The 56,045-nt window shown below is 64.1% G+C and carries 60 protein-coding genes (2 of these 60 only partly in view); 46 read left to right on the plus strand and 14 right to left on the minus strand.

Annotation, left to right across the window (positions count from 1 at the left end):
* The 8 genes from G7Y29_RS01450 to rplL all read left to right on the plus strand — a co-directional run.
* Positions 1 to 552: the final stretch of a TIGR03773 family transporter-associated surface protein gene (locus tag G7Y29_RS01450; protein WP_196820163.1), read on the plus strand. 1,104 nt of this gene lie to the left of the window's left edge; only the last 552 of its 1,656 coding nucleotides appear in the window; its start codon lies off the left edge, out of view; the stop codon is at positions 550 to 552.
* The gene (locus tag G7Y29_RS01455; protein ID WP_165003438.1) at positions 549 to 2,093 is read left to right on the plus strand and encodes an anchored repeat ABC transporter, substrate-binding protein; all 1,545 of its coding nucleotides are present in this window, start codon (positions 549 to 551) and stop codon (positions 2,091 to 2,093) included. Before G7Y29_RS01450 ends, G7Y29_RS01455 begins: the two co-directional genes overlap by 4 nt.
* Complete coding sequence (locus G7Y29_RS01460; RefSeq protein ID WP_249399774.1) at positions 2,090 to 2,950, plus strand: choice-of-anchor M domain-containing protein; 861 nt, start codon at positions 2,090 to 2,092, stop codon at positions 2,948 to 2,950. Before G7Y29_RS01455 ends, G7Y29_RS01460 begins: the two co-directional genes overlap by 4 nt.
* A complete protein-coding gene (locus G7Y29_RS01465) occupies positions 2,947 to 3,717 on the plus strand; it encodes an anchored repeat-type ABC transporter ATP-binding subunit (protein ID WP_165003439.1) in 771 nt (256 codons plus the stop codon). Before G7Y29_RS01460 ends, G7Y29_RS01465 begins: the two co-directional genes overlap by 4 nt.
* The gene (locus G7Y29_RS01470) at positions 3,710 to 4,600 is read left to right on the plus strand and encodes an anchored repeat-type ABC transporter permease subunit (RefSeq protein ID WP_165003441.1); all 891 of its coding nucleotides are present in this window, start codon (positions 3,710 to 3,712) and stop codon (positions 4,598 to 4,600) included. Before G7Y29_RS01465 ends, G7Y29_RS01470 begins: the two co-directional genes overlap by 8 nt.
* Positions 4,601 to 7,003, plus strand: a complete 2,403-nt coding sequence (locus G7Y29_RS01475) for a choice-of-anchor M domain-containing protein (RefSeq protein WP_165003443.1) — start codon at positions 4,601 to 4,603, stop codon at positions 7,001 to 7,003. It begins immediately after the preceding gene.
* Between the two features lie 232 nt (positions 7,004 to 7,235).
* Positions 7,236 to 7,757 (plus strand): 50S ribosomal protein L10, encoded by a 522-nt coding sequence (gene rplJ / locus G7Y29_RS01480; RefSeq protein ID WP_165003445.1) that lies wholly within the window; start codon positions 7,236 to 7,238, stop codon positions 7,755 to 7,757.
* A gap of 64 nt (positions 7,758 to 7,821) precedes the next feature.
* A complete protein-coding gene (gene rplL, locus G7Y29_RS01485) occupies positions 7,822 to 8,211 on the plus strand; it encodes a 50S ribosomal protein L7/L12 (RefSeq protein WP_165003447.1) in 390 nt (129 codons plus the stop codon).
* Positions 8,212 to 8,289: 78 nt separating this feature from the next.
* On the opposite strand, the gene G7Y29_RS01490 is transcribed toward rplL, so the two are convergent.
* Positions 8,290 to 9,081, minus strand: coding sequence for an SDR family oxidoreductase (locus G7Y29_RS01490; protein WP_165003449.1), 792 nt, complete (start codon positions 9,079 to 9,081; stop codon positions 8,290 to 8,292).
* 80 nt (positions 9,082 to 9,161) lie between these two features.
* On the opposite strand from G7Y29_RS01490, the gene G7Y29_RS01495 reads away from it, so the two are divergent.
* The 9 genes from G7Y29_RS01495 (at position 9,162) to G7Y29_RS01535 (ending at position 25,505) form a co-directional block, all read left to right on the plus strand.
* Positions 9,162 to 10,661: a succinic semialdehyde dehydrogenase gene (locus G7Y29_RS01495; protein WP_165003451.1), complete on the plus strand. Its 1,500-nt coding sequence runs from the start codon at positions 9,162 to 9,164 to the stop codon at positions 10,659 to 10,661.
* Positions 10,662 to 10,708: 47 nt separating this feature from the next.
* Positions 10,709 to 11,683 (plus strand): cell envelope lipid trafficking protein PgfA, encoded by a 975-nt coding sequence (pgfA, locus tag G7Y29_RS01500; protein WP_165003453.1) that lies wholly within the window; start codon positions 10,709 to 10,711, stop codon positions 11,681 to 11,683.
* A 303-nt stretch (positions 11,684 to 11,986) separates the two neighbouring features.
* A complete protein-coding gene (gene rpoB / locus G7Y29_RS01505; RefSeq protein ID WP_165003455.1) occupies positions 11,987 to 15,487 on the plus strand; it encodes a DNA-directed RNA polymerase subunit beta in 3,501 nt (1,166 codons plus the stop codon).
* 73 nt (positions 15,488 to 15,560) lie between these two features.
* Complete coding sequence (locus G7Y29_RS01510) at positions 15,561 to 19,559, plus strand: DNA-directed RNA polymerase subunit beta' (protein WP_165003456.1); 3,999 nt, start codon at positions 15,561 to 15,563, stop codon at positions 19,557 to 19,559.
* Positions 19,560 to 19,989: 430 nt separating this feature from the next.
* On the plus strand, positions 19,990 to 20,361 hold the full coding sequence (gene rpsL / locus G7Y29_RS01515) for a 30S ribosomal protein S12 (protein WP_018017465.1): 372 nt from the start codon (positions 19,990 to 19,992) through the stop codon (positions 20,359 to 20,361).
* Between the two features lie 5 nt (positions 20,362 to 20,366).
* A complete protein-coding gene (gene rpsG / locus G7Y29_RS01520) occupies positions 20,367 to 20,834 on the plus strand; it encodes a 30S ribosomal protein S7 (protein ID WP_165003459.1) in 468 nt (155 codons plus the stop codon).
* A 245-nt stretch (positions 20,835 to 21,079) separates the two neighbouring features.
* Positions 21,080 to 23,200, plus strand: a complete 2,121-nt coding sequence (fusA, locus tag G7Y29_RS01525) for an elongation factor G (protein WP_165003461.1) — start codon at positions 21,080 to 21,082, stop codon at positions 23,198 to 23,200.
* A 336-nt stretch (positions 23,201 to 23,536) separates the two neighbouring features.
* Positions 23,537 to 24,727, plus strand: coding sequence for an elongation factor Tu (tuf, locus tag G7Y29_RS01530; protein ID WP_165003463.1), 1,191 nt, complete (start codon positions 23,537 to 23,539; stop codon positions 24,725 to 24,727).
* Between the two features lie 91 nt (positions 24,728 to 24,818).
* On the plus strand, positions 24,819 to 25,505 hold the full coding sequence (locus G7Y29_RS01535; protein ID WP_165003465.1) for a hypothetical protein: 687 nt from the start codon (positions 24,819 to 24,821) through the stop codon (positions 25,503 to 25,505).
* Position 25,506: 1 nt separating this feature from the next.
* On the opposite strand, the gene G7Y29_RS01540 is transcribed toward G7Y29_RS01535, so the two are convergent.
* From G7Y29_RS01540 to G7Y29_RS01565, 6 genes are read right to left on the minus strand one after another with little or no spacing between them, the layout of a single operon-like run.
* Entirely contained in the window at positions 25,507 to 26,067 is a 561-nt protein-coding gene (locus G7Y29_RS01540) for a hypothetical protein (RefSeq protein ID WP_165003467.1), read from the minus strand.
* Positions 26,064 to 26,645, minus strand: coding sequence for a hypothetical protein (locus tag G7Y29_RS01545; RefSeq protein WP_165003469.1), 582 nt, complete (start codon positions 26,643 to 26,645; stop codon positions 26,064 to 26,066). Before G7Y29_RS01545 ends, G7Y29_RS01540 begins: the two co-directional genes overlap by 4 nt.
* On the minus strand, positions 26,629 to 27,249 hold the full coding sequence (locus tag G7Y29_RS01550) for an Asp23/Gls24 family envelope stress response protein (protein ID WP_165003471.1): 621 nt from the start codon (positions 27,247 to 27,249) through the stop codon (positions 26,629 to 26,631). The genes G7Y29_RS01545 and G7Y29_RS01550 overlap by 17 nt, the downstream gene beginning before the upstream one ends.
* Positions 27,249 to 27,458 (minus strand): hypothetical protein, encoded by a 210-nt coding sequence (locus G7Y29_RS01555; RefSeq protein WP_328699854.1) that lies wholly within the window; start codon positions 27,456 to 27,458, stop codon positions 27,249 to 27,251. The genes G7Y29_RS01550 and G7Y29_RS01555 overlap by 1 nt, the downstream gene beginning before the upstream one ends.
* Positions 27,455 to 27,772 carry a hypothetical protein gene (locus G7Y29_RS01560; RefSeq protein WP_165003473.1) on the minus strand — a complete coding sequence of 106 codons (318 nt, stop codon included), beginning with the start codon at positions 27,770 to 27,772 and terminating at the stop codon, positions 27,455 to 27,457. The genes G7Y29_RS01555 and G7Y29_RS01560 overlap by 4 nt, the downstream gene beginning before the upstream one ends.
* Positions 27,773 to 27,774: 2 nt before the next feature.
* Positions 27,775 to 28,269, minus strand: coding sequence for an Asp23/Gls24 family envelope stress response protein (locus G7Y29_RS01565; RefSeq protein ID WP_165003475.1), 495 nt, complete (start codon positions 28,267 to 28,269; stop codon positions 27,775 to 27,777).
* Positions 28,270 to 28,747: 478 nt separating this feature from the next.
* Between G7Y29_RS01565 and rpsJ the strand changes: the two genes are divergently transcribed.
* The 12 genes from rpsJ (at position 28,748) to G7Y29_RS01625 (ending at position 36,247) form a co-directional block, all read left to right on the plus strand.
* Positions 28,748 to 29,053, plus strand: a complete 306-nt coding sequence (rpsJ, locus tag G7Y29_RS01570) for a 30S ribosomal protein S10 (RefSeq protein WP_003848085.1) — start codon at positions 28,748 to 28,750, stop codon at positions 29,051 to 29,053.
* A 36-nt stretch (positions 29,054 to 29,089) separates the two neighbouring features.
* Complete coding sequence (gene rplC, locus G7Y29_RS01575) at positions 29,090 to 29,746, plus strand: 50S ribosomal protein L3 (RefSeq protein ID WP_165003477.1); 657 nt, start codon at positions 29,090 to 29,092, stop codon at positions 29,744 to 29,746.
* The gene (gene rplD / locus G7Y29_RS01580; RefSeq protein WP_165003479.1) at positions 29,743 to 30,408 is read left to right on the plus strand and encodes a 50S ribosomal protein L4; all 666 of its coding nucleotides are present in this window, start codon (positions 29,743 to 29,745) and stop codon (positions 30,406 to 30,408) included. Before rplC ends, rplD begins: the two co-directional genes overlap by 4 nt.
* Positions 30,409 to 30,714 (plus strand): 50S ribosomal protein L23, encoded by a 306-nt coding sequence (gene rplW / locus G7Y29_RS01585; protein ID WP_165003481.1) that lies wholly within the window; start codon positions 30,409 to 30,411, stop codon positions 30,712 to 30,714.
* Positions 30,715 to 30,739: 25 nt separating this feature from the next.
* On the plus strand, positions 30,740 to 31,576 hold the full coding sequence (gene rplB, locus G7Y29_RS01590; protein WP_165003483.1) for a 50S ribosomal protein L2: 837 nt from the start codon (positions 30,740 to 30,742) through the stop codon (positions 31,574 to 31,576).
* A 16-nt stretch (positions 31,577 to 31,592) separates the two neighbouring features.
* Entirely contained in the window at positions 31,593 to 31,868 is a 276-nt protein-coding gene (rpsS, locus tag G7Y29_RS01595) for a 30S ribosomal protein S19 (RefSeq protein WP_006839436.1), read from the plus strand.
* A 3-nt stretch (positions 31,869 to 31,871) separates the two neighbouring features.
* Positions 31,872 to 32,249: a 50S ribosomal protein L22 gene (rplV, locus tag G7Y29_RS01600; protein ID WP_165003485.1), complete on the plus strand. Its 378-nt coding sequence runs from the start codon at positions 31,872 to 31,874 to the stop codon at positions 32,247 to 32,249.
* On the plus strand, positions 32,249 to 32,998 hold the full coding sequence (gene rpsC / locus G7Y29_RS01605) for a 30S ribosomal protein S3 (RefSeq protein ID WP_165003487.1): 750 nt from the start codon (positions 32,249 to 32,251) through the stop codon (positions 32,996 to 32,998). Before rplV ends, rpsC begins: the two co-directional genes overlap by 1 nt.
* 4 nt (positions 32,999 to 33,002) lie before the next feature.
* A complete protein-coding gene (gene rplP, locus G7Y29_RS01610; RefSeq protein WP_165003489.1) occupies positions 33,003 to 33,419 on the plus strand; it encodes a 50S ribosomal protein L16 in 417 nt (138 codons plus the stop codon).
* Positions 33,419 to 33,649, plus strand: coding sequence for a 50S ribosomal protein L29 (gene rpmC / locus G7Y29_RS01615; protein ID WP_165003491.1), 231 nt, complete (start codon positions 33,419 to 33,421; stop codon positions 33,647 to 33,649). Before rplP ends, rpmC begins: the two co-directional genes overlap by 1 nt.
* Positions 33,650 to 33,651: 2 nt before the next feature.
* Positions 33,652 to 33,957 carry a 30S ribosomal protein S17 gene (gene rpsQ / locus G7Y29_RS01620; RefSeq protein ID WP_165003493.1) on the plus strand — a complete coding sequence of 102 codons (306 nt, stop codon included), beginning with the start codon at positions 33,652 to 33,654 and terminating at the stop codon, positions 33,955 to 33,957.
* A 193-nt stretch (positions 33,958 to 34,150) separates the two neighbouring features.
* Positions 34,151 to 36,247, plus strand: a complete 2,097-nt coding sequence (locus G7Y29_RS01625) for a PhoX family protein (protein ID WP_165003494.1) — start codon at positions 34,151 to 34,153, stop codon at positions 36,245 to 36,247.
* A 2-nt stretch (positions 36,248 to 36,249) separates the two neighbouring features.
* Here G7Y29_RS01625 and G7Y29_RS01630 read toward each other — a convergent pair whose 3' ends face one another.
* From G7Y29_RS01630 to G7Y29_RS01640, 3 genes are read right to left on the minus strand one after another with little or no spacing between them, the layout of a single operon-like run.
* Positions 36,250 to 37,803, minus strand: a complete 1,554-nt coding sequence (locus G7Y29_RS01630; protein ID WP_165003496.1) for a bifunctional hydroxymethylpyrimidine kinase/phosphomethylpyrimidine kinase — start codon at positions 37,801 to 37,803, stop codon at positions 36,250 to 36,252.
* Positions 37,804 to 37,822: 19 nt separating this feature from the next.
* Positions 37,823 to 39,439, minus strand: coding sequence for a GTPase (locus G7Y29_RS01635; protein WP_249399775.1), 1,617 nt, complete (start codon positions 39,437 to 39,439; stop codon positions 37,823 to 37,825).
* Entirely contained in the window at positions 39,426 to 41,123 is a 1,698-nt protein-coding gene (locus G7Y29_RS01640; RefSeq protein ID WP_165003498.1) for a GTPase family protein, read from the minus strand. The genes G7Y29_RS01635 and G7Y29_RS01640 overlap by 14 nt, the downstream gene beginning before the upstream one ends.
* A gap of 236 nt (positions 41,124 to 41,359) precedes the next feature.
* On the opposite strand from G7Y29_RS01640, the gene rplN reads away from it, so the two are divergent.
* Genes rplN through rplE form a run of 3 tightly spaced genes read left to right on the plus strand, consistent with a single transcriptional unit; the run spans position 41,360 to position 42,627 of the window.
* Entirely contained in the window at positions 41,360 to 41,728 is a 369-nt protein-coding gene (rplN, locus tag G7Y29_RS01645) for a 50S ribosomal protein L14 (RefSeq protein WP_115685305.1), read from the plus strand.
* Positions 41,729 to 41,731: 3 nt separating this feature from the next.
* On the plus strand, positions 41,732 to 42,046 hold the full coding sequence (gene rplX, locus G7Y29_RS01650; RefSeq protein ID WP_006839446.1) for a 50S ribosomal protein L24: 315 nt from the start codon (positions 41,732 to 41,734) through the stop codon (positions 42,044 to 42,046).
* Between the two features lie 2 nt (positions 42,047 to 42,048).
* The gene (gene rplE / locus G7Y29_RS01655) at positions 42,049 to 42,627 is read left to right on the plus strand and encodes a 50S ribosomal protein L5 (protein ID WP_165003500.1); all 579 of its coding nucleotides are present in this window, start codon (positions 42,049 to 42,051) and stop codon (positions 42,625 to 42,627) included.
* A 71-nt stretch (positions 42,628 to 42,698) separates the two neighbouring features.
* Here the strand turns inward: rplE and G7Y29_RS01660 are convergent, their stop codons facing one another.
* The gene (locus G7Y29_RS01660) at positions 42,699 to 43,169 is read right to left on the minus strand and encodes a carboxymuconolactone decarboxylase family protein (protein WP_165003502.1); all 471 of its coding nucleotides are present in this window, start codon (positions 43,167 to 43,169) and stop codon (positions 42,699 to 42,701) included.
* A gap of 133 nt (positions 43,170 to 43,302) precedes the next feature.
* Between G7Y29_RS01660 and G7Y29_RS01665 the strand changes: the two genes are divergently transcribed.
* Together G7Y29_RS01665 and G7Y29_RS01670 are read left to right on the plus strand one after the other, a co-directional pair.
* Entirely contained in the window at positions 43,303 to 44,040 is a 738-nt protein-coding gene (locus tag G7Y29_RS01665) for a DUF2786 domain-containing protein (RefSeq protein ID WP_165003504.1), read from the plus strand.
* Positions 44,041 to 44,151: 111 nt separating this feature from the next.
* The gene (locus G7Y29_RS01670; RefSeq protein ID WP_165003506.1) at positions 44,152 to 45,669 is read left to right on the plus strand and encodes a lipase family protein; all 1,518 of its coding nucleotides are present in this window, start codon (positions 44,152 to 44,154) and stop codon (positions 45,667 to 45,669) included.
* On the opposite strand, the gene G7Y29_RS01675 is transcribed toward G7Y29_RS01670, so the two are convergent.
* Positions 45,670 to 46,437 (minus strand): formate dehydrogenase accessory sulfurtransferase FdhD, encoded by a 768-nt coding sequence (locus G7Y29_RS01675; RefSeq protein ID WP_165003508.1) that lies wholly within the window; start codon positions 46,435 to 46,437, stop codon positions 45,670 to 45,672.
* Between the two features lie 36 nt (positions 46,438 to 46,473).
* A complete protein-coding gene (locus tag G7Y29_RS01680) occupies positions 46,474 to 47,739 on the minus strand; it encodes an amidohydrolase (RefSeq protein WP_165003510.1) in 1,266 nt (421 codons plus the stop codon).
* A 318-nt stretch (positions 47,740 to 48,057) separates the two neighbouring features.
* On the opposite strand from G7Y29_RS01680, the gene rpsH reads away from it, so the two are divergent.
* From rpsH to rplO, 6 genes are read left to right on the plus strand one after another with little or no spacing between them, the layout of a single operon-like run.
* Positions 48,058 to 48,456 (plus strand): 30S ribosomal protein S8, encoded by a 399-nt coding sequence (gene rpsH, locus G7Y29_RS01685; protein ID WP_165003512.1) that lies wholly within the window; start codon positions 48,058 to 48,060, stop codon positions 48,454 to 48,456.
* An 18-nt stretch (positions 48,457 to 48,474) separates the two neighbouring features.
* Positions 48,475 to 49,011, plus strand: coding sequence for a 50S ribosomal protein L6 (gene rplF, locus G7Y29_RS01690; protein ID WP_165003514.1), 537 nt, complete (start codon positions 48,475 to 48,477; stop codon positions 49,009 to 49,011).
* Positions 49,012 to 49,013: 2 nt separating this feature from the next.
* Positions 49,014 to 49,418: a 50S ribosomal protein L18 gene (gene rplR, locus G7Y29_RS01695; RefSeq protein WP_165003517.1), complete on the plus strand. Its 405-nt coding sequence runs from the start codon at positions 49,014 to 49,016 to the stop codon at positions 49,416 to 49,418.
* Positions 49,419 to 49,458: 40 nt separating this feature from the next.
* Positions 49,459 to 50,127 (plus strand): 30S ribosomal protein S5, encoded by a 669-nt coding sequence (gene rpsE / locus G7Y29_RS01700; protein ID WP_165003519.1) that lies wholly within the window; start codon positions 49,459 to 49,461, stop codon positions 50,125 to 50,127.
* A 5-nt stretch (positions 50,128 to 50,132) separates the two neighbouring features.
* Positions 50,133 to 50,318 carry a 50S ribosomal protein L30 gene (gene rpmD / locus G7Y29_RS01705; RefSeq protein ID WP_165003521.1) on the plus strand — a complete coding sequence of 62 codons (186 nt, stop codon included), beginning with the start codon at positions 50,133 to 50,135 and terminating at the stop codon, positions 50,316 to 50,318.
* 7 nt (positions 50,319 to 50,325) lie between these two features.
* The gene (gene rplO / locus G7Y29_RS01710; protein WP_165003523.1) at positions 50,326 to 50,772 is read left to right on the plus strand and encodes a 50S ribosomal protein L15; all 447 of its coding nucleotides are present in this window, start codon (positions 50,326 to 50,328) and stop codon (positions 50,770 to 50,772) included.
* 142 nt (positions 50,773 to 50,914) lie between these two features.
* Here rplO and G7Y29_RS01715 read toward each other — a convergent pair whose 3' ends face one another.
* On the minus strand, positions 50,915 to 51,442 hold the full coding sequence (locus G7Y29_RS01715; RefSeq protein WP_165003525.1) for a DUF1707 SHOCT-like domain-containing protein: 528 nt from the start codon (positions 51,440 to 51,442) through the stop codon (positions 50,915 to 50,917).
* Between the two features lie 173 nt (positions 51,443 to 51,615).
* Here G7Y29_RS01715 and secY point away from each other — a divergent pair, with 173 nt between their 5' ends.
* From secY to rpsM, 6 genes are all read left to right on the plus strand, one after another.
* Entirely contained in the window at positions 51,616 to 52,944 is a 1,329-nt protein-coding gene (gene secY / locus G7Y29_RS01720) for a preprotein translocase subunit SecY (protein ID WP_165003527.1), read from the plus strand.
* Complete coding sequence (locus G7Y29_RS01725) at positions 52,944 to 53,498, plus strand: adenylate kinase (protein WP_165003529.1); 555 nt, start codon at positions 52,944 to 52,946, stop codon at positions 53,496 to 53,498. Before secY ends, G7Y29_RS01725 begins: the two co-directional genes overlap by 1 nt.
* A 19-nt stretch (positions 53,499 to 53,517) precedes the next feature.
* Positions 53,518 to 54,321 (plus strand): type I methionyl aminopeptidase, encoded by an 804-nt coding sequence (gene map, locus G7Y29_RS01730; protein WP_165003531.1) that lies wholly within the window; start codon positions 53,518 to 53,520, stop codon positions 54,319 to 54,321.
* Positions 54,322 to 54,365: 44 nt separating this feature from the next.
* Positions 54,366 to 55,124 (plus strand): L,D-transpeptidase, encoded by a 759-nt coding sequence (locus G7Y29_RS01735; protein WP_165003533.1) that lies wholly within the window; start codon positions 54,366 to 54,368, stop codon positions 55,122 to 55,124.
* A 190-nt stretch (positions 55,125 to 55,314) separates the two neighbouring features.
* Positions 55,315 to 55,533 carry a translation initiation factor IF-1 gene (gene infA / locus G7Y29_RS01740; RefSeq protein WP_018017508.1) on the plus strand — a complete coding sequence of 73 codons (219 nt, stop codon included), beginning with the start codon at positions 55,315 to 55,317 and terminating at the stop codon, positions 55,531 to 55,533.
* A 182-nt stretch (positions 55,534 to 55,715) separates the two neighbouring features.
* Positions 55,716 to 56,045: the 5' portion of a 30S ribosomal protein S13 gene (rpsM, locus tag G7Y29_RS01745; protein WP_006839471.1), read on the plus strand. 39 nt of this gene lie beyond the right edge of the window; the window shows 330 of its 369 coding nt (coding positions 1–330); it begins with the start codon at positions 55,716 to 55,718; the stop codon falls past the right edge of the window.

Raw genomic sequence — 56,045 nt, forward strand, 5'->3', positions numbered from 1 at the left:
GAGGTGACCATGGAGCAGACGGGTTTTGAGGGACCCGGAGCGATGGTTGTGTTCACCCAGGGAGGTCTCGGCCAGATCGTGGGGGAGGAGTGGTTCCGCGCCGCCGACGGAAAGGCCCAGGGCACCCACACCATTCCCGCGAACTCGCACGTCCACCCGTCGTGGGTGTTCAGCAAGCCGGGCACGTACAAGGTAACGGTGCGTCAGACGGCGGCGTCGAAAAGCGGTGAAAAGCTCAGCGGATCGGCGACCCTAACCTTCAACGTAGGTGGCAGCGGCAACGCCAACGACGGTCACTTCGACTTCGGCGCCACATACGACCCGCAGGGCAGCTGCGCAGGTGGCGCGGCAGGTGGCGCGGGCAGCTCCAACGGAAGCAGCACCGGGGGCGAAACTGCCCGTGACGGCAACCTCGCGGAGACCGGCACCACGGTAATGACCCTTCCCTTTGCCGTGCTCGGGTTGGGAATCCTCGTCTTCGGCGCGGGCATGATCGCCCTCGATTCGCGTCTGCGCAACCGAATTCTCGGACTCACGGGCGGTCGGCAGTGAGAAAGGCAGCCGCTCTGTTCGCCGTATTCGCGGCGGCGGGGTTGGCGGCGTGCGGAACCGGGAATGCGGCGACTCTCGCCGACGACGGGCGCCTCAAGGTCGTCGCCTCCACGTCGATCCTGGCCGACGTGGTCGGCAACGTCGCCGGTGACGCTGCGGACGTGAGTACGCTGATGCCTTCCGGTGTCGATCCGCACACTTACGAGCCGCGTCTGCACGCCACACGCGACATCGCCTACGCCGACGCCGTGTTCACTAACGGGCTCCTGCTCGAGCCGCAATCGCTGACGCGCACCATCGATGCCACCGCGCGCCCCGGTGCCGCCGTGGTCAAGGTGGCGGAGGATGCGCAGCGCTACGGGTTCAACCCGATTCCGCTCGTGGAGGACGCGAGCCTGGACACGGTCTGGCTCGGCCTCAAAGTGGTCACCCGGGGAGATCTTCCCCCCACGACAGTTGCGGACTTCCGGCTCACCGCCGCGGACGGGCCAGGTGAGGCCTCCGCGTTCGTGCTGGGTACGTTCGGAACCCCGGAAGTGCTGCTCAACACGCGCGACGGTTTAGACACGTCGGACTCCACGACGTTGCCTGTCGACGCCCACACCCACGTCAGCTGGGCGTTTTCCGCGCCTGGGGTGTATCACCTCACGTTTGCTTCGGCCCTTCGCGACGCGGTCGCCGCGACCGACGTGCGCGAGGAAGTGGAGCAGACCGTCACCGTCGTTGTCGGCGTCGACGCGGCCCAGGCCGCGCCGGGCAAGCAGGTCATCGACCACGGGCACGTCGACATCGCTACCGTGCTCGAACCCGGGGCAAGCCGCATCGTGCTGCGTGGCGACGCCCCGCCCGACGCCGACCCAGGCGATGCCGTCGTCGTGGTGCCCAACACCACGCTCCAGCCGATCCCGCCCGAGCGTTCTTTCCGTTTCCTGGGCAACCCCGGCGACGAGACGTACCTGCTGCCGCAGGCGGTGCTCGGCCGCCACGTCCACGGTGAGCTTGACCCGCACATCTGGCACGACGTCGCCTCGATGAAGGCGGTGGTCAACGTGGTGCGGGACACGCTGAGCGCGGCGGACCCGGCGCATTCGGAGGTCTTCGACGCGAATGCCAAGGCCTATCAGGCGCAGCTCGACGAGGTGGACGCGGCGCTGCGGGCGGCGGTCGAGTCGGTGCCGGAAGCGAACCGCAACTTGGTGACCACCCACCACGGCTACTCCTACCTCGGCCGCGCCTACGGGATGAAGATCGCCGGGTTTGTAACCCCGAACCCCAGCGTGCAGGCCAGCCCGCGCGACCTCATGGCGCTGACCCGCACGCTGGAAAACCTCGACGTGCCGGCCGTGTTCCTCGAACCGGAGCTCCAAGGACGCTCGAACGAGCTGACCGAGACGGCGGCGCATTTGGGCATCCGCGTGTGCACTATCCGGGGGGATTCGCTCGATCCGCCGGGGGCGGGGCCCGCGACAACGTATGTGGACATGATGCGCGCTAACGCGGCGCAGATAAGCGAATGCCTGAAGGAAAGGACAACTCAATGAACCTGAAGTTAACCGCCGCGGTGTTGGCCGCCTCGACCATGCTCTGCGCTCCGCTCGCCACCGCGCAGGTCGCTGACCCGGATCCCGCGCTCCAGCAGCAGGTCTCGGCGGAAGAACGCATCGCGCCGGCGGGGGAGCGCACCGTGATTTCCCACGGCCACGCCGACCTGGGTGCGACTTACGTTGACGGCCAGCTCGTCTTCCTAGTGCGCGACGACTCCGAGGTCCCTCCTGTGTGGCGCCATCTCGACGACGTCGTCTTCCAGGTCGGCGACGAGGCTGTCCAGACCCTTCCCGAAACCGGGGATTTCGACTTCACCGGCGCAAAACCCGGTGAGAACGTCTGGGTTATCCCGCAGACCGAGGTCGCAGGCGTGCCTTGGCTGGGGTGGAACACGCAGGCTCCGGCGCTTCTCGAGCGCTCCAGCGCAGGCGTCAGCCTTGAATTCCGCGGCCACGACGGCCCCGGCGACTTCAGCCTGTTCCTTCAGCCTGGAGGTTTCCACCAGCCGCAGCAGCTGTGGAACTCGCGGCTCGAGGGCACCCAGCCGATGTGGGTCCAGCCGAACACGCACACGCACGCCAACTGGGTATTCACCGGACCGGGCGTGCACCTAGTCGGCGTCCGCGCCGTAGTGAAGGACAACGCGGGGCAGGTGCACACCGATGACCAGGTCGTGCGCATCGCGATTGGCACCGACCCCGCCGAGGCGTTTGACACCGAGTTCGCCGGGCCTGCGGCGGCGCAGCGCTCGACCAATCTGGTGGCGCTGGGTATCGCGCTCGCTGTCGGCGCGGTCGTCGTCGCACTCGCAGTCATCGCCGCGCTGCGTGCTTCCCAGAGGAGGCGCAAGTGAGCACTGAGCTTATCGACGCCCGAAACCTCACCGTCTCCTACTCCTCACGCCCCGTATTCACGGCGGTGGACTTCACTGCCGGCGGCGGTGAATTCGTAGGTCTGATCGGGCCTAACGGCGCCGGAAAGACCACGCTTATTCGCGCATTGCTCGGCCTGGTTCCCGTTTCGCGCGGCACGGTGGCTGTCGCCGGGCGAACCGGCGCGGCGGTGCGAGATGTCGTCGGTTATGTTCCCCAGCGACACGACGTCGCCTGGGATTTCCCGATCGACGTGCACTCTATGGTGCTCAACGGGACACTCGGGCAGCGGCCATGGTGGAGTCGGCCGAGCTCGGTCGAGCAAGAGGCAGCCCGCGAGTCGTTGGAAGCCGTGAACCTGAGCGATCTGCACGGCCGACCCGTGGGTGAGCTCTCCGGCGGCCAGCGCCAGCGCGTGCTCGTCGCCCGCGCCCTAGTGCGCCGCCCGCAGGTTCTGCTTCTCGACGAACCCTTCACCGGCCTCGACATCCCCTCTACCGAGCACCTCCTCGGGTTGTTCCGCGCACTTGTCAGCGGCGGCATCACCATCGTCATGTCCACCCACAACATCGTCGAGGCCGTCGATTCCTGCGACCGTCTCGTGCTGTTCAACGGCGCAGTGGTGGCGGACGGGACCCCGGCGGGTTTGACCGAACCGCAACCGTGGATCGATACCTTCGGCGTGGACCCGGACTCCAGGTGGCTGCGGTCGCTTCGCGCCCACGTTTCGGAGGTGGCGCATGCCTGAAATCAGCTTCCTCCAATTCCTCATCGACGTTGCCAACCCGCAGCTCGCATTCCTCCCGCGGGCGCTGATCGTCGCCGTCATCTCGGCTATTGTGTGCGCGGTCGTCGGATGTTACGTTGTGCTGCGCGGCATGGCATTCATCGGTGACGCGGTCGCTCACGCCGTCTTCCCAGGCATCGCGGTCGCGTTCGCGCTGCAGGTGTCTGTGCTTGCCGGTGGCGCGGTCGCTGGTGTGATCGTGGCGGTCGTGATCTCCGCGCTGTCTCAGCGCCGCCGCATCAAGGAAGACACGGTGATCGGCATCGTTTTCGCGGCCGCCTTCGCGCTCGGGCTCGTCCTGATCTCGCGGGTAGAGGGCTACACTGCGTCGTTAAGCTCTTTCCTCTTTGGCTCGCTGACCGGGGTCAGTGCCCAGGCGATTTGGATCAGCGCCACGACAGGCTTCGTCATCGTCGCAGTGATGGTGCTGCTGCGGCCGTGGCTCACAGCGGTTGCGCTCGACCGCGAAACCGCCCGCGCCATGAACCTGCCTGTCGCGGCACTCGACCTCGCCCTGTACCTGTGCGTCACCGCCGCGGTGGTGATCTCGGTGCAGACGATCGGCAACATTCTCGTTCTCGCGCTGCTGGTTACCCCGGCCGCCGCCGCACGCCTCTACACCGACAACCTGGGCACCATGATGGCACTCTCCGCCGCCATCGGCGCCGCGGGCAGCGTCGTCGGTGTTTGGCTGTCCTGGTCCTATGATTCCCCGACCGGTGCGACGATCGTGCTCGCCGTCACCGTCATTTTCACCCTCAGCTGGCTGTTCGCCCCGCGCCAGGGCGTCGTCGCGGAGAGAATCCGCCTCCGGCGGGCCCGCCCCATCAAGGAGATGATTTAAATGAGAAGCAAGATCCTCGCCGCAGCCTTTACCGCTGCCTTCGCCTGCGCCGGTGCACCAGCGGTCGCGCAGGCGCAGGAAGCAACCGGCCCTGTCTCGCCTGCTTTGACGGCCACCGGCCACAAGCCCGGGAAAGTCGGGTACGGTTTCGTCCTTCCGGAGGACACCACGTACAAGACCGTCGACGGGGACACCGTCAAGCATCCCTGCGCCGGCCGCAAAGTGATCTACCAGTCGCACAACGATGCCTTGTACGGCACCCGCATCAACGGCGACAAACTCGCCATCATGGCGGTCGACGGCCAGCAGGTGGTCTCCCAGGACTCGCTCTGCTACCGGCTCGCCCGAGACGCCAATGCCGCAGGCCAGGAAGTCTCGCGGATGGTCATTCCTGAGACGATGCCGTTCTTAGGCACACCCGGTGACACCGTGTGGGTCGCGCCGCAGTTCATTCCGTTCGCGGATCAGTGGCGCCCCCTCTGGTCCGGTATCGGTGCGTTCGATCCGGCCCACGAAGCCAACCCGGTTCCGACCAATTTCACGGACGAAAAATTCCACTTCGACTTGCAAAAAATCGACGGGCCCGGGGACGTCAACGTCTTCTTCAAGAAGTGGAACAACACCGCCGACCGCGTCTTCAGTAGTAACGAAGCGCAATACCAGTCTTTCACCTACAAGGTTGGCGCCCACGGCCACTTCAACTGGACGTTCTCCAAACCAGGCATCTACGCTCTGACCTGGCAGGGTCGCGCCGAACTCACCGACGGGGGTCAGGAACTTACCGAGCCGATTACGCAGTACTGGCTTGTCGGCGATGATCCGGACGTGGGGTTCAAAAACGGCACCACCAAAAACCTGAACCCGGTGACGCAGTATGTGGACGGCACCGCGCCTTCCTCACCTGCGCCTTCCTCTCCCGCGCCGTCTCCGTCCGCGAGCCTGAAACCGTCTCCCAGCCCCAGCCCCAGCCCGAGTCCCAGCCCGAGCCCCGAACCGAACCCTTCCTTACCGCCGGTCACTACACCGGAAACGACCGAGCCCGCTGACTCGAAACGCTGTGATGCGGAAGCCGCTCTGAGAACCAAGCCTGAAGCGTTCATTCAAAAAGGGCACATGGACCTGGCGCTCGAAGATGCGGCCGGAAAGATGCAGGCTCGACTTCACGACGACAGCGACACGAGCAATCCGGTTTCGCGTCAAAGCGGAACTTTCCTCTTCGAAGTGCCGGACGGAGCGAAAACGGATGTCCCCGCCAACCTCGGAGGGTCATTCCTCGGCGGTTACCCCTCGATCTGGGTCCTTCCGCAGGCCCAGGATTTCAGCCTCCCCTGGCTCGGATTCTCCACCACGGGGTTGAAGCCGGACAGTCTTAAAGAAGGCACGAAAGCCATTGTGACGATGGAGGACGTCACCGGGCCCGGACGGATCATGGCCTGGCACGAAGGAATTGCCGGCCTGGAGAAGGAGCTGGATTCGGACGACCCGACAGCATCTTTACCCTACGAGTTCAATGCCCACGACCACTTAGCGTTCGCATTTACCGAGGCGGGGCTCTACGCAGCCACCTTTGTGTACACCGGCACGACGAAGGATGGCCAGCCATTCCGTGAAGAGCTCCGGTCGAGCTTTGCTGTCGGTTCGAACGCGATCGGTACAGCGCATACCCACAAGAAGGACGGGTACGCCAACTTGGGTAGCGGTGATGACTGCACCGGGGACGTCAACCGCCCGTCCAACGACTCTGTTCCGGGCGCGCTGACCAAGGGCCTCAAGGAGATCGAAGGCGCCATTGTCAAGCTTGACAAAGATGCTGGCCCTCTCTTCACCCAGCTGCATAAGAAAGATGCCTCGGAAACACCCGGCGCCGCGGCAGTTTCGACGCCCGTTGCTCAACCATCACAACCTGCTCGTGCATCCGTGTCAGGTAACACGGGAAGTGGCGCGAGCCAATCCTCGATCCCGGCGGCGACCTCCGCACCAGCGTCCGCCCCGGCGGGCGGTTCGGGTGGCGCGTCCGGAGGCGGGGGCGGTGCACCTGCGGCAGTACCCAATAGTTCAGTCAGCTCTGGCAGCGGCGCAGACGTTCCGGCCCCGGCGGATGGGGCAGGGGCCGCTGACGCGCCCGCAGAAGAAGTCGCGGATGCTGGCGCAGAGGCGGGTGCGGCAACGGGCAGCGGCGGGATCATTTCCTCCATCGACGGCAACGGCCCTGGGTCCAAGCCCCAGCAGTACGAGGCTGCATCCCAGGGGATTACCGCCGGCGGCTTCTGGGCAGGGTTGACCTTCGGCATCGGAGCGATGGCGCTGATCGGCGGGTGTGTGCTGTTCGCAGCTGCGTGGCGGGCGTTGAAGCAAGTGCGATCAAAAGACGCCGATTTGGTGGCGACCCAGCCGATCGGCTAGGCTCACGAACCGAAGTTTGAACGGGGAGAAATATCCCCGAGCTCAAGTTTCACCGAAGACCGTCGGTCACTCGTCACAGAGTCGAAGGTTTCCCCTCCAGGGAACGGCCCACGCAGGAGAAACGAGGCCTACGTCGTGGCGCCCCGTGCTTCTGCACGGGGCGCTTTCGTCGTTAAGCGATCGTGCTCCGGGCGGATTGTAGGACGTTAATTATTGGAAGGAGGCGTGTGTCATGGCAAACCCGAAGAACACTGCTGAGCTTGCCGCTCTCAAGGACAAGTTCCAGGAGGCGAGCTCCATCGTCCTCACCGAGTACCGCGGACTGACCGTTGGTCAGCTGCAGGAGCTGCGCGGTGAGCTCGGTTTCGATGTCGAGTACCACGTCGCCAAGAACACCCTCGTCAAGATCGCCGCAAGCGAGAATGGCATGGAGGGTCTCGATGAACTTCTGACTGGCCCGACCGCCGTCGCCTTCATCAAGGGCGAGGCAGTCGATGCTGCCAAGATCATGAAGAAGTTCAACAAGGCTCACGACGCGTTCGTGATCAAGGGCGGTTACATGGACGGCAACGTCCTGTCCGCCGACCAGGTTGACGCCATCGCTGAGATGGACAACCGCGAGACCACCCTCGCCAAGATCGCAGGCGCTTTCCAGGGCTCCTTGGCCAAGGCTGCCGGCCTGTTCCAGGCTCCGGCATCCAAGACTGCCCGCCTCGTCGCTGCACTGCAGGACAAGCAGGGCGAAGCCGCTTAAGCGCACCCAGCTACACCCAACACCACAGGTCGCGTAAGCGGCCACCGAAAGAAAGGAAGCCACAATGGCTAAGCTGTCTAAGGACGAGCTCATTGAGCAGTTCAAGGAAATGACCCTCATCGAGCTTTCCGAGTTCCTGAAGGAATTCGAGGAGGTCTTCGACGTCACCGCTGCTGCTCCGGTTGCAGTCGCCGCTGCGGGCGCACCGGCCGGCGGCGAGGCTGCCGCTGAGGAGGAGAAGGACGAGTTCGACGTCATCCTCGAGAACGCTGGCGACAAGAAGATCGGCGTGATCAAGGCTGTCCGCGAGATCGTTTCCGGCCTGGGCCTGAAGGACGCCAAGGAAATGGTCGAGGGTGCACCGAAGGCCATCCTCGAGGGCGCCAACAAGGACGACGCCGAGGCTGCGAAGACCAAGCTCGAAGAGGCAGGCGCAACGGTTACCCTCAAGTAATCCTGCCGCTTCAACGAGTAAGCTCCCCCACCGCTTTCGGTGGGGGAGCTTTTCGCTTGTCGACGCCCTGCTGAAACGTTAGCCCACGAGAATCTTCGTCATGGCCCGCTTGAGAATGTCGGGGGAGAAGTCGGCCAGGCCCTTGAGGATCTTGTCAGGGACACTGACACCGTGGTGGACCATGAGCTTCTGGTAGAAGCTCGGGTCATCGAAAATCTTCTGCGCGACCTCGGCGACGTCGGCAGCCTCGAGGCGGACACCGAGCGTGCGGACGGAGCGGGCGTTGACTTCGGAGACCTTGGTCTTGGCCCACAGGGGTGCCAAGTCGTGGACGCGGATCTTGTCTTTCGCCCATTCGAGGCTCATGGCCTCCGTGAAACCCTTGACGTAGAACTTGGAGGCGGAGTAGGTGGAGATTTCCGGTTGCCCGTAGATAGCGGAGGCCGAGCCCATGGAGACCATGACGGAACCCTTGGTGCGCTTCAGGTACGGGTGGCAGGCGCGTGCGCCGTAGGTGACACCGATGCAGTTGATGTCGATGATCCACTGGATGCGGTCGGGGTCCTGCTCGTGAATCGGGCCGTCGATGATCACGCCGGCGTTGTTGAAGAAAGCGTCGAGCTGGCCACCGGTGTGGGAGGTGAAGTCTTTGAGCGCATTCTCCCAGTCGTCCCACTTCCGCACGTCAAGACGGCCGGTGATGAGCTGGCCCTCCTCTAGGTCGAGGTCATGGTGCCATTCGGTTTCCGCGACGTCGTAGACGCCGACGACCCATCCGTTCTCCAGCATCCGCTTCGCGGTCTCCATGCCGATTCCGGATGCTCCGCCGCTAATAAAAATTGATTTCTTTCGATTGAGTGTTTTTTCCATAAAACAAACTATAGATGTAGTGACGGTCACATGTATATGGTTATGGGGTAGAAATCTCAATCCGGAAGAAAGAGCACAAAATGTCTCAGGCAATTGCCCCCGAGCGCACCATGACCGACATCATCAATCCGGCGACCGGTGAAGTAATCACCACGGTTCCGGCCCACACCAAGGAAGAGACGAAGGTGGCCTTCGAAAAGGCTCGCCGCGCGCAGAAGCGGTGGGCGAAGACCAGCTTCCGCCAGCGCCGCAAGATCTTTCTCAAGCTGCACAACCTCGTGATCGACAACCGAGAGCGCATCATGGACACGATCCAGGACGAGAACGGCAAGAACCGCCTGAGCGCGCTCGAAGAAGTTTTGGACGTCGCCCTGACCTCGCGCCACTACGGCTACCGCGCCGAAAAGCTTCTCAAGCCGAAGGGTCGCCGTCCCGTCATGCCAGTTCTCACCTCCACCCGTGAGGAGTACGCACCGAAGGGCGTTGTCGGAATCATCGCCCCGTTCAACTACCCGCTTTCCCTGACGGTCTCCGATGCCATCCCGGCGATGCTCGCCGGGAACACGGTCGTGCTCAAGCCGGATTCGCAGACCCCGCTCTCCGCTCTGCTTGGCGCGGAGCTGCTCGCCGAGGCGGGGTTGCCGGAGGGCGTATTCAACGTTGTCACCGGGCGCGGATCTGAGGTCGGCCAGGCGATCATGCAGGAGTGCGACTACCTGATGTTCACCGGCTCCACCGCGACAGGACAGTCCCTGGCGGAGCAGGTCGCGCCCCGGCTGATCGATTACTCGATGGAGCTCGGCGGAAAGAATCCCCTCATCGTCGCCGACGACGCCGATGTCGATCGTGCCGTCGCCGGCGTGTGGCCCGCGTGCTTCGGCAATTCCGGCCAGCTGTGTATCTCCATCGAGCGCATCTACGTCCATCGCAGGGTCGCTGACGAGTTCATCCCCAAGTTTGTCGACCGCGTCAACCAGATCAAGGTCGGTGGCGGCCGCGGCTGGGACAACGACATGGGCTCGCTCATCTCCGTCGAGCACGCCGACACGGTGGAGAAGTTCGTCAACGACGCCGTGGAGAAAGGGGCCAAGGTGCTCACCGGCGGCAAGCGTCTGCGCGAGCTTGGCGACGCCTTCTACGCCCCGACCGTGCTCACCGACGTCCCGGAATCGGCGGACCTGCACCGCGGAGAAGTATTTGGCCCGGTTGTGTACATCGAGATCGTCGATTCCAACGACGAGGCCGTGCGCCGCGCCAACGACACGGATTACGGTCTCAACTCCTCGGTGTGGGCGAAGCCGTCGACAGGCAAGAAAATCGCTTCCAAGCTGGAGAGCGGCACCGTCAACATCAACGAAGGGTACGCACCCGCGTGGTCGGCGATCGACGCGCCGATGGGCGGCTGGAAAACCTCGGGAGTGGGCCGGCGCCATGGTGACGGAGGCATGACCAAGTACACGGAGTCCCGCAATGTGACCCAGACGCGTTTTATGAACCTGGTCAACAACGGCATCCGCAGCGACATCTGGGCTACCGCGCTGGCGACGTCGCTCAAACTCGGCCGCGACATCCTGCGATAGCAGGCGGCAACCTGCAAGGGGTCGGACATGCGATACAATCGGCCACCATGCTTCCCAAGTCCCGAATTCTGGCGGCCCTCCTCACAGGTCTCGGCATCGCCTTGATCGTCGGAGGGCTGCTGGCACCCCGCTTCCTGATCGGGGACGGCCGGCTCCCGCTGGACTTGGAGCACACCACGTGGACAATGTCCGACCCCGCCGGTTCCTACGAGGGGCAGACCCAGCCAGTCACGCGTCAGCTCCACATGGAGATCCAGAACCCCTCTAATAGCGACACCGCGAGCGTGCGGGTGGGGGAGACCCTGCGCGCGGGGACGTCGGAACGCGACTTTGACAACCTGGTCTCGGCCGGAACGTGGACTTTTTCCATGGACCGGGTCTCCGGAGAACCGACGGGGCCCTTAAAACTGTCCAACGTCATGATTCTCCCCGAAACCGAGGTCGCCGAGACAGGACCGTGGCTGAAACTTCCGGCCGGCGCCCAGCAGACTACCTACGAAGTGTTCGATTCCGCGCTTCGCGGCACCGCGCCGGCGGCATTTACCGGCGAGGAGGAGATCGCGGGCCGGACTGTTTACCGCTACAAACAGGCGGTGGCACCCACCAACCTCGCGCTGCGATACGCCGACATGCGCAACACTAAGACGCAGGTGGATGAGGAAGGCAACCAGACTCGCTCGTTCCTGTTCTACTCTGCCACCCGCGAGTTGTTGGTGGACCAGGTCTCCGGTCTTGTCGTCGGGATGAACGAGGACGTGGACTATTATTACGCCGGCGCGGACGGTAAACGGGTCGAAGACGTGTTGCGCTACGCGGGGGAGATGCCGCGCGAGCAGACCGCGGCGATGGTCGAACAGCTCGCAGGTGTGTTCTCTCAGGGGCAGTCGCGCACCGTGTCGGCGGCCGTCATGTCGGCCGGCGCGGTACTGACGCTGATCGGGCTCATTGGGGCGCTGCGGCCGGGACGTCGGCAAAACCGCAGGAACTCTGCAGCGGCGGAGTCGCCCGGCGCGCCACGATAGTGCGATGGGCGGCGGCGGGGTGGTAGAGTTCCCCGCGACGGCGGATCCTGTGCACCGACGGTGTTCAGGAAACAAGCGCATGTCTTTACAACCCGGGGACGATGGTATAAAGTCAATCGTTGCGCTGGAAGCCGTCTCTAGTCGCGCTGAAGAGCCTTGCCCGTCATTTTGCAAAAGATGATTTGACAAGGCGACTTTGTGCATTTCAGGGGGCGGGACTTCCACAGCTGACCGAATGCTAATTTATCCAGCGGAAACCCCGGATTTGCCCCGACTGAGCAGATGCCGCAAGGACCGCGTGAGGTGCTGGAAGGACCCAACTTGGCAGTCTCCCACCAGACCATGTCAATGGCCAATATCCCCGGAGCTCCCGAGCGTTACTCGTTCGCGAAAATCTCCGAGCCTGTAACCGTGCCCGGATTGCTGGACGTTCAGAGCGAGTCCTTTGCCTGGCTCGTTGGAACCCAGGACTGGCGCGAGCGCCAGCGCGCCGAGCGCGGTGACACCGCCCGCATTACTAGCGGCCTCGAGGACATCCTCGACGAGATCTCCCCGATCCAGGACTACTCGGGCAATATGAGCCTGTCGTTGTCCGAGCCCCGGTTCGAGGAAATCAAGTACTCGATCGATGAGTGCAAAGAAAAGGACATCAACTACTCCGCGCCCCTGTACGTGACCGCGGAGTTCATCAACAACGACACCCAGGAGATCAAGTCCCAGACGGTGTTCATCGGCGACTTCCCGCTGATGACCGACAAGGGAACCTTCATTGTCAACGGCACCGAGCGCGTCGTTGTCTCCCAGCTGGTTCGTTCGCCCGGTGTCTACTTCGACGAGACAATCGACAAGTCCACCGAGCGTCCGCTGCACGCCGTCAAGGTGATCCCGTCGCGCGGCGCGTGGCTCGAGTTCGACGTGGACAAGCGCGATACCGTCGGTGTGCGCATCGACCGCAAGCGCCGCCAGCCGGTCACCGTGCTGCTGAAGGCGCTTGGCTGGACCACGGAGCAGATTACGCAGCGCTTCGGCTTCTCCGAGATCATGATGTCCACCCTCGAGTCCGACGGCGTAGCCAACACCGACGAGGCACTGCTGGAGATCTACCGCAAGCAGCGCCCCGGTGAGCAGCCGACCCGCGACCTCGCGCAGTCCCTGCTCGAGAACTCCTTCTTCAAGGCGAAGCGCTACGACCTCGCCCGCGTCGGCCGCTACAAGGTTAACCGCAAGCTCGGCCTGGGCGGCGACCACGACGGCCTCATGACGCTGACCGAGGAGGACATCGCCACCACCCTCGAGTACCTCGTGCGTCTGCACGCGGGCGAGACCGAGATGACCTCCCCGACTGGTGAGATCATCCCGATCAACACCGACGACATCGACCACTTCGGAAACCGTCGCCTCCGAACCGTCGGCGAGCTGATTCAGAATCAGGTCCGCGTCGGCCTGTCCCGCATGGAGCGCGTTGTGCGCGAGCGCATGACAACCCAGGACGCGGAATCGATCACACCGACCTCGCTGATTAACGTGCGCCCGGTCTCCGCGGCGATCCGGGAGTTCTTCGGCACCTCCCAGCTGTCCCAGTTCATGGATCAGAACAACTCCCTGTCTGGCCTGACCCACAAGCGCCGCCTCTCCGCGCTCGGCCCGGGCGGCCTGTCGCGCGAGCGCGCCGGCATCGAGGTCCGAGACGTGCACCCGTCGCACTACGGCCGCATGTGCCCCATCGAGACTCCCGAAGGCCCGAACATCGGCCTCATCGGTGCGCTGTCGTCGTACGCACGCGTCAACGCGTTCGGTTTCATCGAGACTCCGTACCAGAAGGTCGTCGACGGCAAACTGACCGACCAGATCGACTACCTCACGGCTGACGAGGAGGACCGCTACGCCATCGCGCAGGCGGCCACTCCGATGGACGCCGAGGGCAACCTCACCGGCGAGCGTATCGAGGTTCGCCTCAAGGACGGCGACATCGGCGTCGTCGGTGCCCAGGGCGTGGATTACCTCGATATTTCCCCGCGCCAGATGGTGTCCGTCGCTACCGCGATGATTCCGTTCCTCGAGCACGACGACGCGAACCGCGCGCTCATGGGTGCGAACATGCAGAAGCAGGCTGTGCCGCTGTTGCGCTCCGAGGCCGCCTACGTGGCCACGGGCATGGAGCAGCGCGCCGCGTACGACGCGGGCGACACCGTGATCACCCGCAAGGCCGGCGTGGTCGAAGACGTCACCGGTGACTTCATCACCATCATGGACGATGACGGCATCCGCGACACGCACCTGCTGCGTACCTTCGAGCGCACCAACCAGGGCACCTGCTACAACCAGACCCCGATCGTGTCCGCTGGCGAGCGCGTCGAGGCCGGCCAGGTCATCGCCGACGGCCCGGGTACGAAGAACGGCGAGATGGCCCTCGGCCGCAACCTGCTCGTCGCCTTCATGCCGTGGGAAGGCCACAACTACGAGGACGCGATCATCCTCAACCAGCGCGTGGTGGAGGACGACATTCTCACCTCCGTGCACATCGAGGAGCACGAGATCGACGCCCGCGACACCAAGCTCGGCGCCGAGGAAATCACCCGTGAGATCCCGAATGTTTCCGAGGACGTGCTCAAGGACCTCGACGAGCGCGGCATCATCCGCATTGGCGCCGATGTCCGAGACGGCGACATCCTCGTCGGCAAGGTCACGCCGAAGGGCGAGACCGAGCTGACCCCGGAGGAGCGCCTGCTGCGCGCCATCTTCGGTGAGAAGGCCCGCGAGGTGCGCGACACTTCCCTGAAGGTGCCCCACGGTGAGACCGGTAAGGTCATCGCTGTGCGCCGCTTCTCGCGCGACGACGACGACGACCTGAGCCCGGGTGTCAACGAGATGATCCGCGTCTACGTCGCCCAGAAGCGCAAGATCCAGGACGGCGACAAGATGGCCGGCCGCCACGGCAACAAGGGTGTCGTGGGCAAGATCCTGCCGCAGGAGGACATGCCGTTCATGGCTGACGGCACCCCAGTGGACATCATTCTGAACACGCACGGTGTGCCCCGCCGTATGAACATTGGCCAGGTTCTCGAGGTCCACCTCGGCTGGCTGGCGCACGCCGGCTGGACCGTCAACCCGGATGACCCCGCCAACGCCGCGCTGCTGGAAACCCTGCCGGAGCACCTTTACGACGTGCCGCCGGAATCGCTCACCGCGACTCCTGTGTTCGACGGTGCCAGCAACGAGGAGATCGCGGGTCTGCTCGCGAACTCCAAGCCCAACCGCGACGGTGACGTCATGGTCGACCGCGACGGCAAGACCGTGCTTTTCGACGGCCGCTCCGGCGAGCCGTTCAAGTACCCGGTGTCCGTGGGCTACATGTACATGCTCAAACTGCACCACCTGGTGGACGAGAAGATCCACGCCCGTTCCACGGGCCCGTACTCCATGATTACACAGCAGCCGCTGGGCGGTAAGGCCCAGTTCGGCGGCCAGCGCCTCGGTGAGATGGAGGTGTGGGCGATGCAGGCGTACGGCGCCGCCTACACCCTCCAGGAGCTCCTGACCATCAAGTCGGACGACGTGGTCGGCCGTGTGAAGGTCTACGAGGCGATCGTCAAGGGCGACAACATCCCGGATCCGGGCATCCCCGAGTCCTTCAAGGTGCTGCTCAAGGAGCTGCAGTCGCTGTGCTTGAACGTCGAGGTTCTCACCGCCGACGGCACCCCGATGGAGCTCTCCGGCGACGACGACGACGACTACGACCAGGCAGGTTCCTCCCTCGGAATCAACCTCTCGCGCGACGAGGGTGCAGCGGCTGACACGGCCTAAACGCCAACGAACGCAACGCAAGAAACTATCCACACCGATCCTCCCCACGAGGGGGAGGTGAAAGGGAATTTACGTGTTTGACGTAAACCTCTTCGACGAGCTTCGCATTGGCCTGGCCACCGCCGACGACATCCGCCGCTGGTCCCACGGCGAGGTCAAGAAGCCGGAAACCATCAACTACCGCACTCTCAAGCCCGAGAAGGACGGTCTGTTCTGCGAGCGCATCTTCGGGCCGACCCGCGACTGGGAGTGCGCCTGCGGCAAGTACAAGCGTGTGCGCTACAAGGGCATTATCTGCGAGCGCTGCGGTGTCGAGGTGACCAAGTCCAAGGTGCGCCGCGAGCGTATGGGCCACATCGAGCTCGCCGCCCCCGTCACCCACATCTGGTATTTCAAGGGCGTGCCGTCCCGCTTGGGTTACCTGCTTGACCTGGCCCCGAAGGACCTGGAGCGCATTATCTACTTCGCGGCCAACATCATCACGTCCGTCGATGATGAGGCGCGTCACAACGACATGTCCACTCTCGAGGCCGAGATGCTCATGGAGAAGAAGGAAGTCGAGGCAGACGCCAACTCCGAGATCGCCGAGCGTGCCCAGAAGCTGGAGGAGGACCTCGCCGAGCTCGAGGCCGCCGGCGCCAACGCGTCGTCGCGCAAGAAGGTGCAGCAGGCCGCTGACAAGGAGATGACCCACATCCGCCAGGCCGGCGAGCGCGAGGTCGAGCGTCTCGACGAGGTGTGGCAGACCTTTGTCAAGCTCGCCCCGAAGCAGATGGTCATCGACGAGAACCTGTATGAGGAGCTCGTCGACCGCTACGAGGATTACTTCACCGGCGGCATGGGTGCCGAGGCAATTCAGACTCTTATCCGCAACTTCGACCTCGAGGCCGAGGCGGAGGAGCTTCGCACCATCATCGCCGAGGGTAAGGGTCAGAAGAAGATCCGCGCGCTCAAGCGCCTGAAGGTTGTCGCCGCGTTCCTGCGCTCCGGCAATGACCCGGCCGGCATGATCCTCGACGCTATCCCGGTCATCCCGCCCGAGCTGCGCCCGATGGTTCAGCTCGACGGTGGTCGCTTCGCCACGTCCGACCTGAATGACCTGTACCGCCGAGTGATCAACCGCAACAACCGCCTTAAGCGCATGATCGACCTCGGTGCCCCCGAGATCATCGTGAACAACGAGAAGCGCATGCTGCAGGAATCCGTGGACGCACTGTTCGACAACGGCCGCCGCGGCCGCCCGGTCACCGGCCCGGGCAACCGCCCGCTGAAGTCCCTGTCCGACCTGCTCAAGGGCAAGCAGGGCCGCTTCCGCCAGAACCTGCTGGGCAAGCGCGTAGATTACTCCGGCCGTTCCGTGATCATCGTCGGCCCGCAGCTCAAGCTGCACGAGTGCGGCCTGCCCAAGCTCATGGCACTTGAGCTGTTCAAGCCGTTCGTGATGAAGCGCCTGGTAGACAATGACTACGCGCAGAACATCAAGTCCGCCAAGCGCATGGTGGAGCGCCAGCGCCCCGAGGTGTGGGACGTTCTCGAAGAGGCCATCTCCGAGCACCCCGTGCTGCTTAACCGCGCGCCGACGCTGCACCGTCTGGGTATCCAGGCGTTCGAGCCGAAGCTCGTCGAGGGCAAGGCCATCCAGCTGCACCCGCTTGCCTGCGAGGCGTTCAACGCTGACTTCGACGGCGACCAGATGGCGGTGCACCTGCCGCTGTCCGCTGAGGCGCAGGCCGAAGCCCGCGTGCTCATGTTGTCGTCCAACAACATCCTGTCCCCGGCATCCGGCAAGCCGCTGGCGATGCCGCGCCTGGACATGGTCACCGGTCTGTACTTCTTGACGATGCTAAAGGGCGAGTCCGAGATCGGCGGCGAGGGCGCGTACGCCCCGGCCGACGAGAACCGCCCCGCGCGCGGCGTGTACACCTCCTACCGCGAGGCGATCATGGCTTACGACCGCGGTGTGCTCGGCCTGCAGGCCCCGATCAAGGTGCGCATCGACCACCTGCGCCCGACGCCGGAAATCGAGGCGGAGCAGTTCGCCGACGGCTGGGAGCAGGGCCAGTCCTGGCTCGCTGACACCACGCTCGGCCGCATCATGTTCAACGAGATGCTGCCGTTCAACTTCCCGTACCAGGAAGGTGCGATGGTGCGCAAGGGTGGCGGTTCCGGCAAGGTGCTGCTTGGCGACGTCATCCAGTCCATGGTGGAGAAGTACCCGATGATCACCGTCGCGCAGACGCTGGACAAGATGAAGGATGCCGGTTTCTACTGGGCAACCCGCTCTGGCGTGACCATCTCCATGTCCGACGTTCTGGTCCTCCCGAACAAGGTGGAGGTGCTCGAGCAGTACGAGCGCGAAGCTGAGGAGATCGAGCGCAAGTTCTGGGAGAAGGGTGCGCTGACCGAGGAGAACCGCTACGACCGCCTGGTCGAGCTCTGGCAGGACGCCACCAACAAGGTGGGTCAAGCCGTGGAGGACCTCTACCCGGACGACAACCCGATCCCGATGATCGTGAAGTCCGGTGCGGCCGGTAACATGCGCCAGATCTGGACCCTGGCAGGCATGAAGGGCATGGTCGTGAACTCGCGCGGCGAGTACATCACCCGCCCGATCAAGACCTCCTTCCGCGAGGGCCTGTCGGTGATGGAGTACTTCAATAACTCCCACGGTTCCCGCAAGGGCCTCGCCGATACCGCTCTGCGTACCGCCGACTCCGGCTACCTCACCCGTCGTCTCGTCGACGTGGCACAGGACGTCATCGTCCGCGAGGACGACTGTGGCACCCACCAGGGTGTCCGCGTGCCGGTGGCGCAGCAGGTGGGTGACAAGTGGGTTCGCGACGACCTTGTCGAGACCACGGTTTCCGGCCGAGTGCTCGCAGGCGACGCGAAGGACGCCGACGGAACTGTCGTTCTCGAAGCTGGTTCCGACCTGAACGAGGACAACGTCGACAAGCTTGTCGCCGCAGGCGTCGCCGAGGTCAAGGTCCGCTCCGTGCTGACCTGCCAGACCCCGACCGGCGTGTGCGCGAAGTGCTACGGCAAGTCTATGGCTTCAGGCCATCTCGTGGACATCGGCGAGGCGGTCGGCATCGTGGCGGCCCAGTCGATCGGTGAGCCCGGCACGCAGCTGACAATGCGTACCTTCCACCAGGGCGGTGTCGGCGGCGACATCACCGGTGGTCTGCCGCGTGTGCAGGAACTGTTCGAGGCGCGCGTGCCCAAGAACCGCGCCCCGATCGCCTCCGTCGCCGGCACCGTCACGCTGGAGGACGAGGGCAACTTCTGGACGCTGACCATCCACCCGGATGACGGTTCCGACAATGTCGTATACGAGAAGCTGTCAAAGCGCCAGGGCCTCGCGCAGGTCCGCCGCCCGATGGAGTCCAACCCGAATGCCATGATCGAGCGTTCGCTGCGCGAGGGCGACCGCGTTGAGGTGGGCGACCGCCTGCTGCGCGGTGCGGCTGACCCGCACGACGTGCTTGAGATTCTCGGGCGCCGCGGTGTCGAGAAGCACCTCATTGATGAGGTGCAGGCCGTGTACCGCACCCAGGGTGTGTCCATCCACGACAAGCACATCGAGATCATCATCCGCCAGATGCTGCGTCGCGGTAACGTCATCGACTCCGGTGACACGGACTTCCTGCCGGGTACCTTGGTGGATCTCGCCGAGGCACGCCAGGTCAACGCGCAGACGGTTGCCGACGGCGGCCAGCCGGCAGAGATGCGCTCGGAGATCATGGGTATCACCAAGGCGTCGTTGGCTACGGAGTCGTGGCTGTCCGCGGCCTCGTTCCAGGAGACCACGCGCGTGCTGACCGACGCCGCGATCAACAAGCGCTCCGACAAGCTGATCGGCCTGAAGGAGAACGTGATCATCGGTAAGCTGATTCCGGCTGGCACGGGTATCTCCCGCTACCGCAACATTCAGGTCAAGCCGACAGAGGCTGCTCGCTCCGCGGCGTACTCGATCCCGACGTTCGGGGATTCGATCTACGGTGACGACGGCTACGGCGAGTTCACCGGTGCCTCGGTGCCGCTGGACGAGTACGGCTTCGATCAGATGTAGCTCGCGCAAGAATCAGGGCCTGATTCCGATCTCGCATCGGGGTCAGGCCCTTGTTTTTGGCTCAGGTGCTCGACGCCCGCGCCCATATACGAGCAAACACTTGCTTCCGTCTGCTCCAAAACAGGGTTGAGCATGTGAAAGGGCTCGCTCGCCCCCTCTGTATCGAGTCTGGCAGCCCAGCCAACGCGGATGGATCTCGGGGATTCCAGCCCGGATTTGCTTCTACGAACCGGCGTCCTGTAACGTCCATACGGATTTCGCGCGCACGCACTGTGCGAAGCGAAACTTGAATCCCCCGTGTCCCCCGCGGTTGGTGGTTCGCGCAGACGGAAGGGCCCCGAAAAAGAGCCCCCATTTTTGCGTGTTCAGCCACTGACGCACCGGCACAATGAAAAACGTCACTGACCTTTAGAGATACGAAGGACTGTTAATGCCAACTATTCAGCAGCTGGTCCGCAAGGGCCGCCACGATAAGCGCACCAAGGTCGCCACGGCGGCCTTGAAGGGCTCCCCGCAGCGCCGCGGCGTGTGCACCCGTGTGTACACCACCACCCCGAAGAAGCCGAACTCGGCTCTCCGCAAGGTTGCCCGCGTGCGCCTCACCTCCGGCATCGAGGTTTCCGCCTACATCCCCGGCGAGGGCCACAACCTGCAGGAGCACTCCATGGTGCTCGTGCGCGGCGGTCGTGTGAAGGACCTGCCGGGTGTGCGCTACAAGATCATCCGCGGTGCGCTGGATACCCAGGGCGTCAAGGACCGTAAGCAGGCTCGTTCCCGCTACGGCGCAAAGAAGGGACAGTAATTTAAATGCGTAAGCAGCAAGCTCCGAAGCGTCCCGTTGTCAAGGACCCGGTCTACAACTCCGAGGTCGTCACCCAGCTGGTGAACAAGATTTTGCTGGACGGCAAGAAGTCCACCGCAGAGCGCATCGTCTACGGCGCTCTCGAGATCTGCCGGGAGAAGACCGGCACCGATCCCGTCGGCACCCTGGAGAAGGCGCTGGGCAACATCCGCCCGGACCTCGAGGTCCGCTCCCGCCGCGTCGGCGGCGCAACCTACCAGGTCCCGGTCGAGGTCAAGCCCGGCCGCTCCAACACCCTCGCTCTGCGCTGGATGGTTACCTTCACCCGCCAGCGCCGCGAGAACACCATGATTGAACGCCTCGCCAACGAGATCCTCGATGCCTCCAACGGCCTCGGCGCATCCGTCAAGCGTCGCGAGGACACGCACAAGATGGCCGAGGCGAACCGCGCCTTCGCCCACTACCGCTGGTAGTAGCCACAGAGTGCGTATCTTCAGCCAACCCGGCCGCCAGCCGCGGCGCATGTCCGAGAACTCCATACTGGTGTGATCTCGGCGGCGCGCGGCAGGCGCCCGGGTTTCGCGTATTAACGCGGTCGGGCTGACGAAGCGCGCAACTAATGGCAGAATTGACAAAGGTAAATATCCACACAGGCGTTACCGGCAGGCCCGGCCAGGTAATCGGAAACGCCGACAACACTTAAGTTGGGGTAATAAACGTGGCACAAGAAGTGCTTAAGGATCTGAACAAGGTCCGCAACATCGGCATCATGGCTCACATCGACGCCGGTAAGACCACCACCACCGAGCGCATTCTCTTCTACACCGGTATCAACCGCAAGGTCGGAGAGACCCACGACGGTGGCGCGACCACGGACTGGATGGAGCAGGAGAAGGAGCGCGGCATCACCATCACGTCCGCCGCTGTCACCTGTTTCTGGAACAACAACCAGATCAACATCATCGATACCCCGGGCCACGTCGACTTCACCGTCGAGGTTGAGCGCTCCCTGCGCGTGCTCGACGGTGCCGTCGCCGTCTTCGACGGCAAAGAGGGCGTCGAGCCCCAGTCGGAGCAGGTTTGGCGCCAGGCCGCCAAATACGACGTCCCGCGCATCTGCTTCGTCAACAAGATGGACAAGCTGGGCGCAGACTTCTATTACACCGTTCAGACGATCATCGACCGCCTCGGCGCCAAGCCCTTGGTCATGCAGCTGCCGATCGGTGCCGAAGACGACTTCGACGGTGTTGTCGACCTCGTCGAAATGCGCGCCCTGCTGTGGCCGGGCAAGGTTGAGACCGGCACCCCGCCGCAGATCCAGGAGATCCCGGCTGAGCTGCAAGAAAAGGCTGAGGAGTACCGCGAGAAGCTGCTCGAGACCGTGGCCGAGTCCGACGAGGCTCTTATGGAGAAGTACTTCGGTGGCGAGGAGCTGACCGTCGACGAGATCAAGACGGCCATCCGCAAGATGGTGGTCAACTCGGAGGTGTACCCGGTCTTCTGTGGCACTGCTTACCGCAACAAGGGCGTTGAGCCGCTGCTTGACGCTGTCATCGACTTCCTCCCGAGCCCGCTCGACATCGGAGAGGTCCATGGCACGTCCATGGACGGCGAGATCGACATGACGCGTAAGCCGTCCGTCGAGGAGCCGTTCTCGGCCCTCGCGTTCAAGATCGCGGTTCACCCGTTCTTCGGCAAGCTCACCTATGTGCGTGTCTACTCCGGCCAGGCAATTCCGGGCGAGCAGATGCTCAACTCCACGAAGAACAACAAAGAGCGCGTGGGCAAGCTTTTCCAGATGCACGCGAACAAGGAGAACCCGGTCGAGCACGCCGACGCCGGCAACATCTACGCCTTCATCGGCCTGAAGAACACCACCACGGGCGATACGCTGTGCAACCCGGACCACCCGATCATCCTCGAGTCCATGGACTTCCCGGACCCGGTTATCCAGGTGGCCATCGAGCCGAAGACCAAGGCTGACCAGGAGAAGCTGGGCACCGCGATTCAGAAGCTCGCCGAGGAGGACCCGACCTTCACCGTCAAGCTCGACGATGAGACCGGTCAGACCGTCATCGGCGGCATGGGCGAGCTGCACCTCGATGTCCTGGTCGACCGCATGAAGCGCGAGTTCAAGGTCGAGGCGAACATCGGTTCCCCGCAGGTTGCTTACCGCGAGACCATCCGCAAGAAGGTGGAGTCCCTGGACTACACCCACAAGAAGCAGACCGGTGGTTCGGGCCAGTTCGCGAAGGTCATTGTCTCCATCGAGCCCTACAACCCGGACGCAGCCGAGCTCGAGGACGGCGAGTCCGCGACCTACAAGTTCGTGAACGCCGTCACTGGCGGCCGCGTTCCGAAGGAGTACATCCCGTCTGTCGACGCCGGCATCCAGGACGCTATGCAGTACGGCTTCCTCGCTGGCTTCCCGCTGGTGAACATCCAGGCAACCCTCGAGGACGGCGCGTACCACGAAGTCGACTCCTCTGAAATGGCATTCAAGATGGCCGGCTCCCAGGTCCTCAAAGAGGCCGTTGCCAAGGCGAAACCCGTTCTGCTCGAGCCGCTCATGGCCGTCGAGGTCGTCACCCCGGAGGAGTACATGGGCACCGTCAACGGTGACATCAGCTCCCGCCGCGGCCAGGTCTACGCCATGGACGACCGCTCCGGCGCGAAGGTGGTCAAGGCCAAGGTGCCGCTCTCCGAGATGTTCGGCTACATCGGTGACCTACGTTCCAGCACCGCGGGCCGCGCGAACTTCACCATGGTGTTCGACTCCTACGCCGAGGTTCCGCAGAGCGTCGCACAGGAGATCATCGACGAGCGTAACGGCAAGTAGCCGTTGACCCTCGGGGTGCCTGCCCGCTGTGCCAGGGGCCGGCACTCCCCCCGGGGAGTAGCGGTTGAGCTGAGGCACGACCCGATCGGTGCCGTGTCTGAGCCAGCCGTTACTCTCTAGGTGGATCTGATTGTTTGGATCGCCGCAGCCGCCGAAAACCCTAAAAATCAGGGGCCCGTCGGTTTGAAAAACGGTCTTGATAAATCTAGGATCATGTAACTGGCACATTGTGAAATGGCCATTGTCGCCGTGCCTCGCAGGGGGTAGGCGGCAAGGCAAAAGTAAACCACGTGGCTGCGAAGGTCGTAGCCACCATGAAGTCCAGGAGGACATACAGTGGCAAAGGCTAAGTTTGAGCGTTCCAAGCCGCACGTAAACATCGGCACCATCGGTCACGTCGACCACGGCAAGACCACCACCACGGCTGCCATCACCAAGGTGCTCGCTGACGCTTACCCGGACGAGAACACCGCTTTCGCGTTCGATGCCATCGACAAGGCTCCCGAGGAGCGCGAGCGCGGCATCACCATCAACATCTCCCACGTGGAGTACAACACCCCGAAGCGCCACTACGCTCACGTTGACGCCCCGGGCCACGCCGACTACATCAAGAACATGATCACCGGCGCAGCTCAGATGGACGGCGCCATCCTCGTCGTTGCCGCTACCGACGGCCCGATGCCGCAGACTCGTGAGCACGTGCTTCTCGCTCGCCAGGTCGGTGTTCCCTACATCCTCGTTGCGCTGAACAAGTGCGACATGGTTGACGATGAGGAAATCATCGAGCTCGTCGAGATGGAGGTCCGCGAGCTGCTCGCAGAGCAGGATTACGACGAGGACGCTCCGATCACGCACATCTCCGCACTCAAGGCTCTCGAGGGCGACGAGAAGTGGGTCCAGTCCGTGCTCGACCTCATGCAGTCCTGCGACGACTCCATCCCGGACCCGGTCCGCGAGACCGACCGCGACTTCCTCATGCCGATCGAGGACATCTTCACCATTTCCGGCCGCGGTACCGTTGTTACCGGCCGTGTTGAGCGTGGCGTTCTGAACCTCAACGACGAGGTTGAGATCATCGGCATCCGCGAGAAGTCCCAGAAGACCACCGTCACCTCCATCGAGATGTTCAACAAGCTTCTCGACACCGCTGAGGCCGGCGACAACGCTGCACTTCTTCTCCGTGGCCTGAAGCGCGAGGACGTCGAGCGCGGCCAGGTTGTCATCAAGCCGGGCGCTTACACCCCGCACACCAAGTTCGAGGGCTCCGTCTACGTCCTTTCCAAGGATGAGGGCGGCCGCCACACCCCGTTCTTCGACAACTACCGTCCGCAGTTCTACTTCCGCACCACCGACGTGACCGGTGTTGTGAAGCTGCCGGAGGGCACCGAGATGGTCATGCCGGGCGACAACGTCGACATGTCCGTCGAGCTCATCCAGCCGGTCGCTATGGACGAGGGCCTGCGCTTCGCAATTCGCGAGGGCTCCCGCACCGTCGGCGCTGGCCGCGTCACCAAGATCCTGGATTAATTTCCGGAATCTGGCTGACACCAGTTAAGTAAGGCCTCCACCCCGCAAGGGGTCGGAGGCCTTCTCTGCGTTCAGGGTAAGGTTGCTGGACGTGAAAGATCCGACCCGTATTCCCCACATGATCGATGCTCTGCGCCGGGCGTGGGAGGGGCAGCCGGACATTACGTTGCCTGAGCTTTTGGGCGTCGTCGCAAACCGGGGGATCGGGTGGGCTTCCACCGACGACGATCTCCTCCAGGTCTTGAACGACATCGAGTCAGAGCACCCGTCGCTTATCGACGCCTCCACCATCGCACACCTCACCATCACCACGTCTTCGCCTGCTCATGTCGTCACCCTAGGCGGCGGGACTGTGGTCGTCCGCAGCGCCCGCGACGCGGGTCGGATGCCGGGTGTCTGGTCGTACTCCTCAATGCGCCGCACCGGTCCGGGGCTGCCCCTGGTCATCGCGGATACGGAGGGGGTGGAGCACCGGCTCGGCGTGGTGGGATTGGTTAGTGTATTCGACCCCGAGGATGCACCGGATTTGCTCGGTCTGGACAGACTCGACGTGGGTAACCACCGTTGGCTCGTCGCTTTCGAGGACGGCAGACGGGCCGTCATTGGCCAGAGGATCCGGGTCTGGGAGCAGGTGGCCAGGGAAGTCTCCTCATCGATGGTTGCCTGGGAACGGATCGATGCATGCGCACCCGGCGAAGACCTTGTGGTCAAGCCTGCGGGTGGAGGGCGCGCCTCGCCGCTTGGGCGTGTCGCGTCCGTCCACGTCCTCGAGGTGTAGATCAGCCCCCGATCCGGTCGAGGTGGAGCTTGTACACCGTGTCGATGTCCATGGCGCCGCAGGCCGCCACGAAGTCCCGCTCGGCCGACTCCACGAAGGACACCGTCTCGCGCAGGGTGTAGCCGGGTTCTGCGGTGACGGTGAAGGTGACAGTGGGTCGATCGCGCACCATGGCGACCGTGGCCTGAGCGTTATCGACGACCTCCGATGCTGACATGTGCTCGCAGGCGGCCTGTGCCACGCGCTGCAGGTGGAAGACGGTATCGCCGTGCTTACCGTCTGCCGGGGTGACAGGCCGTGTGGTAAACGCCCGGCTGCGGATGTTGGAGTACACCAGCCACGCGCCAAGAACTAGCGCAACCGTTAGGGCGCCCGCCAGCGCGTACGGGTACCAGGGCGACTGGGGCAGCGAAGACAGGCGCGCTCGGTCGAGGGATGCGACAAATTCGCTGGCGTAGGGGACGTCCCAGTACAGGGCCGCCGGCGCCAACCCCGCCCCCAGGAGGGTGCAGCCGCAGAGGAAAACGAGGAGGCGGTCGACGGCGGAAAGTGCACGGGTCATTGCTCATCCTCGCTGGTCGGGTCCGCTTGCTGGGGAAGTAGGGCGACGGTTACGCGCGGCTGTACCTGCAGCGGGGAAAACTCGTCGATAAGCGAGGCTTCTATGCGCTGTTTGAGTTCTGTACCGGTCCCGTCATCTTCGACGGCCACCCGGACGCGCCTACGGGTGGCGCGGGAGTTGATGGCGCCGTCCCCGGCGTGGGTGCGGGCGAGGTGGGTCGACTTGCGGGCCATGTCGACGGGGCGGATCCAGACAGACGCGGGTGACGCCACTCGAGCGTGGGTGCGCACGCGCGGGGACAACGCGGCGATGATCATCCACAGGCCCGCCAGCGAGACGGCGATGCCGAGCGCGACCGCCACCAGATTCACCGGGTACGAGGCCAGCCAGCGCAGCGCGGCCGCCACCCACGAATTTTCGGGGTTGTTCTCGCCCCAGCGAAACCACAGATCCCGTCCGATCGCAAACGCGAGGACGAGAAGAAGCACGCCGATGAGGACGGCAAGCCAACGGGCGGGCGGATCCGCCCGCGGTTCACGTCCCGGGGAGGCGGCGGGAAGGTCAGTGCGTGGAGACAACGGCGTTCACCATCGGTTCAATCGTGATTGGGCGGAGAGGCGTGGGTGCCGGGGTGTGGGGGGCGGCGACATCGATGGGTGGCGCGGAGAACGTATCGACGACCTCCGCAGGCGTGAACCCGACGGAGAGCAGTTCGTGTTGCTTGGGGCGCAACCCCCCCGTGCGCACGGGGCGGGGAGCAGGCGCAGACACTCTTTCCGGTCGCTGCGAGGAAGATCGGACACGTACCGGGATAGGGTCGATCGCAACCGGGTGCTCGGTCACCTCGTGGAGGGTGACGGCGCCACCGGCCTTGGCGTCGGCGACCTTGATGTTGACCCGCGTGACTTCCATACCGGTGAGGGTGTGCACCTGCGCGATCACCGCGGCTCGGATTGCGTCTGTGATGGCAGCGACGGGGGAGGGGTATGACACCGCGATTTCCGTCTCAATGGCAGCGGTGCCCGCCCGTTTGTTCAGGCGCGCGTGTGCCCGTGGCAGGCTGCGCCCGGCGAGACCGGCAAGCTTGGCGTCCAGGCAGATCGAACCGGGGACACCACGGACGGCGGCCTCTGCGATGCGCTCCACGGCGCGCTCGCTCAAATGCAGGGATGTCGGGTCCATCAGCTGCGTCCTCTGCCAGAGCCGGCGCTGATGATCTCCGCGATATCCACCCGGCCGTCGAGCTGGGCACCGATGACTCCGCCGATGGCCACGAACAAGAGAAGCCACAGCAACCCGGGCCAACCGCCGAAGGTGACAAAGAAGGCGACGATGACGCCCGCGATAATGCCGAGCGCGGTCTTTGTGCCGAGAAGATTCATGGGATTCATGGGTGGGTCCCTTTCTGCGCGTCCGCAACGATGATGTCGATAAAGTCCAACTGCGGGGCGGCAGCGGCGGCGGCGGAGCGGACATCCTCCGCAACCTTGTTAATCGGGCGACCCGAATCCACGTTGTAGACGACATGGATTTCAGTGCCGACGGCGGATGAGCGGTCCACCGCGCGAAGCCCGTGGATGCGGGTGCCGGGGAGTAGTAGCGCCACTTCACCGAACCTGCCCGCGCTCAACCCCGCGACCCCGGGGACGGACAGCACCGCCAGCCGGATGGCCTCACCGGATTCCCGAGTGATGGAGCCTGGCATCGTTAGTGACTCAGAGAGGCCGCGGGGGACACCGCGTCGGGGGTGTCTGCGCGGTCGGCGGGCTCTGCCTCGGGCAGGTTCACGTCGTGAACGGTGATGTCGACGCGGTCGACGATCAGGCCGGTCATACGTGTCACTGCCTGGGTGACGTTCTCGCGGATGGCTTTGGCGAGTTCGTGGATGGCAACGCCGTATTCCGCGATGATCGCCACCGCCACAGACGCGTGGCCCTCCTGGACAGCGACGTTAACGCCCTGCTGGACGTTGGTCGACGCGGTTAAGGACTCGCGCACAGCGCCCCACATGCGTGCGGCTCCGCCGCCCAAGTTGGCTACGCCGGAAACCTCGCGCGCGGCAATTCCCGCGATCTTGCCGACAACGGTGTCGTCGATGACCGTAGTGCCGTGGTCAGTTACGAGGTTTTCGTTGCGGGTTGCGGGGGCGACCGGAGTCTCGGATGTGACAACGGTGGAAGTGCCGCGGTTGTTCTCAGCCATGGCTGTCCTTTCTTGAAACGGTGCACCCAACTCTACCGCCGAAGCGTTGGAAGGGGCGTCGACAAGCGTCTTGCTTTTGATTTACGGCCTGTGCTTTAATAGTCGGGTTGCTTTGACACGGCGCGGCCTTGAGAGAGGTGGCGCGGTGGTGAGGCGAACATGACACCTTCTTATATCGAGAAGGTCCCGCAAGGGGACCGGAGAAGGGCCATGGCAAATAAACAGCGGCAGTACGCAAGGGTCACGCGCCCTTCCGAGTCTGACACCCGAGGCGCGAAGCGCCTCCGGCGGAAGCACTTAAGCAGTTGCACGCAATTATTTGCCGTGCCACTTAACCTTCCGGTTCGTGTCATGGCAGTCAGAAACGACACTGGCGTTGAGCCAAGGGCCTTGCCCGGACAACGTTATAGAGAAACTAGAAGCATTCAACCCCACCGCTTCGAAACACCGAATGTGGGGATGCGAGGAAGAGGTAAGCGTGGCGGGACAGAAGATCCGCATCAGGCTCAAGGCCTACGACCACGAGGCAATCGACGCATCCGCGAAGAAGATTGTCGAGACGGTCACCCGCACGGGTGCCCGCGTCGTCGGGCCGGTGCCGTTGCCCACTGAGAAGAACGTGTACGCCGTTATTCGTTCTCCCCACAAGTACAAGGATTCTCGCGAGCACTTCGAGATGCGCACTCACAAGCGCCTCATCGACATTCTCGACCCGACGCCCAAGACGGTGGACGCGCTCATGCGCATCGACCTGCCGGCAAGCGTCGACGTGAACATCCAGTAAGCAAGATTCCGACTTTTGGTAGTGGAGAACTAACACATGTCTGACAACCAGATCAAGGGCATTCTGGGCAAGAAGCTCGGCATGACCCAGATCTTTGACGAGGACAACCGGGTTATCCCGGTCACCGTCGTCGAAGCTGGGCCGGTCGTAGTCACCCAGATTCGTACCCCCGAGACCGATGGCTACAGCGCCATCCAAATTGCTTACGGCGATATCGATCCCCGTAAGACGAAGAAGCCGCAGGTCGGCCACTTCAAGAAGGCCGGCGTCAACCCGCGCCGCCACGTCGCCGAGATCCGCATGGACGACACCTCCGCGTACGAGGTCGGCCAGGAATTCAACGCGACCATCTTCGACGGCGACTCCTACGTCGACGTCGTCGGCACCACCAAGGGCAAGGGATACGCCGGCGCCATGAAGCGCCACGGCTTCGCAGGCCAGGGCGCATCCCACGGTAACCAGGCCGCGCACCGCCGCGTGGGCTCCATCGGCGCCTGCGCGACCCCGGGCCGCGTGTTCAAGGGCACCCGCATGGCAGGCCGCATGGGCAGCAACCGCGTTACCACCCAGAACCTGAAGATCCAACGCATCGACGGCGACAACAACCTGATCCTGATCAAGGGAGCAATCCCGGGCGTCAAGGGCAGCATTGTTACCGTCAAGACCGCAGTGAAGGGCGGTGCTCACGCATGACGAACCTGACTCTCGACGTCCACACCGCTGACGGCAAGACCAACGGTTCCGTCGACCTCCCGGCCGAGCTTTTCGACCGCGAGGCGTCCATTCCCCTGATGCACCAGGTTGTCGTTGCGCAGCAGGCAGCTGCTCGCCAGGGCACCCACGCCACCAAGACGCGCGGCATGGTTCGCGGCGGCGGCAAGAAGCCGTTCCGCCAGAAGGGCACCGGTCGCGCCCGCCAGGGTTCGACCCGTGCACCGCACTTCACCGGCGGTGGCACCGTCCACGGGCCGCAGCCGCGCTCTTACGCGCAGCGCACCCCCAAGAAGATGATCAAGGCTGCTCTCGCAGGTGCACTCACCGACCGTGCACGTGGTGCTCGCATCCACGTCGTGGAGGAGCTCGTCCCGGGCCAGACCCCGTCGACGAAATCCGCACGCGCGTTCATCGAGCGTCTCACCGACCGCAAGTCCGTTCTTCTGGTCATCGGCCGTGAGGATGCGAACTCCCGACTTTCCGCAAGGAACCTGCCGGGCGTCCACATCCTTGAGCCGGGCCAGCTGAACACCTACGACGTGCTCAACGCTGACGATGTCGTGTTCTCCGTGGAGGCGCTTCACACCTTCGTGAACGCCGCCGCCGGCGCACCCGCTGCAGCTGTGGAGGAGGAGAAGTAAATGGCTAAGATCGCCAACCCGCGTGACATCATCATCGCCCCGGTCCTCTCCGAGAAGACCTACGCACTGATGGAGCAGAACACGTACACGTTTTTCGTGAACCCGTCTGCCAACAAGACCCAGATCAAGATTGCCGTGGAGGAGATCTTCGGCGTCGACGTCGCTTCGGTGAACACCGCCAACCGTGAGGGCAAGCGCAAGCGCTCCCGCACCGGTTTCGGCAAGCGCAAGGACACCAAGCGCGCCTACGTCACCCTCCGCGAGGGCAGCGACTCCATCGACATCTTCGGCGGCGCAGCCGTCTAAGTGGCTCGATAGAAAAGGACACATTATGGCTATTCGTAAGTACAAGCCGACAACCCCGGGTCGCCGCGCCAGCTCCGTCTCCGAGTTCGCGGAGATCACCCGCTCCACTCCGGAGAAGAGCCTGCTGCGCCCGCTCCCCAGGACGGGCGGCCGTAACAACCACGGTCACATCACCACTCGCCACCGCGGTGGCGGACACAAGCGCCGCTACCGCGTCATCGACTTCCGCCGCAACGACAAGGACGGCGTGCTGGCCAAGGTCGCTCATATCGAGTACGACCCGAACCGCACCGCCAACATTGCGCTGCTGCACTACGCCGATGGCGAGAAGCGTTACATCATCGCACCGAAGGGCCTGACCCAGGGCACCATGGTCGAGTCTGGCCCGAACGCGGATATCAAGGTGGGCAACAACCTGCCGCTCCGCAACATCCCGACCGGTACGACCATTCACGCCGTGGAGCTCAAGCCGGGCGCAGGCGCCAAGCTCGCCCGCTCCGCTGGCGCTTCCATCCAGCTCCTCGGTAAGGAAGGAGCATACGCAGTGCTGCGTATGCCGTCCTCCGAGATCCGCCGCGTGGACATCCGCTGCCGCGCCACCGTGGGTGAGGTCGGCAACGCCGACCAGATCAACATCCGCTGGGGTAAGGCTGGCCGTATGCGCTGGAAGGGCTGGCGCCCGACCGTCCGCGGTGTCGTGATGAACCCGGTCGACCACCCGCACGGTGGTGGCGAGGGCAAGACGTCCGGCGGCCGCCACCCGGTGTCGCCGTGGGGCCAGAAGGAAGGCCGCACCCGCAACCCGAACCGTTACTCGAACAACATGATCGTGCGCCGTCGTCGCGCGAACAAGAAGCGCTAAGAGGAGGTAAGCAGACATGCCACGCAGCCTGAAGAAGGGCCCGTTCGTCGATGAGCACCTCCTCAACAAGGTGGATGCTCAGAACGAGGCCGGCACCAAGCAGGTCATCAAGACCTGGTCTCGCCGCTCGACCATTCTCCCCGATTTCATCGGTCACACTTTCGCCGTCCACGACGGCCGCAAGCACGTGCCGGTGTTCGTCGATGAGTCCATGGTCGGTCACAAGCTCGGTGAGTTCGCACCAACCAAGACCTTCAAGGGTCACATCAAAGAATCGAAGGGACGTCGATAAGCGATGAGTGACACCATCACCTCCGCATCCGCGACGGCCAAGTTCGTCCGCACCTCCCCGATGAAGGCGCGCCGCGTTCTTGATCTGGTCCGCGGAAAGTCCGTCTCCGAAGCTCTCGCCATCCTGAAGTACGCGCCGCAGGGCGCGTCCAAGGATGTCGCAAAGGTCGTCGCATCCGCCGCGGCCAACGCCGAGAACAACTTCGGCCTAGATCCGCGCACCTTGGTCGTGGCCGAGTGCTACGCCAACGAGGGCCCGACAATGCGCCGCTACCAGCCGCGCGCACAGGGCCGCGCTTTCCAGATCCGTAAGCGCACCTCGCACATCACCGTGGTCGTCGAGTCCGTTGAGTCTGCCGCCAACAAGGAAGGGGCTAAGTAATGGGCCAGAAAATCCACCCACACGGCCTTCGCCTGGGCATCACCGCTGACTGGAAGACCCACTGGTACGCCGACAAGAACTACGCAGACTACGTCGCCGAGGACATCAAGATCCGCGAGTTCCTGTCGAAGGGTCTCGAGCGCGCTGGCATCGCCGACGTCGTCATCGAGCGCACCCGCGACCGCGTCCGCGTCGACATTCACACCGCCCGTCCGGGCATCGTGATCGGCCGCCGCGGCGCCGAGGCAGACCGTATCCGTCGCGAGCTGGAGAAGCTCACCGGCAAGATGGTCGCGCTGAACATCCTCGAGGTCAAGAACGTCGACGCTAATGCCGCGCTCGTTGCTCAGTCTGTCGCCGAGCAGCTTGTCAACCGCGTGGCATTCCGCCGCGCAATGCGCAAGGCCATCCAGTCCGCAATGCGTAACCCGCAGGTCAAGGGCATCAAGGTCATGACCTCCGGTCGTCTCGGCGGCGCCGAAATGTCGCGTGTCGAGCGTTACCACGAGGGCCGTGTGCCGCTGCACACCCTTCGCGCGGAGATCGACTACGGCATTGCGGAAGCACACACCACCTTCGGCGTCATCGGCGTGAAGGTGTGGATCTACAAGGGTGACGTCGTCGGCGGCGTGCGTGAGTCTGACCTCAACGCTCCGTCGAACGACCGCCGCGGTCGCGGCGACCGTGACCGCCGCCCGCGCCGTGGCGGCCAGCGCCGCCAGCGCGCAGAGCAGAAGCAGGAGGGCTAAACACATGCTTATTCCCAAGCGCGTGAAGTACCGCCGCCAGCACCGCCCGACCCGTCGCGGCGTGTCCAAGGGTGGCAACACCATCAACTTCGGTGATTACGGCCTCCAGGCTCTCGAGCCGGCCTACATCACCAACCGCCAGATCGAGTCCGCTCGTATTGCCATTAACCGCCACGTCAAGCGCGGTGGCAAGGTCTGGATCAACATCTTCCCGGACCGTCCGTTGACCCAGAAGCCGCTCGGCGTGCGTATGGGTTCCGGTAAGGGCCCGGTTGAGAAGTGGGTCGCCAACGTGAAGCCGGGCCGCATTCTCTTCGAGATGTCCTACCCGAACGAGGAGACCGCCATGGAAGCTCTGCGCCGCGCAGGCGCCAAGCTGCCGTGCAAGGTCCGCGTGATCAAGAAGGAGGACCTGTTCTAATGGCTGCTGGTACCCCCGCATCCGAGTTCCGCGAGCTCAACGATGATGAGCTGCGCACCCGCCTGACCGACGCGAAGGAAGAGCTGTTCAATCTGCGCTTCCAGCTCGCGACCGGCCAGCTGACCAACAACCGCCGCATCTCCACCGTCAAGCGCGACATCGCACGCATCTACACCGTGCTGCGCGAGCGTGAGCTCGGTCTGTCTGTCGTCCCGGGAGCTGAGGCATAACCATGACTGAAGCAACTGAGGCAAACGTGACTGAAACTACCGCTAACGTGACCAAGGACAAGGCTGTGCAGAAGCGCCGCCGCGGCTACGTCGTGTCCGACAAGATGGACAAGACCATCGTGGTCGAGGTCGAGGACCGCAAGTCCCACACCCTGTACGGCAAGATCGTGCGTTCCACCAAGCGCGTGAAGGCCCACGACGAGGAGAACACCGCCGGTACCGGCGATCTCGTCCTCATCGAGGAGACCCGCCCGCTGTCCAAGGACAAGCACTTCCGTCTCGTCGAGATCATCGAGAAGGCCCGCTAGTCAGCAGCCTTCGGATGGATTAGCCCCGCTTCGGCGGGGCTTTTCGCTTGTCGACGCCCTCCCCAACGTTCCCGTGCGCGTATTCACCGAATGTTCATTTCAGATTCTCCAACGCGTTATGAGTGCGCCTTAAAGTCCGCCGTGTCATTTCACGACATATTGCTGCTATCGCGCGTAGACGGGGAGTCTCACTATGACCATCAAGGGTCTCAACCTGCTGTTCCAATCCAAGCGTTCCAAACTGACCTGCACCTACAAGTGCGGCAACGCGTGCTGGGGCGAGTGCACCAATACGTCTGACAACGTCTACTTCGGCGACGTTGTCTCGCGACGCGGTGTGCTCAAGTCCTTCGGCCTCGGTGTTGTCACCGTCGGTGGAGGCGCGGCCCTCGCAGCTTGCGGTGCTGAGCCGGGCGACGGCGGCGCAACCGGAACCGCGACGACGACAGCCGCCTCCGGCAGCTCTTCTGCGGTTGCCGCCGACGTTAAAGCTGTCAAGGGGATGCAGTTCAAGGCCGTCGAGCCGAACACCGAGGACAAGGTCGTCGTACCGGAGGGTTACGCCACCGGCGTGCTCATTGCGTGGGGTGACCCGATCTTCAAGGATGCGCCGAAATTCGATCCGCAGAATCAAACCGCCGCGGCCGCAGAGAAGCAGTTCGGCTTCAACAACGACTTCGCCGGTCTGATGGAGCACCCGAGCGACAAGAACCGTCTCGTCTACGTCTGCTCCCACGAGTACACCACCGAGCCGCAGATGTTCCCCGGCTATGACGCAGAGAACCCGACCGACGAGCAGATCAACATCGGGCTGGCCAACCACGGCCACACCATCCTCGAGGTGTCCAAGGTCGGTGACACAGGCGAGCTCAAGCGCGAGTTCGGCCCGCTGAACCGCCGCATCACTGCGACAACCGAGTTCGAGTTGAAGGGTCCCGCGGCCGGCTCCGACCTGGTTAAGACCAACGCCGATTCCACCGGCACCAAGGTCTTGGGCACGCTGAACAACTGCTCCGGTGGCATGACCCCGTGGGGTACCTTCTTGTCCGGCGAGGAGAACTTCGACCAGTACTTCGCCAACGCCGCCAAGGTCGAGGGCGAGCGCGCTGCCGAGGACGTCAAGCGTTTCGGCGTCGAGGAGGAGGCATCCGAGCGCAAGTGGGAGCGCCTGCACGACCGCTTCGACCTGGCGAAGGAACCGAACGAGTTCAACCGCTTCGGCTGGATCGTCGAGATCGACCCGCTGGACCCGAACTCCACGCCCGTCAAGCACACCTCCATGGGCCGTTTCAAACACGAGGCCGGCAACGTCCATGTCGCCAAGGACGGCACCGTCGTGTGCTACTCGGGTGACGATTCGCTCTTCGAGTACATCTACAAGTTCGTCTCCTCCAAGAAAGTGAAGGAAGGCGACCTGGCGCACAACATGACCATCCTCGACGAGGGCACCCTCTACGTCGCGTCGCTGGAAGGCAACTCCCCGGAGTCCGAGATCACCGGCGACGGCGACCTGCCCAAGGACGGCGAGTTCGACGGTAAAGGGACCTGGCACAAGCTGCTGACCGTGACCGCCAACGGCGCCGAGTCGCACGTCGACGGCTTTACTCCGGAGGAGGTTGCCGTCTACACCCGCTTCGCGGCTGACAAGGTCGGCGCGACCAAGATGGATCGCCCGGAGGACTTCGAGGTCAACCCGGTCAACGAGAAGCTGTACTTGGCGCTGACCAACAACTCCTACCGCGGCGCTTCCGGTGAGAACGCGAAGAAGAGCAAGGAGGATGTCAAGGAGTACGCCCCGATCCGGGAGAACAAGAACGGCCTCGTCATGGAAATCGAGGACGACTTCGCGGGCGAGGAGTTCACCTGGAACCTGCTGCTCGTCTGCGGTGACCCGGATGCGGCGTCAACCTACTTCGGCGGATTCGACAAGGACAAGGTTTCTCCGATCTCCTGCCCGGACAACCTGGCCTTTGACAAGCACGGCAACCTGTGGATCTCCACGGATGGAAACGCGCTGGACAGCAATGACGGCCTCTACGCCGTCGGTCTCGAGGGCGAGAACCGCGGCCAGGTCAAGTGCTTCCTCACCGTGCCCAAGGACGCCGAGACCTGCGGCCCGATCGTCACCGAGGAGCGCGTGATGGTTAACGTGCAGCACCCGGGCGAGTCCGACGACGCGACCTTCGAGAACCCGGGCTCGCACTGGCCGGAAGGTGGCAACTCCGTCCCGCGCCCGGCCGTGGCTATGGCGTGGCGCGAGGACGGCAAGCAGATCGGCGTCGAGGCGTAGGCCTATAGCCCCCGGCTCGCCTGGTCGAAAAAGTCGCGTTCGTAGTAGCAGGCGTGCATAAAGGCGTTGGCGGCTGTGCGGCGTTGGTCGTCGGTCGCGGCGGCCAACGCCTCCTCGGCGCGCTCGATGGCCCCGCGGGCCTCGGTGACGAAGTCGTCGCCGCTGTAGGTGTCCAGCCACGCCTTGTACACGTGGCCGGGTGAGTTGTGCTCCGCCAGGTGCAGGCCCACCTCGGCGTAGAGCCAGAAACAGGGCAGTACCGCGGCGACACCGATCGGGTAGTCCTCGAGCGTTGCGTGCGCCTTGAGAAAGTTCACGTACCCCATCGTCACCGGCGACATTCGCGCGTCAGAGAATGTAATGCCGCGGCCGCGGAACCAGGTGCGGTGCATCTCCTGCTCAGCGACGAGCGCCTCCCGGGCGGCGGTGGCCCACCAGATCTGGTCCTCGGTGGTCTTCGCCTTCGCGCTCAGGCTTGCCAGGGCGCGGGCGTAGTCGTTGAGGTAGTGGGCGTCTTGCGCCAGGTAGAACTCGAACTGGTCGCGAGCAAGCGTTCCTTCTCGCAGGTCGCGGACGAAGCTCAAGTCCAGGATCTGCGGCCACACCACCCGCGCCGCCATCTGCCATAGGTGCCTCGTATGCTCGCCGGCGGGCTCAATCCGCGGCTCGGGCAGCTGCTTGTCGACGCCCTCTTCGTGCCATCGGTCCGCCTCACCCCACGGGTGCGTCGAGGCGGTATCGGCGAGGCGGCGCAGCGCGTGGAAGTGGTCGACGGGGCCGTGTCCCTCGCCGACGTTAAGGGCATCGGAGTTGGCGATGGCCTCGTGCAGCCAGCGCGAGGACCATTCGGCGGCCGCGGTGGGGGAGGCGTCGACACGCAGCCGCGTGGCCAGGGCAGAGGAGAGCGAGCAGCCTGTGCCGTGCGTGTTGGGGGTGTCCACGCGGGGTACCGCGATGACGTGGACGTCGCCGGAGGGGGTGACTAGCGCGTTTGACGCCTCGGGTCCGGTGAGGTGGCCGCCCTTGACCAGGACGCTTACTCCGATGTCGGCGGCGTAGGCGACACCCTGTGCGACGGCGGCGTCGAAGTCTGTGGCGCGCGCGCTTCCGGTGAGCACCGCGAGCTCGGGGATGTTGGGGGTGACCACGGTGGCGTGGTCGCGCACAAACTGGCGCAGCGCCTCCTCGGCGTCCCTGGTCAGCAGGCGGTCACCGGAGGTGGCGACCATGACGGGGTCGACGACGATGACCGGCACGGGGTGGTCGGTCAGGAAGTTGGAGACGGCGGCGGTGGTGGGGGCGTCGCCAAGCATGCCCACCTTGACCGCGTCGACCGTGACGTCGTCGAACACGGAAGCCAGCTGCGCGGTGAGGAACTCCGTCGGCGGTGTGTGCACCTCCCGCACGCCGCGGGTGTTCTGCGCGACCAGGGCGGTGACGACGGCCATGCCGTAGCCGCCCGCCGCCGCGATCGACTTGAGATCGGCTTGGATGCCCGCCCCACCGGTCGGGTCCGTGCCGGCGATGGAGAGGACGCGGGGTTGCTGGTAAGTCATGCCTTAAGGTTTTACACGCTCAGCGCCCCGCGGCGGCGGAAACTGCGCCCAGGAATTCGGCGTAGTCCTCGCGTACCTCGGAGAGGGGCTCCACCACATGCTCCGCGGAGGTCGCCTCGATCTCCCGGCGCAGCGCCGCCCGGGTGCGGGTGCGGATTCCCGCCCCGATCGCGCCGCCGAACACCCCGGTAACTAACCCGACCACCAGGCCAAAGAGCAGGCCGCCCATGATGAGAAGCGTCGGGATGGGCCAGCCCTCGATCTGCGGGACGAGGGTGCGGCCGTAGCCGAGGGTGTTCATCAGTGGCAGCAGCGCGCCGGGCAGCATCGCCGCGGCGAGGTACCACAGCACGCCGATCAGCGCCGCGACAAGCGCGAGCCACTGCAGGACCGTGGCCAGCCCCCACGCCTTAGACGGCTGCGCGGGCAACCGGGTGCGCGACGCCGCCCGGTCGAGTTCGGCGGGCAGCTGCTCAGCGATGTTCTCGGCGCGGTCGGTCACTGCGGACGCCCACGCCTGGGGCAAGCCGGCGGCAGCGGCGGCGGCGTAGCCGCGCACACCCTGGTTGGCCGTGGCGCGCGACGCGGCGTCGAGCTCGGGGAGAGAGGTGCGGTGTACACCGACCTCGTCCGCTTCCTCGCGCAACCCCATCCGCCGCAGCGGGTCGGGCCGCAACCGGGACACCCACGAGGTGAGCAACCAACCGGTGCGCTGGTGTAGGCGCTTGCGGTACGCGGCCGCGGTCGCCGCAGCCAGCCGCTCTGCGCCGGCGGCATGAACCAGCACCGCATCCATCTCCCGCTTCGCACGCTTGTCGACGCCCCTCGGGGCGCTCTGCCCGGCCCACGGCGCGGTCACCGCCTCCAGGTCCGCCTCGATACGAGCGGTCTGCGCCGTATGCGCTTGCGCAACGCGGGCGATAGCGCCGCGCAGCTCGTCCACACCGTAACCGGTGCGGGCGGATGTGGGGATGACCTGGACGTTTCTCAGGCCGTCGTCACGCAATAACCCGGCGAAGGATTGCGCTACGACCGGCCGGTCCGCCTCGGCGAGGTTGTCGGCCTTGTTCAGTACCGCGAGCGTGACGGCGGAGTGGTTCGCGTGCGGGCGGATGAAGTGCTCGTGAATAACGGAGTCGGCGTACTTTTCCGGGTCGGTGACCCAGACGAGAACGTCCACCTGGCCCGCGAGACGCGTGGCGATGGCCCGGTGGGATTCCTGGACGGAGTCGAAATCCGGCAGGTCGAGCAGGATGAGCGGGCCCGCACCCGAGGCGAAATCACCGGGGCGGTTGCGGCGGTCCTCCACCTCGAGCCAGTCCAGCAACTCTTCGGAGCCTTCGGGGTTCCACACCGCGGCCAGCGGCGAGGTGGTCGTGGGTCGTCGCGCAGCGGCGGCGCCGAGGTCCTCGCCGACGACGGCGTTGAACAGCGACGTCTTCCCGGAACCGGTGGCGCCGAAGAACCCGACGACGGTGTGCTCCGCCGACAGCGCGCGGCGCTGGGCCGCCGAATCGGACACGGCAGTGAGGCGCTGCAGCTCGCCGGGGGAGAGGTAGGCGGCGCCGAGCTCCGCGGCCTCCTGCAGCGCGGCGAGACGGCCGCCGAGGCTCGGCTTCTTCTTAAACAGCGCCATTGTCCACCCTCCGTTGAACGGACGCGAGGGCCGCGCCGGCCGCGGTGCGCAGCTCATCTGCTGTCGCACCGGCGGTGAGCGGCGCGAGGACCGCGTCGTAGCGCCCGCGTTCCCCTGCGAACAGTTCGACCAAGCGGGCGTTGAGGTCCTCGCGGGCGTGGTTGACCATGCGGCGCACGGTGTCCTCGCCGAAGATAGTCTCCAGCAGCTTCTGGCCGACGACGGCCGAGCCGCCCGCGATGGCGATCTCCCCGCCGGTCAATCCCGCCGTCGAGGCGAAGACGACGAGCATGAGCGCGACGGTAACCACGTTGAGGCCAAGCGACATCACCCTAGCGCGCTGGCGTTTAGCGCCGGCGGTCTCCTGGATATGAGCCATGAGCTCGCCCTGCCACTCGCGCACGAGCGCGGCGGCGCCGTCGGAAATCGTGGTGCTTGCTCGCGCGAGCGACGGGTCGGCGTCTGCGCGCAGATTCGGCGCCACCGAGCCCAGATGCGACCACGAGCGGGTGGCGGCGGTGTCGGCGGCGTCGACAATCACCGCGTGCAGGCCGCTTTCGATCTCGGTGGCGACTTCGCGCACCGGCGCTGGCTGGCCCGACAGGAAGCTGCCGATGCGGTCGCGGGCTTGAGAGACGAAGCGCTCGACGCCCCGGAAGAAATCGGAGGTGCCTACGAAATCCTGCCAGCGCTGCAGAACTTCCGTGCGCAGCAGTTTCCCGTCGGAGGTAGCGTCGATCACGTGCACCGTCGCGCGGTCGTAGTTCGCGTCGACGGCCTCGGCGAGCTGCGCCGCGAACTCCTCCTGGTGCTCCTTCGCCGCAGCGAGCGTATCGACGCGCCGGGCAACCGCCTCGAGAGCCCCCATGACGGTCCGGCCCGCCACCTCGCGCCGGGCCGCGGTGTCCCGGGCAAGCTCGGTGAGGTAGGCGCGCAGTGGCGCCACCAGGTCAGCGGGTAAACGCCCCTCCAGGCCGGCGACGAAGGGGACGGTGAAAAGTTGAGCGCCGCCGAGGCCCGCCTCGGCCAGCATTCGGTGCAGGTCCTCCGGCACCGTCTGGGCGGAGTCCGGGTCGAGCCGGTTGAGCACGACTGCGACCTCGATGTTGCGCCCCGCGGCGTCGTGGAGGAAGTTCCACACCAGCTTGTCGGCATAGCGCGCCGGGGTGGTCACGAACATCCACAGGTCCGCCGCGGCCAGCAGCTGCGAGGACAGGGCGCGGTTGCGGTCGTCGATTGAGTCGAAATCGGGGGCGTCGAGAAGCGCGAGGCCCGCGGGCACGGCCTGCGAGGTGGCAATGCGCAGCGTGGTTGACTGCTCGTCACCGGCACCGTGCGAGCGCGCGAGGCCAGGCAGCACCTGCGGGGAGTTGAACCACGCGCTGTCCGTCGGGTTGACAACCAGGATCGGCTGGCGCGTCGTTGGTCGGATCACACCGGGGTTAGTCACCTGCTCACCGAGCACGGCGTTGACCAAGGTCGACTTGCCGGAACCGGTGGATCCGCCCACGACCGCAAGCAAGGGTGCATCGATGTTATCCAGGCGTGGGAGGATGTAATCGTCGAGCTGGGAGGCGAGCGCCGTCGCCTCGGCGGCATGCTCTCCGCCCGGGCGCGTGTCAAGGAGCGCGTCACGCAGGCCACGCACCGCGTCCAGTGAGGAGAGGGACTGGTTCGGATTCACCCGTTCATTCTTGCAGATGGAGGTGACGCAGATTTGGTTTTCCCACCTGGGGCGTGGTTTACTAAGCGGCGTTGTCTCGAGTTGGTCGGGGTGGGCACGCTTTTCCGAGTGAACGCCCCGAGACCCTTCGACCGCGTGAAAGTGGTTCGTCGATAAGCGAGAGGCATGGCAAGAAGTGACCACGTGCGTCCAGGACGGAAATCTGGCGCACATTTAACCAGGTCAGGAGACCACAAGTGATTCAGCAGGAATCGCGTCTGAAGGTCGCCGACAACACCGGCGCACGGGAGATCCTGTGCATCCGCGTGCTCGGCGGCTCTGTCCGACGCTTCGCCGGCATCGGCGACACGATCGTCGCCACCGTGAAGGAAGCCGCCCCCGGCGGCAACGTCAAGGAGGGTGAGGTCGTCCGCGCCGTCATCGTCCGCGCCAAGAAGGAGACCCGTCGCCCGGACGGCTCCTACATCGCATTCGACGAAAACGCTGCCGTTCTGATCAAGAACGACACCGAGCCCCGCGGCACCCGCATCTTCGGCCCGGTCGCGCGCGAGCTCCGCGACAAGCGCTTCATGAAGATCGTTTCTCTCGCACCGGAGGTGATCTAAGTTATGAAGATCAAGAAGGGCGATATGGTCCAGGTCATCTCTGGCAAGGACAAGGGCGCTCAGGGCAAGGTCATCGAGGCCTACCCGCAGCGCGACAAGGTCCTCGTCGAGGGCGTCAACCGCATCAAGAAGCACGTCGCTAACTCCTACAACGAGCGCGGTGCAGAGTCCGGCGGCATCGTCACCCAGGAAGCACCGATCCACGTCTCCAACGTGATGGTCCTGGATTCCGACGGCACCCCGACCCGCGTGGGCTACCGTTTCGACGAGAACGGCAAGAAGGTCCGCGTGGCAAAGTCGAACGGGAAGGATATCTAAGCATGGCTGAGAACTACACCCCGCGTCTGAAGACCCGCTACAAGGACGACATCCGCACCAAACTCAACGACGAGTTCGGTTACGACAATGTCATGCAGATCCCGGGCCTGACCAAGATTGTCGTGAACATGGGCGTCGGCGACGCAGCCCGCGACTCCAAGGTCATCAACGGTGCTCTCGAGGACCTCACCGCGATCACCGGCCAGAAGCCGCAGCTTCGCCGCGCGAAGAAGTCCATCGCGAACTTCAAGCTCCGCGAAGGCATGCCGATCGGCGCGAAGGTCACCCTGCGTGGCGACCGCATGTGGGAGTTCCTGGACCGCCTGCTGTCCGTTGCTCTCCCGCGTATCCGCGACTTCCGCGGCCTCAACGACAAGCAGTTCGACGGTGCGGGCAACTACACCTTCGGCCTGAACGAGCAGACCATGTTCTACGAGATCGACATCGACAAGGTCGATCGCGTCCGCGGCATGGACATCACGCTCGTCACCACCGCCACGAACGACGACGAAGGCCGCGCATTGCTGCGCCACCTCGGCTTCCCGTTCGCGGACAAGGACGGCAAGATGCAGCGCGCATAAGCGCCCGACTGCCACGCGTTAACCCCCAGCCGGTTCATCCGGCCGGGGGTTTCGCTATGCGCGGGTGCGGCTCAGAAGTCGAGGTCGAAGGCGGACGCCCCCTTAACCGTCCGGGGATCCGTGCGGGTTGCGATGGATACGCGGTTGAACACGTTGATAGCCAGGATGCTCACCAGAAGGTTGTGCAGGTCTTCTGTGCCGAAGCGTTCCTCGGCTTTATCCCACAACTCATCGGGGACGGAGGCGTAGCCGTCGATGTGTGTGACCGCGTCCGTGAGTTCGAGGGCTAGGACCTCTTTCTCGTCGAAAGTGTCCCGGTAATTAGTCCAGCCCTCGGCGCGCAAAATGCGGTCGTGATCCCAGCCGTCACGGCGTGCGTCGCGACGGTGTGTGGCGATGCACGCCTTGCAGTCGTTGATAACCGAGGCGCGGAGCGCGACAAGGTGTCGGTAGCGCTCGTCGACCGTTTCGCTGGAGTACTTGACCATGGGGAGCAGCGAGCGCATCGCCCCGCCACGCACTTGTTTCCGCGGTTCCACCATGCCCGCCACGGTAGCTGCGTGCGGCGCAGTTATCCACAATTGCTGAGTTATCCACAGGTGAAGGTTCCTCCGGCGGGTGGCGTCAGGTGCGTCGGCTACAACTGAGTGAAACCGAATTTTTCAGGGGGTAGTTATGCAGACCGGGGACACCACGAACAGCACGATCAAAATTAAGGGCAAGGTGCAGAAGCTGCTGAACCAGGCGGCGGACCGGCAGGGAACCGCGGAGGGGGAAATCTATTACCGCAAGGCGTTCGAGCTTATGGCGTCGCACGGTTTCGACGAGCGGGATCTCGCTGCGCCGGACGAGGGTGATGATGTCGTGCACAAGGTGTTCGAGTTCGCCGGCGCCTACACCGAGATGCAGTCGACACTTCTGCTCGCGATGTCGTCGTCGCTGCACTGCACCGGCTTCGCCCAGCGCGTGCACCGGTCCACTCGGATTAGCTCCGCGACGGTATTCGGGCTCCGCCGGCACCTTGACCGGGTGGAGATGCTGTTCACCCTTCTCAACCCGGTGATGATCGCCCAGGCGCGCGGCGTGAGTGCCGAGGCGTGGGAGGACGTGTCGACCGTGGTGAAGCGCAGGTCCTTCATGTCCGGGTTTGCCCGGCAGATCGGTGCGCGGCTGAGCGAGGCAGAGCATCGCGTCGCGGACGACCGCGACGAATACGCGCTCGTCCTAGTCGACGATGTGGAAAAGGCCCAGCAGGCCCAAGAGGAGTATGCCGCGATGCGCGGCCTCTTGTTTTCCCACTATCACTCCCAGCGCTCATTCGACGGTGTGGCCTACGGCCAGGGCGTGGAGGCGGGCAGCAGGTCTGATCTCGGCCAGACGCGGGTCTGGGCGCGGAGGGCGCTGCCATTCTGAATCAGTAAAGTTTGTGACCAAAAGGAATATGTTTCAAAAACAAAATAATCACCCCGCGTTGAAGGTAATGTGACTGTCACCTCAGTCAAGCGTCCGTAAAAGGGAGGTCACATGAAAGGTCTATTCGGGAGGGCTGGACGGGTGCGTAGCCTGGGAATTGCGGGGGCAGTCAGCAGCATCGTGTTGACGGTCGCCCTGCCGCTCGGAGCTTCGGCGGGTGCAGAGGAAAGTTCACTCAAGGGCTCCTCCGTCGGCTCATCTGTGGTCACGCGCCCGGTTGTCCAACCGGGGGATATCGATACGTTCTACGACACGTCGAATGTCACTCCGACCCGGGTGGGGGAGATCCTCCGCACCCAGCAGGCCCCGTATTCGGGCATCTTCGGGGACTCCACGTGGGCGGTGCCCAAGAGCGTGCAGAAGATCATGTACACCACCCAGAACACCGCAGGAGTTCTCACCCCGGTCACAGGTTACGTTCTAGAGCCGACCGTGCCGTGGCGCGGTGATGGTCCCCGGCCCACGCTCGTTATCGTCCGCGGCACCGTCGGTCAAGGCGACCACTGTGCTCCTTCGCGCAACTGGCCGCTCGACGGGCAGCCCGACCCCGTCTACTCCGGAAGGTTCGTCAACCTCGAGGGACTCTACGACATGATGTTTGCCAACCAGGGCGTCCGCGTCGTGGTCACTGACCTGATCGGAATGGGCACTCCGGGCATGCACACCTACATGAACCGGGACGACCAGGCCCACGCGATGCTCGACGCGGCGCGCGCGGCCCGCGGCCTCGTCGAGGCGCGCGGGGAAACTTTCGGCGCGGTCGCCCTTTACGGGCACTCCCAGGGCGGCGGCGCGTCGAGCGCGGCTGCCGAAGCGCAACCGGCCTACGCCCCCGACATCGACCTCGTCGCGGCGTACGCGTCCGCCCCGCCGGCCGACCTCGACGCAGTTCAGCGCAATATCGACGGGTCTGACCTGGTGGGCGCCATCGGTTTTACTATCAATGGCCTCCTCGCGCGTTTCCCGAATCTCGAGCCCATCATTGCCGCGAGCGTCACCGACGAAGGCAGCCGGGTACTGGAAAACGTCGCGCAGATGTGCACCGACGACATCATGAACGAATACGGCGGCACCACTACTCGCCAATGGATCACCGGCGGGAGGTCGCTGACCGAGCTTGCGCAGGAGCACCCGGAGGCTAAGGCCGCCATGGATGCTCAGCTGATCGGTACCGGCAAGCCGAACGTGCCGGTCATGATCGTCTCTGGGCGCTTCGACCGAAACGTCGCCTACGGCCAGGCGAAGCACCTTGCGCAGAACTGGTGTGCAAAGGGCGTGCCGGTGCTTTACCGTGACGACTTTCTCCCGGAGATCGGGACCCTAGGGGAGTACAACCACGTGGCGCAATCCGTCTCGGGCGCCACTTTCGGAATGCCGTTCATCGTGGACGCCTTTCACGGCCGAACACCGCAGGAAACGGCGGTGTGCACGAATTGGAACGGCAACGCAGGATCCTCCGAGGCCGACGCGAGCTCGGCGATGAGTTCGCTGCCGATGTCGAGCGGTCTCGTCATGCCGGGCAGCAGCCAGGGCGGAAGCTCCGGGCGGGAGGGCTCGTTCGTCCTGTAGCTACCGGGACTCGTTGCCCGCGTACACGTTGAAGCGGGAGCCCGTCGCCTCTGCGATGAGTGTCATGCCGGCGTGGCGGGCAAGTTCAACCGCGAGCGAAGTCGTCCCCGCGGTGGTGATGATGGCGGGGATGCCTGCCATCATCGCTTTGCGGGCGATGCCAAATGTCACCCTCTCCCGCGTCACCAACACATGCCCGGCGGCCGGAAGCGCGCCGTCCAGCAGGAGTGCGCCAACTAGCTTGTCGACGGCGTGTTCAATGTTCAGGTCCGACCTCGACGCGACAGTTTCTGCGCGGGCGGTGGCGAGAAGCGCGGCAGGGGTGGGCTCACGGCGGCTCGGGGCGGGAACGAGCGGAGGGAAACGGAACCACTCGTCGGTGCTGAGTGCGAGTGATTTGATGGGGAAACGCACCCGGTGCAGGATCTCAGTGATGGCTTGGTCGCGGGATATCCCGCAGCTGTTGGACAGCGGGGCGGAGGGGAGGGGCGTCGACACGCTTCGTGTGAGATGGACATCCATTAAGTTGTAGGTGTTGCGCCCGCCGGTATCCACCGCGCCGGCGCAGTAGCGGGCGGAACCGACGTCGGCGGCTGAGGAGATGAGGCCCTCGGTGTACAACCAGCCGTGGGCCAGCTCAATGTCGTTTCCGGGTGTGCGGGTTGTGGTCAGAAGGGAGGCTCCGCCGGAGCGAATCTCGAGCGGCTCCTCTGTGGGGGTCGTACCGGCCCGGGTATCTGTTGTGAACGTCTCGCCGGATCGGGTCACCGTTGTCACCGCGAAACGTCTGTTGCCTCGACCCATCTAACAGGATCCGGTAGCGGAAGAGGAGTCCTGCGATGTCGTCAACCACGCAGCCGCGGCCACGACGGCGGCTTCGGCGCCGCGGTCCAACGTGGGTTGAATATCCGGGGCGAACGCCGGGTTGTGGTTGCCTGGGGCGTTTTCCTGGTATTCGAACCCGCCGAGGCCCCAGAAGGTGTACGGCACGTCTAGCTCGCGGGGGATCACCGAGAAATCTTCCGATGCGGCGACCGCGTCGAGGTCAACCGCTTTGTCACCGAAATACTCGTCGAAGGCGGCGCGTACGGTGTCGGTGGCCTCGACGTGGTTGTCAGTGAGCGGGTAGATGTCGTAGTAGGTGAACTCCGGTTCCTTCGGGCTGCGGGCGGCCTCACATTCCGCGCGCACGATCCGCTCGATGGCCTCTTTAATGTGGTCGCTGACTTCCTGGCTGTACGCGCGTGTGTTGATCAGCAGCTCGGCGGACGCCGGAATGATGTTCGACTTCGATCCGGCGTTGACCGAACCGACGGTGACTACAGCGGTCTCCTGGGCGGCGATTTCGCGGGAGACGATCGTCTGCAGGCGCATCACGATTGTCGACGCCAGCACCACCGGGTCGGCGCCGAGTTCCGGCATCGCCCCGTGCGAACCTTTGCCGAAGACCTCCACCTTCACCGAGAACGCCTGCGACAGCACCGCACCGCGACGGGTGCCAACGGTCCCGCCCGGTAGTGAACCGAGCACATGCTGGCCGAGGTACACGTCGGGCCGCGGCATCTTGTCGGCGATGCCGTGCTCCACCATGTCGCCGGCACCTTCCGCAGTTTCCTCCGCCGGTTGGAACACCCCGACAAAGGTTCCGCTCCACTGATCGGTGTGGTCGTTGAACGCCTTCAGGGCGCCGAGCAGACTCATGAGATGGACGTCGTGGCCGCAGGCATGTGACGTGGGGACCTCGGCACCGGAATTCTTGTCCACCTGCGTCGCCGTCGACTGGTAGTCCTTCCCCGAATCCTCCTTCACCGGCAAACCATCGATGTCGGCGCGCATCGCCACCACTGGCCCCTCGCCATTCTCGATGACGGCGAGGATGCCAGTCTCCCCCACGAGCTCGTGGTCGATGCCGTAAGAGGTGAGCTCCTCCTGAATCCGGGCGGAGGTTTCAATTTCCTGCATCGACAGCTCGGGGATCTGGTGGAAGTGCTTGTACAGGTCCTCTCGCTCGGAGCGGGAGGATTCCAAGTCCGACAAAATGGTCCTGGCGTTGTTGAGGTTGATACCCATGCCACCCAAGGTAGTGGTTGAGACTGTGTCACGTTGGCGGGGGCGTCGAGAAGCGATTTGCCCTGAAAGCCGGGATAAATGTATGGTTTTCGTTTGGACTTGTGCGTGGAATTCCCACGCGCAACAGTTCAAGAATTCATTACTCATCCAACTTTGTTGCAGGCCCCCCGCCGAGATGCGAACCGGGTGCAAGGGTGGCGGCGAGCGCCCCGCGTTATTGAGCGCGGGGAGCGTGAAGTAGCCCCCGACATACCACACGGAGAACGCGAGGTGGGTTTCAATGGGAACCGCAACGAGAAAGGTAGACGGTCACATCTCATGACGATGACTGATCCAATCGCAGACATGCTGTCTCGCGTGCGCAACGCTAACAATGCGCACCACGAGACCGTGTCCATGCCCTCCTCGAAGTTGAAGGTCAACATCGCGGAGATCCTCAAGCAGGAGGGCTACATCGCCGACTACAAGGTTGAGGAAGAGAAGGTTGGCAAGCAGCTGACCCTCGACCTCAAGTACGGCCCGACGCGCGAGTCCTCCATCGCAGGGCTGCGCCGCGTGTCCAAGCCCGGTCTGCGCGTGTACGCAAAGTCGAACGACCTGCCGCAGGTTCTCGGCGGCCTTGGCGTGGCCATCATTTCCACGTCGCAGGGCCTCCTGACCGACCGTCAGGCCCAAGAGAAAGGCGTAGGCGGAGAAGTTCTCGCCTACGTCTGGTAAAGGGAGGTTGAAAAGACTATGTCACGCGTAGGTAAAGCACCCATCGCAATCCCGAACGGCGTTGAAACCACAATCGACGGCCGCAACGTTGAGGTCAAGGGCCCGAAGGGCACCCTGTCCCTCGAGCTCCCGGAGCCCATCACCGCTTCCGTTGAAGAGAACGAAATCGTGGTGGCCCGTCCGGACGATCACCGCACCAGCCGCGCTCTGCACGGTCTCTCCCGCTCGCTCGTCAACAACCTCGTTGTTGGTGTGACCGAGGGTTACAAGATCAACATGGAGATCTTCGGTGTCGGCTACCGCGTCCAGGCCAAGGGCAAGGACCTCGAGTTCGCCCTCGGTTACTCGCACCCGATCCTGATCCAGGCGCCCGAGGGCATCACCTTCGCCGTCGACGGCAACACCAAGTTCTCGATCGAGGGTATCGACAAGCAGCAGGTAGGCCAGATCGCCGCGAACATCCGCCGACTGCGCAAGGATGACCCCTACAAGGGCAAGGGCATCCGTTACGCAGGCGAGCAGGTTCGCCGCAAGGTCGGAAAGACGGGTAAGTAATCATGAGCAACACCGCAGAGAACACCAAGCGCACCCCGGTCGGCAAGGACATTTCGTCCCGCCGTCGCGAGGCACGCGCACGTCGCCACTACCGCATCCGCAAGACCCTGCGCGGCACCCCGGAGACCCCGCGTCTCGTCGTGCACCGTTCTTCCCGCCATATGCACGTCCAGGTCATCGACGACCTGGCCGGCCACACGCTGGTTGCCGCTTCCACCATGGAGGCCGACATCCGCAACGCAGAGGGCGACAAGAAGGACAAGGCCGCCAAGGTTGGCGCACTCATCGCCGAGCGCGCCAAGGCAGCCGGCATCGATGCAGTTGTATTCGACCGCGCCGGCTACAAGTACCACGGCCGAGTCGCAGCTCTCGCTGACGCAGCTCGTGAAGGTGGTCTGAAGTTCTAATGATTACCGCAACCATCACCATTAACGGAAGGAACGCGTAATGGCCGAACGTGAACGGCGTGACGGCGGACGCTCCGCCGACAACCAGAACAACCAGAACAGCAACGACCGCGGCGGACGTAACGACCGCGGCGGGCGCAACGACCGTGGCGGTCGCCGCGACCGCGACGACCGTCGCAACCAGAACGACGACCGCGACAAGTACATCGAGCGCGTCATCACCATCAACCGTGTCGCCAAGACCGTCAAGGGCGGACGCAACATGTCGTTTACGGCTCTCGTTGTGGTCGGCGACGGCCAGGGCATGGTCGGTGTGGGCTACGGCAAGGCCAAGGAAGTCCCGGCCGCAATCCAGAAGGGTGCAGAAGAGGCACGCAAGAACTTCTTCCGCGTCCCGATGATCGGCGGCACCATCCCCCACCCCGTCCAGGGTGAGGCCGCAGCCGGCATCGTCATGCTCCGCCCGGCAGCACCGGGTACCGGTGTCATCGCCGGTGGCGCTGTCCGTCCGGTTCTCGAGTGCGCTGGCGTGCAGGACATTCTGTCCAAATCCCTCGGCTCCGACAACGCACTGAACGTCGTCCAGGCGACCGTCGCTGGCCTGAAAGAGCTCGTGCGCCCCGAAGAGGTCGCTGCCAAGCGCGGCAAGTCCGTCGAGGACATCGCTCCGGCTCGTATGCTGCGCGCTCGCGCAGGACAGGAGGCATAGAACACATGGCTCTGAAAATTACGCTGCACCACGGCAAGGTCGGCGAGAAGCCGATGACCCGTGCAAACCTCGAGGCTCTAGGCCTGCGCAAGATCGGCCAGTCTGTGGTTAAGCAGGACAACGCCGCGACCCGCGGCCAGATCCTCAAGGTGCGCCACCTGGTCACCGTCGAAGAAGTAGCAGGGGAGTAGATAACACATGGCTGACATCATCAAGCTCCATGATCTGCGCCCGGCTCCGGGCGCAAAGAAGTCCAAGACCCGCGTTGGCCGCGGTGAGGCATCCAAGGGCAAGACCGCGGGCCGCGGTACCAAGGGAACCGGTGCTCGCAAGCAGGTTTCGGCCGCTTTCGAGGGTGGCCAGATGCCGCTGCACATGCGTCTGCCGAAGCTCAAGGGCTTCAAGAACCCGAACAAGGTTGTTTTCCAGGTCGTCAACGTCGCCGACCTCGAGAAGGCGTTCCCCAACGGCGGCTCCGTCGCCATTGCCGACATCGTCGCCGCTGGCCTCGCTCGCAAGAACGAGCCTGTCAAGGTTCTGGGCAACGGTGACCTGAGCGTCAAGCTCGATGTCACCGCGACCAAGTTCTCGAAGTCTGCTGTGGAGAAGATCCAGGCAGCCGGTGGCACCGTCACCGAGGCTTAAGCGCTAACGAGCGTTCGGCCGCACAAATCGGGTCGCTTCCCTGATGGGAGGCGGCCCGATTTCTGCTCCTCAGTCTCAGTGTGAGGCTATGGACGGCGAGGGCTCCGGGACGAGCGGGAGAAACGCGCTGGCGATTGAGCGGCTACTGCCCTAACTCTCTCCGGCGTTGTGCCGCGAGGCGTAGGCGCTCCGCGCGTTTCTTCTTCTCCGCCGCGGTGAGTTCATCGAAAATCTGCTCGTCCTCATCTTCCAGGCCGAAAACGCCGCGCACCGCCATCGAGGCGATTCCCGCGATGGGGAACACCACCCAGAAGTAGTTGAAGTGGAAAACAAATAAACCCAAGAAGAATAGAACCATCGTCGCCGACCAGATGACGGCGTCGGCGGCTTGTACTTTCTTGCCGCGCGCCAGAACACGGTCTAATTCGGCATCCGCGTCGGGAACATGTTTAACATCGCTGCGGGCGGAGCCCAGCGGCTCCACTTCGTGGTCGGGGAGGTCGGCAAACAGTTCCGTAAGATCGTTGCGGTAGTTGGCGTTGGCGGCCTGAGCGGTTCGTCGGTCGAACTCCGCTACGTCCAGATACCCGTTAGTGAAGAGCTCGGTGAGCCTGTCGAAAGCTCGCGCCCGCTCTGGGTCCCCGATCCGGATGCCAGGCTCATTGTCCATGGGTGCCAGTATCGTGCACAGTTGTAGGCGCCGCAAGTTCGACGAATGTCGTTCGACTGGTAGGCTGTTGAGGTCAAACTTGTCCGGGATGGCCGCGCATGCCGCTGGCCGTTTCCAGGCGATACCTGTCCACGATCTTCCGGGTGATGTGCGCCTGGAGGCCAGGAGGCTTTGTGTCCGCTATTGCTCAGGCGTTCAAGGACGCGGATCTGCGCAAGAAGATCCTCATCACCATCGCGCTCGTGATCCTGTACCGAGTCGGTGCGCAGATCCCGACCCCGGGTGTGGATTACGCGCTGATCAGCCAGCGACTCAACGACATCTCGCAGGGGGACCAGGCGACGATGTTCTCCATTATCGGTTTGTTCTCAGGTGGTGCGCTGCTGCAGCTTTCGATTTTCGCGATCGGCATCATGCCCTTCATCACGTCGTCGATCATCGTGCAGCTGCTCACGGTGGTGATTCCGCGGTTCGAGGAGCTGAAGAAGGAGGGCCAGGCGGGCCAGACAAAAATGACTCAATACACCCGCTACCTCACTGTCGGGCTCGCCCTCCTGCAGTCCTCGGGCATTGTGGCGCTTGCGGACCGCGAGCAGCTCCTCGGCCAAGGAGTGCCCGTCCTGGTGGAGGATCGCAACATATGGACCCTGATCATGATGATCATCGTGATGACCTCGGGGGCGATCCTCATCATGTGGCTCGGTGAGATCATCACGGAGAAGGGTGTAGGAAATGGCATGTCACTACTCATTTTTGCGGGTATCGCAACCCAGATCCCGACCGAAGGCGCATTCATTCTCCAGCAGTCGGGCGGGGTGACCTTCGCTCTCGTCGTGGCGGCGCTGATCGTTCTCGTCGTCGGAATCATCTTCGTGGAGCAGGGGCAGCGCCGCATCCCCGTGCAGTACGCCAAGCGCATGGTCGGGCGTCGCCAGTACGGTGGATCGTCGACCTACCTGCCTCTCAAGGTCAACCAGGCCGGTGTCATCCCGGTCATTTTCGCGTCGTCTCTGATGTATGTGCCGGTTCTTATCTCCCAGATTGTCACCATGAACAAGACCACTCCGCCGGACAACTGGTGGATGAACAACGTCATGGCGTGGCTGCAGAACCCCGGTTCGTGGCAGTACATTTTGCTGTACTTCGGCCTGATCGTTTTCTTCTCCTACTTCTACGTTTCCATCCAGTACGACCCGGTGGAGCAGGCAGACAACATGAAGAAGTACGGTGGCTTCATTCCGGGAATCCGCCCCGGCCGACCGACCGCGCAATACTTGGCGTTTGTGATGAACCGCCTGCTGTTCGTGGGAGCGCTGTACCTCGCTTTGATCGCAATCCTGCCGAACTTGGCGTTCGACGCCGGGGTGACCGGTTCGGGCCAGATGGGCATGAGCGCATTCGGCGGCACCGCTATCCTGATTATGGTGTCCGTGGCGCTGACCACGGTGAAGCAAATTGAATCCCAACTCCTCCAATCTAACTACGAAGGACTTCTGCGATAATGCGTCTCGTTCTACTCGGCCCTCCCGGTGCCGGCAAAGGTACCCAGGCAGCGATTCTCTCCGAGAAGCTCGGTGTTCCCCATATCTCCACCGGTGATCTGTTCCGCGCAAACATCGGTGAGGGGACCCCGCTCGGTGTTGAGGCCAAGGAGTACATCGACGCCGGGCGCCTCGTCCCGACGGATGTGACCGCACGCATGGTGGAGGCCCGCCTGGAGGAAGCGGACGCTGCAAACGGCTTCCTTCTGGATGGTTTCCCGCGCACCGTGGAGCAGGCCGAGATTCTCAAGGACCTGCTGGACAAGAAGGGCGTCGCCCTCGACGGAGTGCTCAACTTCCAGATTGATGAGGACGTCGTCGTCGAGCGAATGCTCGCCCGCGGCCGCGAGGACGACAACGAGGAGACGATCCGCACCCGGCTCGGCGTGTACCGCGACGAGACCGCTCCGTTGATCGACCACTATGGTGACGAGATAATCAACATCGACGCCGTCGGTGAAGTCAACGAGGTCAACTCCCGCGCCATGGATGAGCTGGAGAAGCTGGGCAAGTAGGCCCGGTTACCTGACTTTGATGGTTTTCAACGCACGCAAGCGGCGCATTCCCGCGAAATCGCCCGCCGACCTCGACGCCATGGAGGCGGCGGGTCGCGTCGTCGGCGTTGCGCTGCAGGAGGTGCGTAAGGCTGCCCTTCCTGGACGCACCACGGCAGATCTGGACCGTGTTGCGGAGGACGTGATCCGCTCGCACGGTGCAGTGCCGACCTTCCTGGGGTACCAGGGTTTCCCGGCGTCGATCTGCGCGTCGGTCAACGACGTCGTCGTGCACGGCATTCCAAGCAACAAGGTGATCCTGAAAGAGGGCGACCTCGTGTCCGTCGACTGTGGAGCGACCCTCGACGGCTGGGTGGGGGACTCGGCATGGTCGTTCGGGATCGGTGAGCTCGCCGACGACGTCGACAAGCTCAACCGGGCCACCGAGTGGGTTCTCCACGAGGGGCTGAAGGCTATGGTGCCGGGCAACAGGCTTACCGACGTTTCTCACGCACTTGAGGCGGCTACCCGCGCGGCCGAGCAACGTTTCGGAGTGGAGCTCGGGATTCTCGACGGTTACGGTGGCCACGGAATCGGCCGTTCCATGCACGAGAAGCCGTTTCTTGCCAACGAGGGCAAGCCGCACCGCGGCCCGGAGATCCAGGACGGCTCAGTCCTTGCGATCGAGCCGATGCTCATCCTCGGGGGAGAGGTTGACAGTGACGTGCTTGACGACGACTGGACGGTGGTCACCCTCGACGGCTCGCCCGCGGCGCACTGGGAGCACACGGTGGCGGCAACCGCGCAAGGCCCCCGGATTTTAACCCCGCGAAGCGATTGCTGAGCGAAGCGCTCAGCGTTTTCCGCGCCAACGGTTATACTGCACACATGTCAAACACTCCCCGCCACCGCGCCCCCAGCAGAGCAAAACGGCGCGCAGCTGCTATCGCCGCATCTGTCGGGGCCCTTGTTGCCCTCGCAGGCGTCCCGGCTGTCGCGCAGGCACAGGAAGCCCCCGTTTCCTCGGCGAACAGCCTGGACGCGTTTGTGCAGCACGTCAACTACTCGCTGACAACCTCCACGCGCGACAACGCGTGGTATGTCCGCAACACCCTGCTCGCCCAGGCTGGCACACTCGCGGCGATTAACCCGGCTGCACCCGAGCAGGCTCGGGCGCAGATTGACCAGATTTTCGAGGCGCTCTTCCCGGGCCTCATCGCTGAGCGCACTCCGCGCCCGGAGCCGGCGCCGGCACCCGCTGCCGCTCCCGCCCCGGCCCCGGCCCCAGCTTTCGACTATGGAGCCTGCCCGAAAGATGCGAAGGTCTGCGTCGACATCGCAGGCCAGCGTTCGTGGCTGCAGAATGGCGGTCAGGTTTACTACGGTGCGGTGACGGTCGCCACGGGCAAACCGGGGTACGAGACTCCGCGCGGCACGTTTTACGTCAACCGCAAGATCAAGGATGAGATCTCTTGGGAGTTCGGCAACGCGCCGATGCCTTTCGCCACCTATTTCACCTACAACGGAATTGCTTTCCACCAGGGGGATCCCGCCTACAAGTCCCACGGCTGCGTCCGTATGTACCGACAGGATGCGGAACGATACTTCAACGACCTGCAGATCGGCGACAAGGTCGTCGTCTACTAGGGTTACGGCGCGACCCGACCCCTCTTTCCGCGTGGCGCGGAGGGAGGGGTTTGTATTTGTGCAGGTCGGCGGGTAAAGTTGTCTCTCGGTGTGTAAGCGCATGGGCTCTCCCATGCTCTCTCGCGCCGTGTAGCAACGTAAAAATACGTCGGGCACCTGCGACAACGCGGTGCTGTAGGAAGTGGAGTGTATGGCAAAAGAAGGCGCAATTGAAGTTGAGGGCCGCATCGTCGAGCCCTTGAAGAACGCGATGTTCCGCGTCGAACTCGACAACGGACACGAGGTTCTGGCCCACATCAGTGGCAAGATGCGCCAGCACTACATCCGCATCCTCCCGGAGGACCGAGTGATCGTGGAGCTCTCGCCCTACGACCTCGACCGCGGGCGTATTACCTACCGCTACAAGTAGTTTACTTTCCGCCTCCTTACCCAAACGCCCCGTCGCAAGGCGGTGCGTCACTCACCTTCGGCCGCGGTGGCCGGAGCCGCGCGCAATCACGACCCATCATCCGGTTAGGACCGGGTAAAGCGTCGCGTGGCGTGGGCGGGTGGGGAGAAAACCACCGTACCAACCTGAAAGGCACGGCCCACATGGCACGTCTAGCTGGTGTCGATCTGCCGCGCAACAAGCGCATGGAGATCGCCCTGACCTACATTTACGGAATCGGTGCAACCCGTTCCAAGGAGCTGCTGGAGAAGACCGGCATCTCTCCCGACCTGCGTACCGACAACCTGACCGACGATCAGCTCGCCGCCCTGCGCGACGCCATCGAGTCCTCCTACACCGTGGAGGGCGACCTGCGCCGCGAGGTTCAGGCTGACATCCGTCGGAAGATTGAAATCGGTTCCTACCAGGGCCTGCGCCACCGCCGTGGCCTCCCGGTGCGCGGCCAGCGCACGAAGACCAACGCGCGCACCCGC

The organism is Corynebacterium qintianiae (assembly GCF_011038645.2).
Taxonomy (GTDB): Bacteria; Actinomycetota; Actinomycetes; order Mycobacteriales; family Mycobacteriaceae; genus Corynebacterium; species Corynebacterium qintianiae.

Coding starts and splice junctions, on each gene's coding strand:
- map (WP_165003531.1), top strand. CDS start 53,518: ATGGTTTTCAACGCACGCAAGCGGCGCATTCCCGCGAAATCGCCCGCC.
- rplD (WP_165003479.1), top strand. CDS start 29,743: ATGACGAACCTGACTCTCGACGTCCACACCGCTGACGGCAAGACCAAC.
- G7Y29_RS01630 (WP_165003496.1), bottom strand. CDS start 37,803: ATGACTTACCAGCAACCCCGCGTCCTCTCCATCGCCGGCACGGACCCG.
- rplE (WP_165003500.1), top strand. CDS start 42,049: ATGGCTGAGAACTACACCCCGCGTCTGAAGACCCGCTACAAGGACGAC.
- G7Y29_RS01550 (WP_165003471.1), bottom strand. CDS start 27,249: ATGGACCCGACATCCCTGCATTTGAGCGAGCGCGCCGTGGAGCGCATC.
- G7Y29_RS01470 (WP_165003441.1), top strand. CDS start 3,710: ATGCCTGAAATCAGCTTCCTCCAATTCCTCATCGACGTTGCCAACCCG.
- infA (WP_018017508.1), top strand. CDS start 55,315: ATGGCAAAAGAAGGCGCAATTGAAGTTGAGGGCCGCATCGTCGAGCCC.
- rplC (WP_165003477.1), top strand. CDS start 29,090: ATGTCTGACAACCAGATCAAGGGCATTCTGGGCAAGAAGCTCGGCATG.
- G7Y29_RS01490 (WP_165003449.1), bottom strand. CDS start 9,081: ATGGAAAAAACACTCAATCGAAAGAAATCAATTTTTATTAGCGGCGGA.
- rplX (WP_006839446.1), top strand. CDS start 41,732: ATGAAGATCAAGAAGGGCGATATGGTCCAGGTCATCTCTGGCAAGGAC.
- rplL (WP_165003447.1), top strand. CDS start 7,822: ATGGCTAAGCTGTCTAAGGACGAGCTCATTGAGCAGTTCAAGGAAATG.
- G7Y29_RS01495 (WP_165003451.1), top strand. CDS start 9,162: ATGTCTCAGGCAATTGCCCCCGAGCGCACCATGACCGACATCATCAAT.
- rpmD (WP_165003521.1), top strand. CDS start 50,133: ATGGCTCTGAAAATTACGCTGCACCACGGCAAGGTCGGCGAGAAGCCG.
- rpsG (WP_165003459.1), top strand. CDS start 20,367: ATGCGTAAGCAGCAAGCTCCGAAGCGTCCCGTTGTCAAGGACCCGGTC.
- G7Y29_RS01625 (WP_165003494.1), top strand. CDS start 34,151: ATGACCATCAAGGGTCTCAACCTGCTGTTCCAATCCAAGCGTTCCAAA.
- rplJ (WP_165003445.1), top strand. CDS start 7,236: ATGGCAAACCCGAAGAACACTGCTGAGCTTGCCGCTCTCAAGGACAAG.
- rplB (WP_165003483.1), top strand. CDS start 30,740: ATGGCTATTCGTAAGTACAAGCCGACAACCCCGGGTCGCCGCGCCAGC.
- G7Y29_RS01660 (WP_165003502.1), bottom strand. CDS start 43,169: ATGGTGGAACCGCGGAAACAAGTGCGTGGCGGGGCGATGCGCTCGCTG.
- rpsE (WP_165003519.1), top strand. CDS start 49,459: ATGGCCGAACGTGAACGGCGTGACGGCGGACGCTCCGCCGACAACCAG.
- G7Y29_RS01715 (WP_165003525.1), bottom strand. CDS start 51,442: ATGGACAATGAGCCTGGCATCCGGATCGGGGACCCAGAGCGGGCGCGA.
- rplW (WP_165003481.1), top strand. CDS start 30,409: ATGGCTAAGATCGCCAACCCGCGTGACATCATCATCGCCCCGGTCCTC.
- rplP (WP_165003489.1), top strand. CDS start 33,003: ATGCTTATTCCCAAGCGCGTGAAGTACCGCCGCCAGCACCGCCCGACC.
- rplF (WP_165003514.1), top strand. CDS start 48,475: ATGTCACGCGTAGGTAAAGCACCCATCGCAATCCCGAACGGCGTTGAA.
- G7Y29_RS01670 (WP_165003506.1), top strand. CDS start 44,152: ATGAAAGGTCTATTCGGGAGGGCTGGACGGGTGCGTAGCCTGGGAATT.
- rplO (WP_165003523.1), top strand. CDS start 50,326: ATGGCTGACATCATCAAGCTCCATGATCTGCGCCCGGCTCCGGGCGCA.
- G7Y29_RS01665 (WP_165003504.1), top strand. CDS start 43,303: ATGCAGACCGGGGACACCACGAACAGCACGATCAAAATTAAGGGCAAG.
- G7Y29_RS01565 (WP_165003475.1), bottom strand. CDS start 28,269: ATGGCTGAGAACAACCGCGGCACTTCCACCGTTGTCACATCCGAGACT.
- rpsQ (WP_165003493.1), top strand. CDS start 33,652: ATGACTGAAGCAACTGAGGCAAACGTGACTGAAACTACCGCTAACGTG.
- rpsH (WP_165003512.1), top strand. CDS start 48,058: ATGACGATGACTGATCCAATCGCAGACATGCTGTCTCGCGTGCGCAAC.
- rplR (WP_165003517.1), top strand. CDS start 49,014: ATGAGCAACACCGCAGAGAACACCAAGCGCACCCCGGTCGGCAAGGAC.
- rpsC (WP_165003487.1), top strand. CDS start 32,249: ATGGGCCAGAAAATCCACCCACACGGCCTTCGCCTGGGCATCACCGCT.
- G7Y29_RS01475 (WP_165003443.1), top strand. CDS start 4,601: ATGAGAAGCAAGATCCTCGCCGCAGCCTTTACCGCTGCCTTCGCCTGC.
- rplV (WP_165003485.1), top strand. CDS start 31,872: ATGAGTGACACCATCACCTCCGCATCCGCGACGGCCAAGTTCGTCCGC.
- G7Y29_RS01540 (WP_165003467.1), bottom strand. CDS start 26,067: ATGACCCGTGCACTTTCCGCCGTCGACCGCCTCCTCGTTTTCCTCTGC.
- G7Y29_RS01555 (WP_328699854.1), bottom strand. CDS start 27,458: ATGAATCCCATGAATCTTCTCGGCACAAAGACCGCGCTCGGCATTATC.
- G7Y29_RS01725 (WP_165003529.1), top strand. CDS start 52,944: ATGCGTCTCGTTCTACTCGGCCCTCCCGGTGCCGGCAAAGGTACCCAG.
- G7Y29_RS01680 (WP_165003510.1), bottom strand. CDS start 47,739: ATGGGTATCAACCTCAACAACGCCAGGACCATTTTGTCGGACTTGGAA.
- rpmC (WP_165003491.1), top strand. CDS start 33,419: ATGGCTGCTGGTACCCCCGCATCCGAGTTCCGCGAGCTCAACGATGAT.
- G7Y29_RS01560 (WP_165003473.1), bottom strand. CDS start 27,772: ATGCCAGGCTCCATCACTCGGGAATCCGGTGAGGCCATCCGGCTGGCG.
- pgfA (WP_165003453.1), top strand. CDS start 10,709: ATGCTTCCCAAGTCCCGAATTCTGGCGGCCCTCCTCACAGGTCTCGGC.
- G7Y29_RS01735 (WP_165003533.1), top strand. CDS start 54,366: ATGTCAAACACTCCCCGCCACCGCGCCCCCAGCAGAGCAAAACGGCGC.
- rpsL (WP_018017465.1), top strand. CDS start 19,990: ATGCCAACTATTCAGCAGCTGGTCCGCAAGGGCCGCCACGATAAGCGC.
- G7Y29_RS01635 (WP_249399775.1), bottom strand. CDS start 39,439: ATGGCGCTGTTTAAGAAGAAGCCGAGCCTCGGCGGCCGTCTCGCCGCG.
- rpsS (WP_006839436.1), top strand. CDS start 31,593: ATGCCACGCAGCCTGAAGAAGGGCCCGTTCGTCGATGAGCACCTCCTC.
- G7Y29_RS01460 (WP_249399774.1), top strand. CDS start 2,090: ATGAACCTGAAGTTAACCGCCGCGGTGTTGGCCGCCTCGACCATGCTC.